The sequence below is a fragment of the Methylobacter sp. genome (assembly GCF_023227905.1).
Lineage (GTDB): Bacteria > Pseudomonadota > Gammaproteobacteria > Methylococcales > Methylomonadaceae > Methylobacter_A.
In genome coordinates this window covers 1-53,270 of sequence record NZ_JALOCF010000029.1, presented here as the reverse complement: position 1 = coordinate 53,270, position 53,270 = coordinate 1, and the positions used below count along the sequence as shown (strand labels likewise).

The 53,270-nt window shown below is 50.8% G+C and carries 39 protein-coding genes and 2 pseudogenes; 5 read left to right on the top strand and 36 right to left on the bottom strand.

Features of this window, described 5'->3' with window-relative positions:
- Window positions 1-299 precede the first annotated feature (299 nt).
- Window positions 300-461 carry a hypothetical protein gene (locus M0R47_RS12705; protein ID WP_292555327.1) on the bottom strand — a complete coding sequence of 54 codons (162 nt, stop codon included), beginning with the start codon at window positions 459-461 and terminating at the stop codon, window positions 300-302.
- 78 nt (window positions 462-539) lie between these two features.
- Between M0R47_RS12705 and M0R47_RS12700 the strand changes: the two are divergent.
- A pseudogene (locus M0R47_RS12700) lies at window positions 540-683 on the top strand (transposase domain-containing protein); the annotation flags it as partial.
- A gap of 84 nt (window positions 684-767) precedes the next feature.
- Here M0R47_RS12700 and M0R47_RS12695 read toward each other — a convergent pair.
- The 29 genes from M0R47_RS12695 to M0R47_RS12555 all read right to left on the bottom strand — a co-directional run bounded on the left by M0R47_RS12695 (window position 768) and on the right by M0R47_RS12555 (window position 41,004).
- Window positions 768-1,412, bottom strand: coding sequence for a hypothetical protein (locus M0R47_RS12695; RefSeq protein ID WP_292555325.1), 645 nt, complete (start codon window positions 1,410-1,412; stop codon window positions 768-770).
- Window positions 1,413-1,763: 351 nt separating this feature from the next.
- The gene (locus M0R47_RS12690; protein ID WP_292555322.1) at window positions 1,764-3,551 is read right to left on the bottom strand and encodes a DUF4157 domain-containing protein; all 1,788 of its coding nucleotides are present in this window, start codon (window positions 3,549-3,551) and stop codon (window positions 1,764-1,766) included.
- A 91-nt stretch (window positions 3,552-3,642) separates the two neighbouring features.
- Window positions 3,643-7,644, bottom strand: coding sequence for a DUF4157 domain-containing protein (locus tag M0R47_RS12685; RefSeq protein WP_292555320.1), 4,002 nt, complete (start codon window positions 7,642-7,644; stop codon window positions 3,643-3,645).
- Window positions 7,645-7,654: 10 nt separating this feature from the next.
- Window positions 7,655-9,805, bottom strand: a complete 2,151-nt coding sequence (locus M0R47_RS12680) for an ATP-binding protein (RefSeq protein ID WP_292555318.1) — start codon at window positions 9,803-9,805, stop codon at window positions 7,655-7,657.
- Between the two features lie 5 nt (window positions 9,806-9,810).
- The gene (locus M0R47_RS12675; RefSeq protein ID WP_292555315.1) at window positions 9,811-11,745 is read right to left on the bottom strand and encodes a hypothetical protein; all 1,935 of its coding nucleotides are present in this window, start codon (window positions 11,743-11,745) and stop codon (window positions 9,811-9,813) included.
- A 72-nt stretch (window positions 11,746-11,817) separates the two neighbouring features.
- Window positions 11,818-12,003 (bottom strand): hypothetical protein, encoded by a 186-nt coding sequence (locus M0R47_RS12670; RefSeq protein WP_292555312.1) that lies wholly within the window; start codon window positions 12,001-12,003, stop codon window positions 11,818-11,820.
- Window positions 12,000-14,252, bottom strand: coding sequence for a tail fiber domain-containing protein (locus tag M0R47_RS12665; RefSeq protein WP_292555310.1), 2,253 nt, complete (start codon window positions 14,250-14,252; stop codon window positions 12,000-12,002). The genes M0R47_RS12670 and M0R47_RS12665 overlap by 4 nt, the downstream gene beginning before the upstream one ends.
- 11 nt (window positions 14,253-14,263) lie before the next feature.
- Complete coding sequence (locus M0R47_RS12660; RefSeq protein ID WP_292555307.1) at window positions 14,264-15,997, bottom strand: hypothetical protein; 1,734 nt, start codon at window positions 15,995-15,997, stop codon at window positions 14,264-14,266.
- 127 nt (window positions 15,998-16,124) lie between these two features.
- Window positions 16,125-17,633, bottom strand: a complete 1,509-nt coding sequence (locus M0R47_RS12655; protein ID WP_292555304.1) for a collagen-like protein — start codon at window positions 17,631-17,633, stop codon at window positions 16,125-16,127.
- Window positions 17,634-17,659: 26 nt separating this feature from the next.
- The gene (locus M0R47_RS12650) at window positions 17,660-20,179 is read right to left on the bottom strand and encodes a phage tail protein (RefSeq protein ID WP_292555302.1); all 2,520 of its coding nucleotides are present in this window, start codon (window positions 20,177-20,179) and stop codon (window positions 17,660-17,662) included.
- Window positions 20,180-20,187: 8 nt separating this feature from the next.
- Complete coding sequence (locus M0R47_RS12645; protein ID WP_292555299.1) at window positions 20,188-22,164, bottom strand: putative baseplate assembly protein; 1,977 nt, start codon at window positions 22,162-22,164, stop codon at window positions 20,188-20,190.
- 2 nt (window positions 22,165-22,166) lie between these two features.
- Entirely contained in the window at window positions 22,167-22,571 is a 405-nt protein-coding gene (locus tag M0R47_RS12640) for a GPW/gp25 family protein (RefSeq protein ID WP_292555296.1), read from the bottom strand.
- 16 nt (window positions 22,572-22,587) lie between these two features.
- Window positions 22,588-23,280 carry a hypothetical protein gene (locus tag M0R47_RS12635; protein WP_292555292.1) on the bottom strand — a complete coding sequence of 231 codons (693 nt, stop codon included), beginning with the start codon at window positions 23,278-23,280 and terminating at the stop codon, window positions 22,588-22,590.
- Window positions 23,281-23,291: 11 nt separating this feature from the next.
- Window positions 23,292-23,789 (bottom strand): phage baseplate assembly protein V, encoded by a 498-nt coding sequence (locus M0R47_RS12630; RefSeq protein ID WP_292555291.1) that lies wholly within the window; start codon window positions 23,787-23,789, stop codon window positions 23,292-23,294.
- Window positions 23,786-25,042, bottom strand: coding sequence for a hypothetical protein (locus M0R47_RS12625; protein WP_292555288.1), 1,257 nt, complete (start codon window positions 25,040-25,042; stop codon window positions 23,786-23,788). Before M0R47_RS12625 ends, M0R47_RS12630 begins: the two co-directional genes overlap by 4 nt.
- Before the next feature lie 10 nt (window positions 25,043-25,052).
- Window positions 25,053-25,748 (bottom strand): LysM peptidoglycan-binding domain-containing protein, encoded by a 696-nt coding sequence (locus M0R47_RS12620; protein WP_292555285.1) that lies wholly within the window; start codon window positions 25,746-25,748, stop codon window positions 25,053-25,055.
- A gap of 201 nt (window positions 25,749-25,949) precedes the next feature.
- Complete coding sequence (locus M0R47_RS12615; protein ID WP_292555282.1) at window positions 25,950-26,504, bottom strand: phage tail protein; 555 nt, start codon at window positions 26,502-26,504, stop codon at window positions 25,950-25,952.
- Window positions 26,504-28,567, bottom strand: coding sequence for a phage tail sheath C-terminal domain-containing protein (locus tag M0R47_RS12610; protein WP_292555280.1), 2,064 nt, complete (start codon window positions 28,565-28,567; stop codon window positions 26,504-26,506). Before M0R47_RS12610 ends, M0R47_RS12615 begins: the two co-directional genes overlap by 1 nt.
- A gap of 15 nt (window positions 28,568-28,582) precedes the next feature.
- Complete coding sequence (locus M0R47_RS12605) at window positions 28,583-29,026, bottom strand: phage tail protein (protein WP_292555277.1); 444 nt, start codon at window positions 29,024-29,026, stop codon at window positions 28,583-28,585.
- A gap of 27 nt (window positions 29,027-29,053) precedes the next feature.
- Window positions 29,054-32,245: a phage tail sheath C-terminal domain-containing protein gene (locus M0R47_RS12600; protein WP_292555274.1), complete on the bottom strand. Its 3,192-nt coding sequence runs from the start codon at window positions 32,243-32,245 to the stop codon at window positions 29,054-29,056.
- A gap of 37 nt (window positions 32,246-32,282) precedes the next feature.
- Window positions 32,283-33,452: a hypothetical protein gene (locus M0R47_RS12595; RefSeq protein ID WP_292555271.1), complete on the bottom strand. Its 1,170-nt coding sequence runs from the start codon at window positions 33,450-33,452 to the stop codon at window positions 32,283-32,285.
- A gap of 14 nt (window positions 33,453-33,466) precedes the next feature.
- Window positions 33,467-34,090, bottom strand: a complete 624-nt coding sequence (locus tag M0R47_RS12590; RefSeq protein ID WP_292555269.1) for a DUF4255 domain-containing protein — start codon at window positions 34,088-34,090, stop codon at window positions 33,467-33,469.
- 34 nt (window positions 34,091-34,124) lie between these two features.
- Window positions 34,125-34,355 (bottom strand): hypothetical protein, encoded by a 231-nt coding sequence (locus M0R47_RS12585; RefSeq protein ID WP_292555266.1) that lies wholly within the window; start codon window positions 34,353-34,355, stop codon window positions 34,125-34,127.
- A gap of 885 nt (window positions 34,356-35,240) precedes the next feature.
- On the bottom strand, window positions 35,241-36,746 hold the full coding sequence (locus M0R47_RS12580) for a sigma-54 dependent transcriptional regulator (RefSeq protein ID WP_292555264.1): 1,506 nt from the start codon (window positions 36,744-36,746) through the stop codon (window positions 35,241-35,243).
- A 563-nt stretch (window positions 36,747-37,309) separates the two neighbouring features.
- Window positions 37,310-37,465: a hypothetical protein gene (locus M0R47_RS12575; protein ID WP_292555261.1), complete on the bottom strand. Its 156-nt coding sequence runs from the start codon at window positions 37,463-37,465 to the stop codon at window positions 37,310-37,312.
- 215 nt (window positions 37,466-37,680) lie between these two features.
- Window positions 37,681-38,082 (bottom strand): hypothetical protein, encoded by a 402-nt coding sequence (locus M0R47_RS12570; protein WP_292555258.1) that lies wholly within the window; start codon window positions 38,080-38,082, stop codon window positions 37,681-37,683.
- 18 nt (window positions 38,083-38,100) lie between these two features.
- On the bottom strand, window positions 38,101-38,742 hold the full coding sequence (locus M0R47_RS12565; protein WP_292555255.1) for an SH3 domain-containing C40 family peptidase: 642 nt from the start codon (window positions 38,740-38,742) through the stop codon (window positions 38,101-38,103).
- Between the two features lie 264 nt (window positions 38,743-39,006).
- Entirely contained in the window at window positions 39,007-40,254 is a 1,248-nt protein-coding gene (locus M0R47_RS12560; RefSeq protein WP_292555252.1) for a hypothetical protein, read from the bottom strand.
- Window positions 40,255-40,419: 165 nt separating this feature from the next.
- Window positions 40,420-41,004, bottom strand: a complete 585-nt coding sequence (locus tag M0R47_RS12555; RefSeq protein ID WP_292555249.1) for a DUF1353 domain-containing protein — start codon at window positions 41,002-41,004, stop codon at window positions 40,420-40,422.
- Window positions 41,005-41,458: 454 nt separating this feature from the next.
- On the opposite strand from M0R47_RS12555, the pseudogene M0R47_RS12550 reads away from it, so the two are divergent.
- Window positions 41,459-41,899, top strand: a pseudogene (locus tag M0R47_RS12550) (transposase); the annotation flags it as partial.
- A 407-nt stretch (window positions 41,900-42,306) separates the two neighbouring features.
- On the opposite strand, the gene M0R47_RS12545 reads toward M0R47_RS12550, so the two are convergent.
- From M0R47_RS12545 to M0R47_RS12525, 5 genes are all read right to left on the bottom strand, one after another.
- Window positions 42,307-43,287 (bottom strand): serine protease, encoded by a 981-nt coding sequence (locus tag M0R47_RS12545; RefSeq protein ID WP_292555331.1) that lies wholly within the window; start codon window positions 43,285-43,287, stop codon window positions 42,307-42,309.
- Window positions 43,288-43,337: 50 nt separating this feature from the next.
- Window positions 43,338-44,984, bottom strand: coding sequence for a hypothetical protein (locus M0R47_RS12540; protein WP_292555246.1), 1,647 nt, complete (start codon window positions 44,982-44,984; stop codon window positions 43,338-43,340).
- Between the two features lie 737 nt (window positions 44,985-45,721).
- Window positions 45,722-46,534 (bottom strand): hypothetical protein, encoded by an 813-nt coding sequence (locus M0R47_RS12535; protein WP_292555243.1) that lies wholly within the window; start codon window positions 46,532-46,534, stop codon window positions 45,722-45,724.
- A gap of 127 nt (window positions 46,535-46,661) precedes the next feature.
- Entirely contained in the window at window positions 46,662-47,420 is a 759-nt protein-coding gene (locus M0R47_RS12530) for a hypothetical protein (protein ID WP_292555240.1), read from the bottom strand.
- Window positions 47,421-48,023: 603 nt separating this feature from the next.
- Complete coding sequence (locus M0R47_RS12525; RefSeq protein ID WP_292555237.1) at window positions 48,024-49,043, bottom strand: hypothetical protein; 1,020 nt, start codon at window positions 49,041-49,043, stop codon at window positions 48,024-48,026.
- Window positions 49,044-49,417: 374 nt separating this feature from the next.
- On the opposite strand from M0R47_RS12525, the gene M0R47_RS12520 reads away from it, so the two are divergent.
- Genes M0R47_RS12520 through M0R47_RS12510 form a run of 3 tightly spaced genes read left to right on the top strand, consistent with a single transcriptional unit; the run spans window position 49,418 to window position 52,642 of the window.
- On the top strand, window positions 49,418-50,659 hold the full coding sequence (locus M0R47_RS12520; RefSeq protein ID WP_292555233.1) for a site-specific integrase: 1,242 nt from the start codon (window positions 49,418-49,420) through the stop codon (window positions 50,657-50,659).
- The gene (locus M0R47_RS12515; protein ID WP_292555230.1) at window positions 50,656-51,633 is read left to right on the top strand and encodes a tyrosine-type recombinase/integrase; all 978 of its coding nucleotides are present in this window, start codon (window positions 50,656-50,658) and stop codon (window positions 51,631-51,633) included. The genes M0R47_RS12520 and M0R47_RS12515 overlap by 4 nt, the downstream gene beginning before the upstream one ends.
- Window positions 51,626-52,642, top strand: a complete 1,017-nt coding sequence (locus M0R47_RS12510) for a tyrosine-type recombinase/integrase (RefSeq protein ID WP_292555227.1) — start codon at window positions 51,626-51,628, stop codon at window positions 52,640-52,642. Before M0R47_RS12515 ends, M0R47_RS12510 begins: the two co-directional genes overlap by 8 nt.
- Before the next feature lie 381 nt (window positions 52,643-53,023).
- Here M0R47_RS12510 and M0R47_RS12505 read toward each other — a convergent pair.
- The coding region (locus M0R47_RS12505; RefSeq protein ID WP_292555224.1) for a RimK/LysX family protein at window positions 53,024-53,270 on the bottom strand (247 nt) is incomplete at its 5' end.

Genomic DNA, 53,270 nt, shown 5'->3' with positions numbered 1-53,270 from the left:
ACAGCTCCTATCTTGAAACAAGGCGGATTGCCTCATTCCATAACATAGGAAACAGTTACGCTCTTTCAACCAGCCACAGGCTTATGATCGCAGCGTCAATACCGCGTGAGCGGTTTAGTCCTTTGGCAGAATTTCGTCATTCAGACGACAGGCAAGAACCGACCTAAAAGAGCCTGTCGCTAATTCCAAATGAACGACAGGACAACCTTGAAAAGCGGTCATAGGAGAGCCTGCCAGAAGTCGGTTACAAGGAACGATTTATCATTAAACTATTTGTTTCTATAACGACAAAATGCAAATCAACAAATCGCCACCTCGCCGTAAGCGAGGCGCTCGATCTTAGCCGCGGCTTGCGGGAAAGCCAGCGGGGAAGTAAAGGCGGGACACGGCGCGAGAATTTTTGCGGCGTTCTTTTGGTAATAACGCAATAAAACCAGCAAAGGATAGATTTCGCCGAGCATCCTTCGGTTTTTACCTTCCCGGTTGCGGCCATGATGACTTCGGTAATGCTGTCCAGCTCAGCCATAATGACGCTTTGAGCGGCAGTTATTCAAACCTTGCTCGGCACGGCCAAACTCAACGGTCTCGATCCGGCTACCTGGTTGAAAGACACCTTGGAAAAGCTCCCCGCCTGGCCCAACAGCCGCATCGACGAACTGCTTACTTTGGGTGTCATGGATTAAATCATAACCAGCAACATCTGACGATAGTGGATCGGCTAGCCGCTTACAATATACCGACGATCACATGCGGATTGTACGAGTGAATCAATTATCGATTGAGCTATCTGAATTGACTTTAAATGTCCGTGCAGCGGTATGGGGATAAACGCCTTTTTCTCCTATCTCTCTCTTCGGGAATAGCCTCTTTTGCTCAAGACTGAATTTGGCATATATCTGAACGAGTTCGCGCGGCTCGGTAATCAGCGTCAGATACGAGATCGTTTGTTCGACACCGGGTTCGATGTAGTAAAAGGAAGTATCTTCAACGTTTTTACCTTCCACCTCAAATACGGGCACAAGGTTGCCGCTGGAGAATATTCGGGTCAGGCGCAGGTGCCCATCCCCCTGGTCAAACTGAGCTTCATTGTGAGGCCGCATCGTGTTTATGCCAACCTTTATATTGAATAGGCGCATGCGAGTAAAGCCTTTGTTAGTGAACTTGAGTAATATCTCAACCGCATGGGTGCGCAGCTTTGCAGAATCTGGCTTACAATTGCCTTGAGGATCCCAAGTAAAAGCTTCAGCTTCTTCAGGCAAGGTGAGCTTGTACAGCTTAGCGTCTACCTCTAGCTGTATACGTTGTTTGAGTTCACGATATTGCACGAATTTGTAGACACCCCACCCGCCCCCCAAGAGAGCGGCGATCTTCACAAAAATATCAATGTACTTGTCGATAGTGGTTACGTCCATTTTTTCTCCTCGTTGCTTAATTGATCGGCTATGGCAGATTCCTGATTAATTTATAGGGTCTGCTCCTTTTATACGTGATTAATCACGAACACCACATGATCATTTGAACGTAAATCGATTCCACAGTAATGTGACATGTCAGTTTCCTCTCGTTTTGCTGAGCAATCAGTTTACCAACTGCTCGCGAGGAGGTTGGCTAGAAGATTATCAGACCTCATTTACCCATTCTTTTAGGAGAACCCTCTCCCATCAAACGAGAGCATACGGGACCATCGAAGGCTTTTATTTATATAGGTTTTGACGCCTTAACTCCTAACACATCAATCCTTTATTTATGTGTTAGCCCGATATTCAGTAAACCTTGAAACCGAGGCCGGAGATAGACGAGTCCTTCGCTGTTCTCAACTTGAGCCAGGCATTGATGAATAATGATGTGTTCAGAAGTAATCCACCTTTAGAGTCACTCTTGTCAATTTCGGTCACTGCGGCGTTATCTGAGCTAACTGGATTTGTCTTGTACACGTTATAGACGCCAACTGGCATCTCACCAATTAAGAACCCGTGACCAGCCCCGGATGACTTGAAGAGATCCTCGACTTCCTTCAAGTTGTAACCAGTACCGACAAAATCCCACGTAGACACGCGCTCACCGGTTGTTCCCCAACCAGCGTCTACTTCGGCGAGAAATCTTCCGGGGGGAGCGAGGTTCTGAAAAGGGAGAGAGTAGCTCTGAGACTGAAGTATCCGTACGCCGGTCCAACCCAAGGTCGTATTGGTTTGGCCTGGATCTGTAACGATGTTCGTTTTTCCCGCGGCCGCCACCTGATTGAGATTAGTGCGGATTTCTTCGAGTGAATTCGCTTCGAGGTGCAGAGCGGGCGAAACTCCTTGGTCAGATAGGAACCACATTCCGAGCTTCCCCCGGCCAATGAGGAAGGCATGGGGTCCGACTGAGGATCGGCCATCGGTAGATTGTTGTTGCACAATAGAGAGCCAATTGATTTGAGCAGACTCCCCCGGTTTTAGCCCCTTCAGATCGGAGTCGGTGAAGATATCGGCAAGCGTATTGCCACCTTTATTCTTCGGCCCCGTTAAGCCCAACTTTCGCAGGACGTCGCTGGCATCGTGGCCGAAAGTGTACAGTATGGTACTGAGCATCTGGTATTCGCCTTCGCTGGCGGATGTTCCGGCGGTGCGAAGACGGTCGCGGGTCGCGCTCAGATACTGAACGTTATAATCAAAGAGCGTCTCACCATTTCCCGTGCGGCTATAGAGGCCAATCAGTGTGGGCTTATTTTTGCTCATATACAGCAATGCAGCGTTGCAGATGCCAACAATATTGGCGTTCGAAGATCCTACGCTAGAGTTCTCTTTGTCCCATAGGATAAGAGCAGTCATCAGTGATGCCGGGTCGCATGTATCTCCTTTTTGACTGTAGTCCGGTAGCGGGACACGCCTGATCCATTCGCGGGCCCCGTAACGGCGGGAATTCTGTACGACGTGAGCCAGTTCGTGGGCCAGCAACTGTTTTCCTGTGCTCGACTCAACGTTGTTCGTGCCTTCGCCGAGATAAATATCATGTCCATGCGTGAACGCCCGCGCGCTGACGGCGCGATTTAATTGTGCGGCCTCGCTGTTCGTATGCAATCGTACCCCACTGAAGTCAGCCCCAAAGCGCGGCTCCATAAAAGCGCGAGTAGTGGGGGGCAAAGGGCTGCCGCCACCTCGCAACGGGGCAATCTTTGAATATACGGCAGGAGTAGCTTGAGAGTAGTGATCAGGCTTTTCCTTGGGCTGAACTTTCACCTCTTCCTCGCATTTCGGGCATGTCGTCCCTTTGGCACATGTTGCACATTTTCGCTGGATGGTCCCCGTGGTTGCTGACGACATGATCTGATCGGCGACCTGATCCGCCTCCTGCTCTTCAGGATCGCCGGGCTGGCTGATGGCAAGCTTGGCCTGAACGGTGCTGGAACGGAACAGTTGCTGCACCGCAAGGTTTCCCGCGGTCTGGGGTATTTCCGGAATATCGCGTGCTCCTGTGTGTGCGGTTTCGCTCGGTTCGGGAGCTTTACGTCGATTTCGTAACCCCGTGTCCTGCTCAGAAAAGGGTTGAAGGAAAGCGAAGTAATTATTCATGGATTTCTACCTCTTAGTTAGGTGATCTCTCGGTATGGACAGTATTTATAGCCCCCCTTTCTTTTGCTTTTCGGTGAGCATCGGCGTCTAGCTACTTCTTGGCAGGCCTCCCACGCTTAAGAATCTCTTTTGCGAGCTTACCGATTTCATCTGTGCTGAGATCGACTTTCGTGACGTCGGCCGCCAGCCCTTCCGTGTCGCGCGCGTTGGCAGCGATCTTTGCCGCGTCCGCGTCGTTCGTGACATAGCCCTGCATTTTCACTGAGCCGCGATTTCCCGCAAACTGTGTCGGTTTCCAGGTTCCCGCTGGTACATCGCCCTTCTTTCCCGATGGCCACTGAGAGGATACTTTTCCGTCACTCATGACTTTCGGTAGCTCATGCGGGTTGAGCATCGCGCCTCCCATTTCACCCGTACGCTCCAGGTCTTTGGTGAACTGGCCGGCCTCTGGCAAGGGCAGCAAGGAATCGACGTGCGCCTGTTCCATCGGTGTCAACGTCGCGCCAAACTCGGACGTGCCGAGCTTGGAAATCCGGTCGGCTTCCTGGACACTGCCCTTGGCACGCAACTCCTGAACGACACGAGCGTGATAGTCCTCCATCGCGACCTTGCGCCAATCCGAGTCGCTCTCCGCCAGCTTGACGGCCTCGTCGATCTTGGCCTGGTTCGCCTTCACAAAATCCTCGAATGGCTGCTCTCGAATGTCCTGAGCCCCTTTCAGATCCTTGACCTTGTACCGTTCGCGGATGAGTCTGAACCGCACGCGCGAGACCGCCGCCAGTTCCTCGGTGCTGTACTTCAGCCCTTCGGACGCCCATTTCCCGGCCTTCGACTCGATGATGGTCACGATTTGAAACGTCTCACCCTTCCAAAATCCAACCATGCCATCGGTCAGTTGCCGCCCCTTGGAATCCCGTACCATGTAGCTCGGCACAAATATCAGCTCCTCACCGGCGAATTGCCCAGCGAACTGCTGCCGGCCCTGGACGGTGCCCAAGCGCTCGAGCACATCGGCACCTCCAAGTTCCTCGAGCAGTTGACCCTTCGCCGGGTTCTCGGTCTTCTTTTCTAGAATCCGAACGACCGATCCAGCATTGATCTTCTTACCCTTCAGCGCAGGATAGGTCGCCGCAGCGTCACCTTGAAGCCACGTAACAACTCCTTCCGCTCGCGCCCACATCTCGCATTCCCCTTTGAACGACTTCTCGAGCGCCGCGAGCCGCGCCTTAACCGCCTTCGCCTGCGCTCCCTCCAGTGTCTTCAGAGACGTCTCCGTCTCCTGCTCTGCCATGCGCACGGCTACCGCGCGCCGGGCCAATTCAGGATTACGTGCGATGACATCAGCGAAGCGCTCCGTCAGAATCGAGCAGGGCGACGCACAGACGAATACCTGTCCATTCTTGGTGACCACGATCTTCCCGCCGCCTTCGAGGGGAACACTGAATTCGGCGACGAGCTCCGCCTCTGGAACGCCTTTGGCTGCCTTCTGCGCTGTTTCGGTTGCGCGCGCCAAATCCTCGACACGCTTTGCGCCTTCTTCGGCTCGTGTCGCCGCCTTGTCAGCCATCCGTGCCCGTCCCGCCAACACGCCGTCACCAGGGTGGCCCTTTGACAGGGTCTTGGCCTCATCGGCCAGCTTTCGTGCCTCAGCCGCCAACGCCTTCGCTTTCTCGGCCGTCTCGAGGGCGTCTTTGGCCACTATCTGACCCAGAAGCTTCTTCTCGTAGCCGAGCACATCCTGGGACATCTGAATGGCGCGAACCGCCTGCTCGCCCGGCACGAGCGCCGCCTTCGCCGCACCAACGACGCCGCGAACCTCAGCGCCCAACCCGAGCACGTCGAGCGCCGCGAACGCGATGGCCATGGCAGTTTCGACTTCCGCTTCTTCCACCTGCTTCCCGCTGACGAGCATCGTCTTTGACGATACGTTCGAGCCAGCGGCCGCCTGCAGCGCCTGTTTCTTTCCCTCGGCGGCGGCGGCATCAGCAATGCCCTTCGCCGCCATGGCCGCGGCGAACACCACTCCTCCTGTCGCAATGCCGGCGATGATGTAGACGCCCATCTCAAGGGCCGAGAGACCAAGACTCTGCCACCACACGCGCGGAGCAGTTTGTTTCACGTACCCGTCGGCGGCGGGCTTCCACAGAGGATCGGTGGCCCAGTTCCTGCCCGGCTGTCTCGGGCTGCTCGTCGTACCTGTGAGGAGCTGTTGCTGAATTGGCTTGAGCTCCTGGGCGAGGACCTTACTCATCAAGGGACGGGTCTTATTGATGTTCGCGACGGTATCGGCAAGTTCTTTGGCGATGATCTTCGTGGCGTCTGGTTTCAATTCCCCGTCAGCGACAATCTGGGAGGTCTTCGATTTGTCGTCAACGTTGTCTCTGACCAGGAGATACAGCTTCGGGTGCAGCGCGAGGAGACCGTGGATGGCGTCGACGCCCTTCTCGTAAGCCGGCTTCACCTGATCCCACGTCTTCGTCACGACCTTGTCGTCACGACGCGGACCGAATGGCGGCGCCTTGGCCGGGTCGAAGTACGCCAGATTTTCCTTCTTCGGTTTCCATGTCGTGCCCCCGGGCGGCGACCCCTTCTCCGGCTCCACCTCCTCGTTGTCGTGCGCCTTGGCTTCTTTCTTTTCCTGGGCCTCCTGCTCTTCGGAGATCAAGTACCCCACCGCCGTATTGCGGGCGGCGTTCAACTGGTACTGCATGTCCAGTAGCTCTTGCGCCTTCTCTGCGTTCACCGGAGACTTACGGGCTTGTTCCTGCTGAGGGGTTGGCGGGCCAGTCATGGGCTGGCCGGTCATGTCGTAGAACATCTCGCCCAGGGTTTTCTTGCAGTACTCCTCGTTCATGTCCAGGTAGCCGCGCGCGACTTCCTCGGTGTCGAACAAGAACGTATCCATCAAGTTCTTGAAGAACGGACCAGGAAGACTGTCGTTCATCATGGCCGTGAGACTGCGCTGCCACAGACTCAGGTTGGAACGGGCAACCGCCTGCCAGTTGGCACAGTGAAACCAGCACAAATCGATCGCCTGACCCGCCAAGTTCGATTCCCCAATCAGACAGGCGCTGATCAGATCGAGCCGCTCGGCATCGGTCGCTTTACTAAGCCAGGCACCATGATCGCCGATAATCTTGTTCGGAACGTCACCGCGCGGAGTGTCTGCGAGCAGCGTTTTGACGGTCGGACTCGAATAGGTCTTCCTGGCTGATGCGCCCGCCCCCCCCGCGGGCGGCGTGCTCGGCGCGCGCGCCAGGACTCTCAGTGAGCCGGTAGACGACTGAGATACTCCTACGCGAGCCGTACCCGAGTCCTGCTGAACGACGTGCGTGAGCTCGTGCGCGAGAAGGCGACGACCACTATCCGTCGCCGGCGAGTACTGCCCCGAGGCAAAGACCACGTCCGAACCGAGCGTATAGGCTCGGGCGTTCACTGACCCCGCAGCCTCTGCCGACGATGAGTCGGTATGAACCCGGACTTGACTGAAGTCGAACCCGAACCGCGACTCCATAAACGCGCGCGTGCCAGCGTCGAGGGGCTGCCCTCCCGATCGCGCCACCGACGTCACGTGTGGCAACTCGTTCACCATCGAAGGATCATTCATTGGCTTTCGCTGCAGGCGCTCCTTCTTCGTCTCGTTCGGATGTTCCTCTTCGCGCTTCTTGTCCTCCGCCTCGCACTCCGCACACTTGCGGCGAACTCTCACACTGCCTTCAGCCTGCGCCGACGTCCTCCACTTCTCCTCTTCTGCTTCGCACGCTGCACAGCGCTTCACGACCTTCGCACCAACGAACACGCCGATGGAGGGAGACTCACCAGGCTCGGCCATCCGCATCACCTGCTCGGCGACACGGTCCGCTTCCTCCTCGTCCGGATCGCCGGGTCGACTGATCGCGAGCTTGGCCTGGATATGCCCGGAGCGGAACAATCGCTGAACTGCCAGGTTGCCTGCCATCTGTGGAACCGAAGTGGCATCGAATCCACCTGGAGACATGCCAACGCTCGACTGTCGGGCGAATGCATGGGTCGGCGATGAGGGGTCGGAGGATTTCTGGGTCTTCTCGATAGCTTTGACTTTGCCCGCAGTCATAATCTTCCCCTCACTCACCTTCGCCGATCAAGCCATGGTACTGCTTGAAATCCGTCGGTGACGGAATCCGCCCCTGTTTCATCATCTGCCGCGCCATGGCATTGATGAGTTGCTTCATGGTGATGACTCGGCCATCCTGGGCAGCTAGAAAAGCCGCATCCAGCGCTACGTTCCTGATGTCGCCGCCGGCGATGGAAAACTGCTTGGCAAGAAACTGCCAGTCCAGGTCTTTCGCCAGCGGTGCTTCCGGCGGAAGCATGCCGCGCCAGAGCCGTTCGCGATGGGTTTCATCGGGCAAAGGAAAATCGATCACATAGTGCAGGCGGCGCGAAAAGGCTTCGTCGATGTTCTTGCTCAGGTTGCTGGCCAGAATCACTACACCCTCGTGGTCTTCGACCTTTTGCAGGAGGTAGGACACTTCGATGTTGGCGTAACGGTCGTGGGCGTCTTTTACTTCCGAACGCTTGCCGAACAGAGCGTCGGCTTCGTCGAAAAACAGGATAGCGTTGCTGGACTGCGCGGCCTGGAAGATGCGGTCGAGGTTTTTTTCAGTCTCGCCAATGTATTTGCTGACAATGCTGGAGAGATCGATCTTATAAAGGTCGAGTCCGAGGTCTTGGGCAATCACGCTAGCGGTCATGGTCTTGCCGGTACCCGAACCGCCGGCGAACAGCGCCTTTACGCCACGGCCCGAGGCAATGCGCCGTTCGAATCCCCATTCCGCGTAAACGACATGCCGGAAGCGGATTGCGGATGCGAGTTCTCGAATGCGCGTCTGTGTGGCGGTCGGCAGTATGAGATCGTCCCAGCAATGGATAGGCTTCACTTTGACCGCAAGCGCGCCGAGGCTGCGGTCAGACTGCGCCCGCGCCGCCTCGAACAGGGTCATACTATCAAGCGTTCCAGTCAGTTCACGCGTCTCGGCAGCGGTCTCGGCAGCGGCCTGGATCTGGCCCGGATTCAGGATAAAACGGCCTGCCAGTAGATGGATCTCGTCAGCCGGCAGCGCGGTGTCTTGTTCGGTCAGGGCATCCTGCCAGAGCCAGACGCGCGCGGAAAAATCCGGTTCCGGAAAGTGGAAACCAAGAACACTCTGGCGTTTGAGCCATCCGCTTGCCTGCGTTCCTGGCGTACAGGCCAGAAACACCGGGCGTGGATGACCCGTTAACGTAGTGGCAAGCGCATGGGCTTCGGGCAACGGTTTGCCAACGTTATCGAACAAGGTTGCGATGCCTTCCAGATACAACCCGGCGGGTTCCAGACGGCTTTGCAGGAGTGCGGCGGCGATGAGCGTGGACAGCGGTTCCGGCGAGGCGCGAGCGGCTTCCAGGTCGAACTTGAGCAGCGTTAGATCCAGTTCACCGCACAGCGCTCTTGCCGCGAGCGACCTTCCAGCGCCGGGCCGTCCCTCCAGCAGGAGTAACGGTAAAGCCCCGTGAGATGCTTTAAAGCGTTTCGCAACCTGCCGGAACCGGGTCACTGCATCGGCTACCAAAGGAACCTTGTTCCAGGCTACTAAACTATTGACCGTTTCCGTGAAGGCTGTGAGACGGGCATCTTCGTAACGGTAGCCGAGCAGATAATCGACCAAGGCTGGCATCAGAGTGAACCCATGAGCCAAGGACGAAGCGCGAAAGGTCGGATCTATTGTGTGCAGGAAATTGCCAGCGAACAGCGCGGCGTGGGGTGACAGATAAGGGCGAAGTTCCGACCGCTCTGCCGGAGACGCAGATAAGACGCGTAAAGCGAGATCATGGGTCGGCCATTTACGGGTGATGTCATTGTTCAGGTAGGCGTACAGCGTCTCGTACTTGAGGTCGATTTCGGGGGCAATGGCCAGCAGCAGGATATCTTGCTCGATCGGTGCCAAGCTAAACTCATTAGCCAAGCGCTGCCAGGGTAAATCACTGTGCAAGCGTGCAGCATTGGCTTCGCGTAATGCTTCGGCCCGTTGGGTCAGTTCCTCAATGATAGATTGCTCGCCTTCGTAGCCCAGGCTCTGATCGATCAGGCTGTTGACTTGCTCATCGCTGATATACAGGCCGCGAAACTCGTCCAGCGACAGTTGATAGGTGGCACGCAGGCGCAAAATCTCCCGGTGCAGCAATAGATCCAGTCTCTGCAATTCGGCGGTGATATGTTCGAGCGGACTGGTGAACATCGCCGTCATCCTTCCGGGAACAGCGCGAATGGACGTTCGTCCAGCCAGCTGAGTGTATACATTTTACGCTCCATACCCGTCATGTTCAGTATCAGATGCAGAGGGGGACGCCCAAGCCGCACTACCCGCCGCGCCGGCTCTTCTTCCATACTACCCGCAAAGTCGAGAAAATTACTGTAGAGGTAAGGCAGATTCGAGCCGGCAAAACCCGGCAAGCGCCAGGCAAATGCCCGCATGAGGTTTTGGGCGGCAATGCTTAACACCTGATCGAACGAACGCGTGAGACCCAATGACTTCGGCATAGACAAGTGAGAGAGATCATCAGGGAGTTTGTCCAGCCGTGTCAGTATTTCGGCAAGCTGTTGATCTTCCTCGGCTATCATGTTTGCAGTATCGTCAACGAGGCTCACGATTTTTCGCTCAGGGAATGCCGAATGCAGCGTATCCATGAACACCGGATCGCTCAAAAGAACCGCATCTTCCTGCTTGTATTGAGCAAAGCAGCCTCGCAAAGGTTCAAGGATCTGTTCTGGCCTACATGGATTATAACTAGCGACAAACAGCCAGACACCACGTGAGCCATCTATCAGGACTGCAACCGGGCTGCCAGGAGCGGGGATGCGAGCAAACACCCATGTCTGCCCCTGTACTACCCCGCGTTCGCGATGCCAGAGGGTCAACGTCTTCAGGAACGTTTCGAGATTCTCGGGAGAGATGCGGGCCTGCCAATCGGCCAGGACTGCCGGGGATATGGAAGGGTCTATCCCCATGAGATCGCGCATCAAAGGATCGTAAAATGCTCTGGTGACACGCGACTGTCCGCAACATTTAGCGAGCAGCAAAAAGCGGACCAGCACGACTGCGGCGATATCATCCGCGTCCGGCCAACCGGAAGTTGCTTCCTCAAGCGGAAATTCATCCAGCAGGGGAAGCAGCAGAAACATGCCGCCGAAAGGCGTATAGCGAGGCCCTTCCTTTACGGCCTCATCCGCTATCTGCCCGGCATTACGGCCAAGAAGCGTCTGCCCCACTTCCTGCAGCCATGCGGGCGGACAACGAGACAATGGAAGCAGCATTTCAGCATTCGCTGTTCCAGCTATTTTATATAGCGCTACCCTATTACTACTGATCAGGGCAGCAAGTAATTTTTCTCCATCCGAAGGAGAGCCGTCAACAAGGCAGCGCGCCAGACGAAGCAACGCCAAGGCCGCGACTCTTAAATGAGAACCACCGACATCTTCTCGATCGCGGCTGGCGGCGAGATAAAGTCTCAGTGTATTGCGCCATTCATCCGCCGTATCGGGCTGTTCATTTTGCATCGCGTCCCATGCAGCTTGGAAACAACCGAACTCCTCTCCCACAGTTGTGCCCTCGGTAAAGCTATCAAGTATCCGGCGCGCATCCTGTATGGTCAGAGAATTTAAGATTTTAGAGAGTTCATCGTTGGTAAGCTGATAGAGAGCCGCCTTTCCAAGGACTGCTCGCTCGCAGATAGCAGTACGCAGGGTTGCCGAAAGCGGCAATAGCTTTAGTCCACTGAAAAATTCGTAATACCACTTGCTCCAGGCGCGGCCTTCCGCTACATCCAACAGGAACCGGGCCAGATAAGCAGCTCGGTTGGGAAACCGTAGGACATTCTCTTCGTCACTTTCGCCTTGAACGTTAACCGCCAATGAATGAGCAATCTTGAACGCGAAAGTTCTTACTAACTGTTCCTGCTCCCAGGCAATATTGATGTCAAACTCCACGTCCAGACTACGGATTAACCAAAGACTTGAATCAATGTTGGAAAACAAAGGAGCCAAAGCCATAGTAAGGTTTTGTGCAAGACCGTGGGTTACTGTTTCATCCATCCGTGACTGGATGCGTTCCGGCGCGGGATGCTCGCGCGATACCAGATACTGCACCTGAAACTGGCGAATAAGTAGTCGATTGTTCATCGTAACGTTTGCATCCATCCTCGTAACCCTATTCTGTTGCCACTGCTCTTATTTTTCGTGCTCAACAATAGTTTACGGCTGATCTTCAGGTGGTGACTGACCTAGAAATTCTTCCAGCACCTGGATCGCGCCGCTGATACGCAATAAAGAACTCTTCATGTGAATCTGTTGCGTCTCCAGTCCAGCAAGCATTTTCTGGCCGGCTTCGAATTCCGATCTGAGTTCATCAAGTCGTTGCAATAGTTGTTCTTTCATCATTTTTCCCGTTTCTGGCGCAAATTCTCAATGTCTTTTTTGAGTTCGCGTAACGCTTCGATGGTAAGCGCCTCGAACCCTCGAATTGTAAGTTCTTTGTATCCTTCCGGCCCGGTACTAATCCATTCAGGGAAGACCTTCTCCACTTCCTGTGCGATTAGCCCAAGCTGTGGCCCTACTAGATTTCCCATCTTTTCCGGCTCTTGCCATTCAAAACGAACGCCTCGGAGTTGTAACAGTTTGTTCAAGGCATTGGCTAAGGGCTCGATATTTTTCTTTAGTCGCTCGTCAGAGGGGGCAGTCCACGTGCCCCCGCCCGGCATATAAGCTTTCTCTGAGATGAGCAAATTTCCTATCAGGTGCAGCTTTTCGGTTGGCGCCTCGGTGCCAATGCCAACATTGCCGTCTGTAGCGAAAGGATTAATAATGACGTTGTTGTTGCCGCCGGGTCCACTACTGCGGACGTAGAGATGATTCGTCTCCGAGTGTAAATCCACGGATGAGCCATCGGCTCTAATATCAACATGCTTGTTGGAATTCTCAAGACGAATTCGGTTGCCGAGGATGTGGAGCTTTGTGGCCGGAACCGTCGTACCAATACCTACGTTGCCTGTAATCCAGACGTTTCCTGCCCCTGGATCGCCCCAATTTCCAGCACCGCCCACGTTCAGTGAGCCGGATGCGAACAATCCGGGTGTATGGACTCCTAAGATAGGTTTCGAAAAATCGAGATTCTGGTTCAGTCGCAGCCAGGTGCCGTCGTTCCACAGCAAGGTGGCTCCTTGCGGAAGCGCGCGAGCAGCACCTACAGCAATTTTTTCCAGTGCGACATCTCCAGCAACCTCTAGCTTCGCGGCCGGTGCTGCCGTCCCGATGCCAACCTTACTTTCAAAATAGCTCAAATTTGTTCCGACCACCGCAATGTTTCTTTGTGAACCAGTCGTCTCAACCCTCAGAAAGCGAAATTCTTGACCCGCACCATCATCCGCATTCATATGTAGATTGACGCCTGCTTTCGTACTATCAATGCGTTTCCATGCACTATCATAGTAAGCATTAGAGCCAAAGTTTGCCCAGGCTCCTTGCGCTGTCTTACCCTCATCAATTGTCGTTAGATTCTTAATCTGAAGTCTGCTTCGTGGAACAGTGGTGCCGATTCCAACATTCCCACCGCTTAGCACGACGAACTTCTCATCCACAGTGCCATCGCCTGCTTTCAATGGTCCCACTGCAAAGCGGTTATTGGTTTGCGTATCGGGACCAATAATGACTTGCAGCGCACGATTGCCAAGCCCTGGATCACCTGCGCGCTGAACTCTCAACGGGACATTAAAATCCTGCCCGTCCTTATGTAGAAAATCCAGTTTGCTTCCGAACAGCCTGGCATCACCGTCTACACGTAATTTGCCCTCGACCCAAACGAGATCGTCAGACTGCACGTCAGAATAATCTTTGGTACGATCGCGCATTCGCAAAATGCCATCAGCAGCTTGAATAGACTCCGCCACCACACCAATATATCGTCTAATTTTGCGGCTTGCTTTCAGGTCATCATCGCTTCGTTTAACGAAATTGCCAGACTGGTTCAAATTTGGATTCGGCTTCCAGCGGACACATCCCAGAGGAATCAGCCAACGCACCTTGGCATCACTTTCAGGCAGATCTTGATAGGGAACGGATTCGTCAAAGAGGGAGACAGGTGGAGCTAGGCCTGGGGAATCAAACTTCTGTATCACTTCCTGGGCATCAATAGAATTGCCCGCTACCATGATGTGATCGTGCTGATCTATATGGTTACTCCGTTCTCCTACTTCCACCCGAAAGGCTTCCTGAACGCGGGAGTTCTGGCCTTCTATATCGCACACTTCAAAGCCTGGCCGGGCGTTCTGGGTGAGTGATTCATCATAGCGCAACCAGACCTTGATAAGACGCCCTTCAGGTGTGCCATTATCAGTCGCGGCGTCAAAGACGTAGGATTTAAAAAGCTCTGTAGGTATTTTATACGGCGCAAGTAAAGTGATTGGACGTCCGAAGCCGTCCCAGGCATAGCCGGGCATTACATAAATTTCAATCTGGTCTCCTGCCAGTTTTTTCTCCTTGATTTGAAGACCAGTAGCAATACCCCAGCTATGGGCTCCAAGCGTATGCCGGGCCATTTGGATACGGCTGTAATCAACCGCTGCCGAAAGATCTTCAGCGCCGAGATATTGGCCTTGAAAAAATCGGGGACGTTGGTTCTGGCTGGATGACATAAAGCCTCCTGTTACTTGTTTTTTTGCAGTTTTGCTATCTCCGCTTCATGAATTTCCACTTTACTATTCAATTTCTCTACCATCTCTCGAAGAACGGCAAGTTCATTTTCATCTTTGTTAACCACCGGTTCTGTACAACTCTTGGCTTTTCGATCAGCCAATACCTTCATCAGTTCGGTCCATTCGGTCGGCAGAATGCCTTCGAGCGTTGGTCTTACGACTTGATTCATCAACAGGAACGGCAACGCATTGTCGAATTCGAATTTGTTGGCCAACGGTTGATTGTCCGCGCCTGTGAAACCTAGTACGGCAAGCATTAGGGTTTGGGCATCTATGGTCCTGTCTTTGTTCAACCACGTCTGTGAAAGGAACGTGGCGAATGGGTTTTTAGGGATTTCGTTGAGAGCAACACGCCTTGGAATATTGTGGGTTAAATCGGCCACCCTGGACTCCGGTATCTTTATACGCCTTTCTGGGAACGGAGCGCAGCACAGTTTCACAATGGCGGCACTCAAAGTTTCCTGAGAGCCTAAAGGAGATAGCCAATACTGTAAATTCGGAAAAGTAAGCACCAAGCGACGAGGCCCCCAATTACAGACTTCCAGAATATGGCAACCGGGTCTGCGCACCTTGACTGTCGCTAGGGGGACACAATTGCACTCCACTGGCGGCGGGCATGGTGGAAGCAACGTGGAGCAGAAACAATGAACCCAATATTCAGCGGCGAGAGCTGTTATGCGTAACGCGGAGAAACTAAAAGCTTGTCCCCAGTTATTCTGCCTACTTTGGACAGGCGGTTCTAGGGTAATTTGATTGAGCTTCTCCAGATAACTACAGTCGTAAGTTGGGTATTCCGCGAAAAAATCCAGCAGCGCAGCTTTGAACTCCTGAAACCAAGCATACTTTTCCTGGTTGTTTGCCTCCTGCTTAATTGATGAAAGGATTGCCGTCAAAGTCGACCTGCACTTATTGTAGCGTCTAGTCCATTCACCTTTAGATTGATCATCTCTGTCATTGATGGGATTTGCCGGCGATGCTTTATAAGCGACAAACGAGTAACCCTCACAGATGACCGTCGGCTCGCACTGCGGTGGCGGATTGCGCTGGGTTGAGTGGCATCCAGTGCTGTTTTTCTTGCCGACGTTCCCTTGGCTATGACAACTGCAACCACATGCGGAGGAACCACCGCAGTTACAGCGTGAGCAACAGGCGGCCCCACTGCTACCGCGAAGCGCCGTAATGCCGCGTGAAGGCTTTTCGTCGTAACAGATCGCAAGAATCCAGTCCTCTACTAAATCTTGACAATCCTCATCACCAGTATTATGGAAAGGACCACACTCTTGGGTATGGGCTGTGGGCCTACATTTTTGTATAAGCTCGCAGACATTCACGACGGTATCCTGGCATACCGCAATATCTTCCCCGCAGGGGCTCAATGCGTAACCGGTACGTACGGTGACGCGATCCGGACAAGGGTGGCAGACCACCTCCAGCCCGCAGACGACGCCTGTTCCGTGCAGGTAACGGTTGTGCAGCTTGTTCTTCTCGACGATATAGTGTTCCAGACGGTTCAGATCTTCCTCGGTCAGTAACTGTCCAGCAAAGAAACGGGGCCGGCACAAACATTCGAGACCGCCGCATTCGGGGCACTCGGGCACGGACTTGCATGTGCATGGATCATCGCTCGCCCCAGCAGTTTTTACTGCTTTGGCGTATTCATGACTAAAAGGTCGACGTTCACTCATGAGTTATCTCCAGTTACTAATTCATTGCCGTTCTAGATCTATGGACGATGCTATATCCTGAATGGTTGCGTTTTATCGGTCTTGCCTAACCTTGCCCTGCGGACTGCCATATCTGCGAGGCTCCTACCTAACGTCTCGCCAAGGAGAACCAGCTTTCGAACGTGCCTCCCTGGATGCCATGCTTGCTACCTTGGGGTCGATCTCCAGTCGGAAGCTCAGCTCTAACGAATTCTGCGTCAATGGCTCGACCATCTTTGGACGACAATACGAAATCTCCTCGTAGAATAACCCAAAATTTGGGGCTTATAAGGTCATTTCCGCTCCTATCTATAACAGCTCCCCAAGTCTCACTATCAAGAACAAAAGCAATGCCCTTCGCAATGGTCTCACCAGTGGGAAGCTGCTTGGAATAATCTTCTTCAGCAAAATTAATGAGACCAGATCCATTATCGGTATAATCCACGGGGATGACTTTTCCTCGAACCGGGCAGCGACACCGCAAGAATTTTCCAATGCCGCTTTCTTGAACCGTTTCCACAAGGAGCTGAAATACGTGATCCGCATCTATGCCTCGTACCTTAACGAAATCCGTAAATCCAATAACGATTCCCCTGCCCCTGCGCTCCTGATTCCCTAGCTGTACAGGCAAAAACTCATTGTCCATGTTGTGCATCCAACTGAGCGCATTGATGCGTACCAGATTCTCCTCCAAGCCCGGTCCAGGTGGGCCGGCCTCTCCTTTTTCACCCGTTTCTCCTTTAGGTCCTCGATCCCCCTGTGCCCCCGTTGGGCCTGACGTTCCTGTCCCGCCCAGCCCTTGCTGCATTAGGCACTTGATCAGTTCTAGTAAAACCTGGGTATTCGGCAACAGTTGCCGCCCTTTGCGATTGTCTATAAAGGCAAATCCAGCAAGCGCTGATGGCGGAACAGTCTTATCCTCGATCTTGTCGCTCACATGGTAATTTTCGATAGTCGCCAGTACGACGCAATGCGACGTGTCACATTGCGGACATCCGTCCAGATGAAACCAGAGAATCTCTTCGCAAGCCTGTTTATGCTCTTTGTCATCAGTTTCGACGGCATCATTCTGGTCGTTCGTATTATCAGAGGGCGTATCCGATGCTGGGGAGATTACAATCACATCGACATCATAGGACTCCAGAATGCGATTCGGTGCGCATCTTGTGTCATTGCAACCGCATTCGTCATATAAAACCGGTATCTCTTCAGTTGGACATTCCCGATAACGCAGGCAAACCTGAAGGGTATGAGGATTATTATCTCTCTTATCAATAAGTGCTTTGATAGAAGGCAATTGGGTGATATCGATACATTCTTTCTCACGTACCACGATCTCGTGTCCACAACAGTCGATGGCCGTTCCCGGCTCGATGCAGATAAAGCGATCTCGACATGCCGGATTTGTATGTTGTTTGACTTTTAGGCCGCAGACCACTCCCCAGCCATGCAGTCGCTGGTGATGATGACGCATCTTCTCGATGAAATAGCGCTGCTCATCGGTAAAGTCCCGCTCCAGCATCAGCTTTCCGGTAAAGTAGTTGTTACGGATAAACGGCCCGATCTCGCACGCTGGGCAGAGTCCCTGGGCGTCATCATTATGTTTGTGGTGCGTCATTCCGGCCTCTCCTTCTCCAAATATTTCTAAGTCAAAATAGTCGTAGTGCCAATGCGGGCTTCTTTACCGATCTCTAGAGATGGTCCACCCTGTTTATGGGGAGGTAAACCCAGCACTGACGCTGGTCCCAAAGGTGTTTCATTCAATGTGACGCCTTGTGGCAACCGGCCGATAACGGCATCGAATCCGATCATGGATTGGAAACCGATACGAAAGCGCGGCTCCACAAATTCCAGCTGGTAATGAGTATGGGCCGGACTCTCCGCTTTAAGCAGATTCTCCAGGGCCTTGCGCTGCTGCTCCGACTGACCATAGCAGGCAGGAACAAACACCGTAAACTTATGGGCGTAGACGTGAAACGGATCGCGATAGGGATCTTGGGTCGTTGTCAGTTGCGAATGCCCTACCTGCGCCCCTTCATTCAGTTGCGAACGGTTGACAACACGTTTGCCCCATAGCACGGCTTGATCACCCAGTCGCCCAGCCCCTAAGAACAGCCAGCGGCGCAATTGGTAGTGTTCCAATATCAGTGGCGGCGGCTGCCAGGCGCAAAGGGGCTTTATATCCGGTGGACAATTAGTGGGTGCTGGACGACAGCGGAGTTTCGGCTGATCGCCAGGACAACAATTCTGGTCGGGTTCCATATCCAGCAATAACAGCAGTTGTCGCCAAAGCCCCAGGCGCGTCCCGCGCAGATCGTAGAGTTTTCCCGCTCGTTTCAGGAACTGGCGACGTTTGGCTTCCGGCCAATTTCGGTCAAGGGAGAAACCGATCCATGACGCCAGCCAAGAGAGAAAATCCGTTCCGGTCTTCGGATCTCGCTCGATGGGTGCCGAGAGCGGGTCGAAATAGCGTGCCTGATTGTCGACTGTTTCTTCGATGCTTCGGAAGCTGGTATCGAAAAGGCTAAGAAACCGATCCGTGAAATCGGCACTAACGGGCTCCATACCGAACACGGCAGGGAGATAACGGCGCAGACTGATGCGCGGAAACTCGATCACAATGCTTTCTAGGATGGGCGTAACTTTCCCGTTGCCTCTGAATTCCAGCCGTAGCCATAAGTAGCGCCCACCACCGTTACGAATCAGGCAGTCCCACTCGCCGTCTGGCATCTCGTTAGCGATTCGCTTTGTTTCCCATGCGTCCTCGGGCAGGTTTTGCACCTGATCGTCGTTTGGGAATAAGGCCTCCGCCGTATAGGTCGAAATCTCGATATGAGTTCCTGGAGGAACCTCACCTCGGAGGAGAATGCGGTGCCACTGACATCGGTACAGCTCGCTGTCCAATGCTTGACTGTAGTAAAAACCCTGTTTGTAATAAGCTGGAAGTGCGGGAACTGTTAAGGATGTCACCAAGTCGCCGTGCAAATCAAAGATGCCGTGCTCAGGCATGGGGTGTGACATCCCCGATTCACAGCTTTCCTTTTGGATTTCCTTATTGACGCAGAGTGAGCCAAGGTGCAGGTTCCCTGCCGGGTCCACTACAAAGGTTAGAGGCGGAAACAGAAGCATAAGCGCCTCTAGACGATCCGTTGTTTCTATCGCCTTACCATCCGTATCCACTATGTGGAGGTTGTGCTCTACACCCTCGGCTATGACATACAACCGGTCTCGGCAATCGATGGTGAGATAGATCAATTGTGTATAACCTGTGATTGACGTCGCATCTCCGATGATTTTTTGCTTATCTTTCTTTGATAAGCCTGATTCGTCAGGGACGGAATTTAACCGCTTCTTGAGAGCTGTCAGCGTTTCACCATTAACTAGTTCATTTTCTGCCTTATCAACAACTTTTTTGCCGCTGGCGTCGAAGATACGAATATGCAAGTTAGCATCGATGAGGGCAACTATTACCAAATTACTGCCCTCGCTTACTAGACCATCAACCGCAGCAACAGACATCAAGCGGAGGTCATACCCGATAACTTTACCGAAACCGGACAGATAGGTTTCCCATCGTCCTGTCGGGCTAAACCGATGGATGCAGCCGTTAGCGCCATCGCTTACAAAGACTCTACCCCGACTATCGAATGCAATACCGCAAGGTTCCCAAAGATTAGCGAGGTTTGAATCGGGCGAAGGATCCCAATGACCTCTCAGCACCAATCCATGCAGTGAAAAGACGCTTAAGCGGTGGTTGCCGGTATCACAAATGAAGAGATTACCGGAACAGATACCGATGCCATGCGGGTTACGAAGCTGGCGAACTCCGCTACCTTCTCCTCCGAAGCAGGGAACGGTTTTGAACACGCACTCGCAGGGATCGAATCGTTTCAACGCCAGTGTTTCTGTATCCAGCAGATAGATGCTGCCATCAGGTCCCAAGGCTACATTAGCCGGAACTGTCAGTCCGCCAAAGCTACCGCTAGATTCTGTCAGCGAACGGCTATTGTCCGGGAGCAGTTCGAGCGCCAGCGACTGACCAATGACTATATTCTCTTTATGAGTCAGTTTGGCTTCGTGCCAGCCCGCCCGTGCATTCAACAACCATGATGTGGGATCATGTGGAGGTTGCGGTATTGGCGGTAAAAAATTCTGTGCGCTCATTTTCTGCCTCACTCGTCAAAGCTGTACTGCACTTGTATATTGTGCTGCGTGGAATACACCAGCGCATCTTCCTGAATAGGTATATCCCGGCATTCCTCCTGCTGTTCGCCATCGAGTACGATTACGAGTCGCTGGATGCTTTGAACACCGGCCACAGTGAATACGCGCTGGTATACACGCGAATAAAAGATCGTGCCGCCAAACGGCCAGCCTAGGCCATCTTCGCCGCCTTTCAGCGGATGGAAGTAATCCAGCAACGTTTTTTCAATAAGCTCATCGACTTCTGCGAGATCGGCGTTTCCATTCACGATAACTTCGCCCTGGACCTCTACCTGCTGATAAGTTGGCTTGATGACATAAAGTTCGGTCGTCAGCAGACGGCGTTGCTCGAGGTAAGCGCAGACGGTATGCAATGTGCCTTCGCTTGGCATTGGGTTGGGTACATCGGCATCCGGCACGACAATGACAGTCACAACACCCGGCACTTTGACTCCTGGAAAATTAGGATGAAACAGAGGCAGCGCTTTGGCTCGCTTGATATTCGCGGCCTGCATCGCGAGGTATTCGTAATCTTCGGCAGTCACTGCACGACAGCGGCTCTTGATCATCCGCGGAGCGCGCTTTTTCGCTTCGGTTAAAGTTTCCTCGTCACGCCCGCAGTGAGCTGCCAGCAAATTACCAACGCCGTTATCGTCAAGGCCATCGATCGAGGTAACGAGTGTATTGATGGCCTGCGCCGGTACGTTGCCGCGCTTACCGCCGCCGATCCGGTAAATGCGGGCAACAATGTTGGCATCCGGATTGTTGGGGTTTGCTACTGGGATACGCCCGTTCAGCCCATCGCCGTAGCGGACTTCGCCGGTAGCCCTGTTGAGGATGAAATGTGGTTCATCCGGAGATGAAGCAAAAAAATCGTCGACCTGGTCCCAGACTTGGTAATCATCACCCTCATCTACCTCCAGATGCAGACTGTCAGCCAGAACTGGAGCACTAGCAAGACGGAAAACCTGGTTTCGCCGCCCACTGCTGCCACCCAACACCTCATCAAGGATAGTCTCCGCCTGGCGTGCAGCCACGGTATTGGTTCTAATCGCCAATAGCTTAGGAGGTCGCTCATACTGGCTATGCTCAATAAGAGCCCGAACCCAGTATCGTTCCTCCTTGACCTCGCCGATCACGGCCCTTTTCATGGCATCTTTGGCTGGCGTTTTAAGCAAGATATGACCTGAACGGGTGAAAGCGTTGGTCTCATCCTTCAGAAACTTGAGGCATAGCCATTCAGTGCCATTCCAGTATTGCCAACGGAGACGAGCCGGACCGTAAACCGGAGTATCCGGCAGACCGCATTTCAACGGTGCGGCCTGCCCTTCTTGTTGGGAGATCCACAAAGTCAGATCAAGCTCAACCTGAGGAAAAGCTTCCGTCTTTTCTTTAAGAAAAAAGCCCAGGTAAAACGCTGCGCCATCTTTGGCCAAGGAACCGAACGGTTGATAGGAGTTAACTGCTTTATCGTTTTCCTCGCTCAAATCAGTGAAGGTATAGCCGTCGAACGCTTGTACCGAAGTCAGCTTTGCTCTCAGTGCAAACAGCGCCCGATCCGTTTCAAAAATCAATGGTGGGCCATCGTCCGGGGATTCTGCACTGGCTTGAGTGCGAGAAGGGACAATAACATACGGGGCAGGATGGTCTTCTTTGACCATGAAAGTGATTTCGGTCAGTGCAGGTTCAGCGGACTTTAACTCGATGCCGAGTAATTGCAGAAACTTCAGATAATTCAGCTCCGGAACCTTACCCATGCGATAAAGCAGCATGTCAGTCTGCCAAGCGAAAAGCTGGGCCAGGGTGATGCCAGGATCGCTGTCGTTGAGGTCGGTCCAGACAGGCGTCCACTCCGGGGTATAGCGGGCAATGCGCGTACGTACCTCGGCGATGATATCGTCATAACGGCGATCGTCTATTTTCGGGATATGATCGTCCAACGACATAGTCAGGTCCCCTCGCGGATATAAAATGGATATACCAGATTGCCCAGCGCATTGTTGGAGCGAATCTGATAGTTGATCCGGATCAGCAGAAGATTGAGCTGTTCTGGCGCTATCTCTGCATTAATGTCCAGCACGTCGATGCGAGGTTCGTAGGCGACTAGAGCCTTACGTACGGTTTGCGTCACCATCGCGACCGTTCCCGCATTGTTAGGTGCAAAAACCAGATCGTGAATTCCGCATCCAAAGTCTGGCAACATCACCCGCTCGCCCTTGGCTGTACTCAAGATCAGGTATATGGATTCCTCGATACGCTGCTCGTATTTGGCCTGTGCGATCTTTCCGCCTGGCGTCACTTGCAGTGGAAACTTCCAACCTATTCCGAGGAAGTCGCGTTGATTTGTCATCATACATTCTCCTGTTGAATCAGCTAGGCAAGTTGTTGATAACCTTTTTCAGATCATCGACTGCACGCTTAAGATCAGCGATGACCTGTAACTGGTCTTTCCCTGTTGAAAAAGAGGACATATCCGGCAGCTCCAGTGTTATCCCGGCAATGCCGCCGACCATTGTGACAGTTTTAAAAATCGGATCGAGCGGCTGCAGTGACAACATCAAGTTATCCATCGAGTTTTTCGCGTTCCTCTGGGCACAGATAAGTTCGTCAAGCAATACCGGGTTGCCCTCGGCTGCCTTGAGGTCGATTCTCGCCTGAAATTCGATGAGGCCCTCAAGCTGTCCTAGGAAACAGCTTAGGAAGTTGATCACCAACTGTAATATCCCTTTGATCATGATGACGAGCTGTGGGATTTGAAGCGGAGGAATGCAGCCCTTGAGATCAGCAATCGCACCTAAAACCCCGGGTATAGTGTCGGGCAATTTGGTGAACGGCGGCTTTGCGGCGGTAACAAACTCCTCGAGTTTCATAATGACGTTTAGTATCTTGAACAAACAAGTCATGCTTGCCAGAAGGGGGGCAAGCTGCAATAAGAGATTGAATGTAATCCTGCAGTCATTGGGCGGACCCAGTGAGAAATCCAAAAAACCTTTTAGTTCAGCACCGCCCAGAAGCTGGATACTGGGTATTTCTGGAATCTTTGGTAATTCAACGCAAGCCATGACTGCTCCTCTTAAATTGGTGGTCCGACGGGCGCTACTGGCCGTCCGTTGATAATGACGCTAGGCGCCTGAATGTTGATCATCGCAACGCTCTGGATCGTAATCCTGGCATTGGCTAATTCGATCAGATTGCCGTGGGCGTCCTTAAGTCGGATATATCCCTTATCTCCTCCACTGATATCCGGATCATAGATTTCCACCTCATGCCCGTTCACTGAGTGAATCACTCGTCTATGAGGATCAGTCGTTGGGGGATCGTCCACTCCATTCCAAAGAAAACCCACCACATAGGGATGATCGAAATCCCCTTGTTCAAAGGCAAGCAACGCCTCATCATCAATTTCTGGCATAAAAAAAGCACCACGTTTCTTGCCACCCATCAAAGAGGCGATAGGAGCCCAGTGGCTGCGCTGGGGAGGAATCATCCATGGAAAATCAACTTTGATGCACCCAAGCGTTGGGTCTATTTCCTTTACAATACCTATGACTACACCGTTGCACTGTTTCATACGATTCCTTCCAATAGTCCTATCTGTTCACGACGGGCGTCAAATTTGGTGATATAGCCGCTGTCGTTAATGCTGTGAGTCGATCCGGTAATGAAATAGGTTCCGCTAAAGCGGGAACCCAGACCTTCAATAATCACTTTTCGGCCTGCCCTCAAATCGGGAAGGCCGACACAAGTACCACTAGCCTTGACCATCTCCTTGTGCCGGTCTTTCAATATGGCCTGAGCCACCGCCTTCGCCTCTTTTTCCGAATACACCGGTTTATCGACGACGATTTCCTCGCGTGGATCGCATGTCTTCAACAATTCGTGCAAGTCATGATTCAAGTTAAACTCTTTGTCGTCAAGGGAGGCCCTAACCGAAATCTCCTTTTTTTTGACGCGATCCCAGCCTCTAACAGTTACAGACCTGACTTGATTCGCCGTCGTCAAGGTCGGTTTGAAGTCGATCAGTGAAATGCCCCATTTCAGTTTGAAAGTTACGTCGCGCTGCTCAGGAATAGCTCCATCAGAAGGGCCGAAATAAAGATGCCGTTTACGCTCATCGGGGGTGCCTGCATTCGGATTTCCTTCCCGGACAAAGATTACATAACCCAGACGGAGGGCGCGGGTGAGCAAAAAGTCAATGTCATACTGGTTTTTTTGGGACACATAAGGCAACTGTGGCTCTTTGGCCAGCGCGTTTGTATTGATCACAATGGGTAACGGATTGCGTTGCTTATCGAGGAAGCGCTTGCCCCCAAGCTCTTTATCTACCAAAGTAGCGATGTTCTTGGCAATCTCACTATCGCGTTTGTCACTCCAGGTTGTGCTGTATTGTTTGCGCCGCAATTGATGCAGCACGTTGAGACCACCCACCGTAAGTGTAGGAGCACCGCTGGCTAGAAAATTGGGTGCCATGGTTGTAAAAGTCCCTTTCAACATCAAACGTAGATTACCCAAGTACCCCATCCAGACTTCGACCTCTTTATTGCACGGTTCAAAAAGTCGCAGTCGTCGATCGTCACCGGATTTCCGAGCCAGACGTTCGGCAGTTTCGGAGCCTATATATTTGAAATCCTCGGTGGCTGAGTCCCAGTTGTTGACCGTCAGTTGAAAACTATCAATCTCTTTGATGTTGTCTGTGTAAGTCAACTGCGTCACATCACGCAGGATGTTGCGTGGGAGATTGGCCCCTTCGATCTTGACCTCAAACTGCGGGACATAGAAACCCGATTGTCGAATGGATTCTTCGCTGAGGGTGATGGCGGGCATTTCATATCTCCTACACAATTGGCGGTATGGTGAGAAAAGTCCCCGTGGCAAGCCGACGTGGATCCTCGATATTATTGGCTTCGGCGATGGGACGCCACGCTTCCGGCTTGCGGTAGTACCTTCCGGCGAGGGCGGAGAGTGTTTCGCCCTGCTGCATGACATGGCTGTGGCTGCGATCTGGGGAGCTGAGATTCAACTGACGCAGCTGTTCGTCCAAAGTCTTGTATTCCCGCAGGGTGAGTGACAAGGTCGCCCGCAGCGGCACCCCCTCGGGACTGAACAGAGTGAATTTCTGCTTGATGCTCTCGACCACGCATTGAAATTCAGTGCGCCGCTGGTTTCCTGCGCGGGGAAAGATGTCCGCACCGGGAAAACTTCTGTTCCACAGAAAGCTGCATATGGGTGGTGCATGTCGGGCCGGTTCTATTTTGACCAGCCTATATACGCGATCGGTTAGGGTCGTCACACTGGTCGCCCCAGGCCCCATCCCGGATTCAGTGGTATCGAAAAAAAGGTCCACGGTCATCTTTTCATTTTGGCCGCGTACGAATTGGAGCAGCGGTGAGTCGAGACCGGGAATCGCGATTTCTGCAATTTGCACGCCTTTATCCAGTGAAAACTCGGTCGGGTTAAACTGAACCTCGAAGAATTCCATTGGAGCATCGTGATAAATAGCCACCAGAGTCGCTTTTTGCAATTGTTCCACTATCGATCCTCCTCGTCTCGTTCATGACTTACGCCGCCGGTAATGCGTCGTTCCGCCTTGGCCCGCTTATGGTGTTCTTCCTGCTCGTTGACCGCCTGAAGAACAGCGCGCACGATTTTCTCCAGGGTTTGGGGTGCTAGCAGTGAATCGCCATCCACTGTGCGTATCGTACTGACAACGTTGCTGATCTCGACTTCCATATCAAGTCACCAATCCTGAGACAGCACTGGCTGTTGCCGCACTCAAGCCCACGGCGGAGAGCTGATAGATTCCCTCATGAACAATCTCGATGGATTCTATCGCCACGTTGTTCTGAGTGGAATTGAGGGAGGGTCCTGTGTATTTAGCCGGTAGCCCGCGCCGGAAGTACCAGATGTTGTTCGGCACCCGTAGGTCGGTCAGCAGTGCGATAATGCCGTCACGTCGCCTCCCTCTGCCTTCTACAAAGCCGTAGTGCCAGTCCCAGAGTTCGGTTCCCGAGCCGATGCCTTTCTTCAATGTGATATTTGACCATTCCACGCGTGTAGGAAACTTCAGAACTGTGCTATTGCGGCCGCCTTCCCGATAATCCTCAACCTTCAACGACATCTCCAACCCGCTGCATTCGCTGAAACCACCCGCCGCGACATCAAGAATGGCTGACAGTGCGGCGGAACCAGTGGTTGCCAGAGCGCTGCTGCTGTCGATGAGGCTGATGACGAAATTGTGGTTCAGTACGGGATCGGCACGGACTGCGGTTTTGCTGAGGATAGCCATCAGAACATTCCTCCTGATATGTTGCGTGTTACTTCAGTAATTTCAAATTCGTTATGGGTTCGTCCGACCCTTATAATGACAAACTCAAATGGCTGAGAAGGCGCCACACCGACCTCAGCCAGGAGCCTACCATTGCTGCGTTCGGTTTCTGGATTGTTTGCCTCATCGCATTTGACGTAGAACGCATCATTCGCCACGTCACCCATGAGCGCGCCTTTCTGCCATAAAGACAGCAGAAAGCTTGTGAGGGAGAGATGCAGCTTGGCGCGGGTAAAGGTATTGTTGGGTTCAAACACAGCCCACTGTGTCGAAACGTAAATAGCTTTTTCAATCATCATCAATAGACGACGGACATTGACGAAACGCCAGTCTTGATCGCTGCTCATAGTACGTGCTCCAAAGATACGAATGCCACGACCTGCCAATGGACGAATAACGTTGATACCTGCTGGGTTGAGGATACCGTGGACTGCATCTCCAACCACGACAGTCACATCCTGTGTCCATACCAGCGGGGCATTAGCTGGAGCCTTATGAACACCAAACTGGAAGTCAGTTTGCGCATACTGTCCAGCCACATGTCCGCTGGGAGGAATATCGCGCATTAGCGCTGCGCTGGAGCGCAAAGGATCCACTACCCGCAGCCAGGGATAATAAAAAGCGGCGTACTTTGAATCGAATCGACTGCGCCAGGCGCGCACTGCCCCGACCCCCAGCACATCGTCATGCGCCGCGGCAAAAGGTGGATCCAATAAGGCAATGCGATCTCGGCGTTTTTCACATTGCTGGATCAAGGCCGATTGCACCCAAAATATCTCTTGTTCAGTAAATACGGGTGGCAGGTCGCCTACCGAGGGTTTTCTGGGAATCGCTGGCGGAAGAGGGCCTGATGGCAGACAGGAATCGGGGACACAGGGAGGCAGAGGTGATTTCGGCGGAATCGCCAAGGGTTGTATATGAATGTCCGGCGCCGCGACAATCGCTACTTCATCAATATCTTCCAGAGTTCGTAATCCTCGCTGTTTCTGTTGTTTCAGCACATCGCTGTCCCGCGGAGAAACTTCCTCGCCAATGAAGTCATAAATGCTTAACAGCGCCAGACCATCGGTTCCACCTTCAAGTGGTATTGTCAAATCCGGAGTTACTGCCAAGGGAGCCAGCCAATCCAATGGCTTCTCCTCCGGATCGCGCATCTCCTTGATGACAATGGGCTCAGGCGCGATCGGAAGCGTCTTCATAATATCCATTTCCTTTGGCACTTCAAGCTTTTCGAGCACTCGGGGGCCGTATCGTTCATGGTCCGGGACGAGAGAAAGATCCTCATAAACTCGAATAAGACGGCCTCGCTCCCGCACCAGCAATGTGTACTCTACACTTTCGACAAGAATGGGCAGATTCGCAACGAAACCAGTCAGAGGCGTATCGTCATAATATCCCTGCATCTTTGAGTTTTTATCATCCCAGTAGTGGCGCCGCATCTCCGGCTTCTTATGAATCCAGATTAGGCGTTTTTCACCCGCCAAGTTTTTCTCTCCGGCATCGACATCGGAAACAATTTTCCAGGATGTTTTCGTGCCCTGTGTCAGGCGAACGTGGGTTCCTCGTACAAACCCGGTAGTCGAAGCAACAATGGAGTATTCCGGCACACTGGTTCCTGGATCTGTCAGTGTTTGTGCGCGATGAGTCTCTCGAACCAGAACCTCCAGGTCATTTCCCCAAACACCAGGACTGAAAGCTTCAATACGCCAGATATCCTGATGGTTAAAGTCTTGCAACGTCATCGTCGCGGTTGCAGCGATATCGGAGGCTATGCGGACTACCCAACAACGCTTACCACCATTTTCAAAAAAGCCTCGCACCGCATAAGACAAATAGCCTGCCCCAGTGAAACTTCCGAAATAGGATTGAAACTGACGCCAGGATTTTACAGGCACAGGTATATGCAGTGGCCCACGCTGAGCTATTCCGACAAAGCCGGTGATATCCGTGCGGATCGCGGCGATGCCTAGGGCATTTGCATCGACTCGCTCATAGTAGACACCGGGTGTTTGATATGTTGGCACAGTTTGTCCCTCTTGTTAGGAAGTCTCTATCGTTAGCCCTTCATGGACAAGTTCCACTGACTCCATCGCTACTTCATTGCCGCTCGCCTTGAAACTTGGACCTTCAATCTTGTTGACCCAAGCGTTTTCTGCATGCCAGCGCAGCACCGGCTGGCGTTGCTCGTTCATAAGCACAATGGTGACGTTGCGTCGGTCGGGTATGCCATTGAAGATATTGGTATACCACGCCCACAACGACTTATCTTGAGTATAGCCGCGCTTTAGGGTGATATTCGTATACTTTCGCAACCCGACTAACTTGCGCACATTGGGCTGGCGATCAGTTCCTTCGCGGTAGTCGACAGCATCCCCTTCGGCAGTCAGTCCGCTGCATTCGCTGAAGGCGCCGAGCGGAACATTATCTATCTCGAGTTGAAAGTTAAATGCGCGGTAAGGATCTCTACGTTCACCCGTTGCCATGTTCTTTACCTCCAATAACCTTATCCATCAATCATCCGCATGCGCGGTCCAAAGGCCAATGCGGACGATGACATATTCCGCGGGTTTTACCGGAGCCACCCCAATCACTACGATCAACCTGCCGCTATCGATATCCGTCTGCGTCATCGTAGTGCGATCACACTTCACAAAATATGCTTCCTCCACCTTTGTGCCTTCAAGTCCGCCGTTACGCCAAACCAAAGTCAAGAAATTGGAGATGGAACGGCGCACTCGAGCCCACAAAGGTTCTGCATTGGGTTCGAAGACAACCCACTGCAATCCCTTATCAATGGAGCTTTCAATAAAGATCAGCAGACGGCGGACATTGACATACTTCCAATCCGAGTCGCTGGTGATGACGCGCCCACCATAGACCCGTATTCCCCGGTTGTTGTTACGGAAGTCGCGAATAACGTTGATATTGACAGGATATGGGTTAAGGATATCGTGCTGCTCTTTATTCAGCAGACGCTGTAACCCCAAAATCCCTCGCACCACTTCATTAGCCGGCGCCTTGTGAACGCCGCGTTCGATGTCGGTACGGGCGTAGATGCCAAGCATATGGCCGCTCGGCGGAATCGGATAATCCGCGATATGGGCCAAGTTGGTCGGATAAGGGTCGGGAATCAGTAGCCAGGGATGATACAAGGCAGCGTACTTGGTATCGAACTGTTGCCGCTGATTCTGCACATCGGCAAGTGTATCGTTTGGAGGCCGTTGAGCATCTAGTACTGCGAAACGGTAGCGCATCAGTTCGCAATGGTTAATCAGCCCATTCTGAATTTGCAGGCTTGTTTGGCCCGGACAGGCAACGATACTGATCTCTTCAATATTCCGTAGGCTGTGTAGACCAGTGCGGTTTTCCGGGTTGGGATCATCCTGCCCGATATAGTCATTCTCGATGAGTGTGCCAATCTGATCGTCGCCATCGATTAGCACGCGTCGGGCAGATTCCTGCCGTCCGTTCACCAAATCCACCAGAAACTCCGGCCCGAGACGGATGCTGTGCAAGATATTGGTGCGGTTCGGTTCTACCAGATCTTGGGCACGGTCCCTAACTCGAACATAAACTGACTCTCCCTCGGAGCGGCGGTCAGACAGCCGCAGCGGACGACCATCCTTGTCGTCTGATGCGCCGGATACCCATGTTGTGCCGATCACGTGATGGACGTAACGGCTGTGCCGGTCATCCAGTGATAGATTACGGAAGGTCTCGGCGTCTAGAATCTGGTTGTTACGACTGGGTTGGGCGGGATCGAGCTGGCGCAACAGGAACACGCTCAGGGAAAACTCGATTGAGACGACGGCCATACCTAAGGCTGCTACTGCGGGAAGTGCAGTATTCAGAGTCAATAAATACCCATTCTGCCGGTCAATCGAATCCACCTTAAAAGGCATGTCGATGGGAGTGCCCTGGCCGTCCGTGAGACTCAGAATGGTGCCAATTTCAACGCCAGCGGCCGAGTCCAGGCGGATATGGATCGGGTCTTGAATGCCCGATGGATCATTACGGATCCGGCTGCGTACCAAAGGCGTTGTTTCGCGGCGTGTGGCTATGCGTAAGCGGTTGCCCCAAACGCCCGGATCGAGGGCGAACACCATCATGAGTTCATGCCGCTCGACGACGGGCTGGGGCGCGGCGTGCGGTTGCAGTAGTGGGGCAGTCAGTTTCAACTGCTGTACAGTGAGTGCTTTATGTGCAACTAAGCGTAGATAGACTGGCACAGTTCCCGGCACAATGATGCGAATCAAGTCGTTGATTGTCGGTGCTACCGTCAATAACGACGCAGTGATCAAACCACTCGTCGCCGATGTGTTCAACTCGTGGATGATAGTAGCGGCTTCAGCCTGCGTGGTAATAACCTGAACGGCAATGATTTGGCGCGAGGCGATCGATGCACCACCATGAGCGTGGGCGAGGGGCGTTTCCAATACAATGCGTCCCGGATCGGGACTGGTGCCCGATCTGTTGGGCAGATCGCGAATGACGACGTATTCCACATCGGGATCATTAGGTGCGCCGACCCGCAGCACTTGACCGATTGATAGTCCTTGGCGATTGTCGACTAGCAGCGCCATAGCACCTGCATTGACCAATGCATCGAGGATCTTGACACTAATGACGCCGCTATCAGCTCGCGTCACATGCTCGACGTAGGCGCCGCCGCGTGCTTCATAAACGAGAGATACTCCGAAGGCGATGGCATGGACAGCGCCGACTCGGCGGAATTCGCCCCGCGTACCCTCGACGACTCTGACGAATTCCTTAGGGGCGAAGGTGGAGTTGGCAGTGACTACCAGAGTTGTATCGCCACCGACTGCGTCTCTCGTCAGTTGCGTAACGCTTGAAGGCGGTGATGGAAGCGCATTAAGCACACGAACCTCTTCGCCGTCGGCATGATCGAGTTGCAAAGATGTGTCGAGTTCCACTCGCCAGTTTCCATCACCTAAGTCGACAGCACTACGGATGTAAATTAGCTCCTCGTTAGTAAATGATAGTCCGGCTTTGCCAATTTGAATCAAGCGATCAGGAACGACGACAGCACCGCTAGCTCCCGTGATAGTCAAGGAAGTCGCGCTGGCATTATGTCCGCCAACTAACGTACGTGTCACGGCGACGGTAGGCAGAGTATTGTAGTTCTCGACGTTATTCGCCACCACCTGATGGGAGCGCCACAAGGGAAGGCCGGTCACTATGCTGGTAGTTGAAACAGTGGGCGGCGCCACTGCTTGGCTATACTCGGCGTCCGAACCAGTGCCGATGCGCACCCAATCTTTCGCAACGATCGTCCCCACTGCGCCAGCCCAAACAAACAGCACATCGTTCGCGAAACTGGGGGCTCGGGTCAGCAGAGTGGCGGTAGGCACGCCTTCCTCCTGCATGAATAGCAATGTGCGAGCCAAGGACGCTGCATTTGTAGAGAGTACGCGCGTGATATACGATCGCTTGCCGCCGTTGGTGAAAAAACCTTCGACGGCGTACGGCAGAAAACGGTGCTCTCCATATAGATCTTTGTTGAGCCTTTCACCGAACCAGCGTCGGTACTCGCCGTAACTGGTAATGAGGATTGGAACATTAACTGGCCCTCTTTCCGTAACACCAATCATCCCTGCCGTGCTGGTGCTTACTCCCTCAATCGGTTTGCTACCGGTATCGATTTCCTCGACGTAAACTCCTGGGGCTAGATACTCAGGCATAGCGGCTCTCCATTGTAGATTTTAAGCAACTCGTGATTCATCGTAATATAAAATCCAGTCGATTTTCATGAAGGGTATAATCGGGACGAAACTCCATCTGAACTGGCGTCAACGATCCGTGTTGTGCACGGATCTTCAACTGAGCGACACGACTCAGCGGTGGTAGCCGATAATATCCCTCTGCATCGCTAATCGTCGAAAATAGGCTCACCCGATGATATTCAGCGGTGTTAGGCCCACCTAAAATCTTGACTTGATTCCCCGTTGTAAGGCCGGTCACATTGTTCAAAAATACGCAGGTATCGTCCGCAAGGGCTTCTTGAGTGAACTGTTTTTGAGGCCCTAAGGATTGTGGATTGACTTTCTGAATCCGTGCATTTTTTCGGTGCGCATGCAGCAAAGGGTGATCCAGCATAATAACGGCCGGCTGAGTCAACGTGCCGGCTCCAGCGATCGTTTTGATCGCTATGTATTCCGCGATATCCGGTTTATCGGAATCGATCAATAAGATGTTGCCAAGGTTCAAGTTCTGTCGATTCGACAGTCGAATGGGATTGGCGTCCTCGGACACATCATCCAACAGGAACTTATCGTCGCCCAAGATTGGCTGCAAGTTTCGAAGTTCAAGCTGCCCCGCAATAGCGCCGCCTCGGCCGGAGTAAAGCCGTGGATGCAGGGAAACTAAATTAGGCGGGCTAGATGCAATAACCAGATTGGCAGGTGGAGGCTTTCTCCAGATTCCGGTAACTCTAACGACCGCCCCGGAAAGCGGTTTTGTAGTATTCCCACTTGCCCTAACCACTCTCCCCGCAATTACGGTGGGTTCCCTATGAAGGGCCACATCTGCTGGCTGAGGCGGCGTAAAATTGCCTGGGAAATTGGTATCTTGCAATATAGAAAACGATGTTTTACCGGGTATGTAGCCTTGTGCCTTCACCTTCAACATTAAGTCGTATTTTTGCGAAACCAGAGCTGGGAAAACCTGTTGAGGGATGCCGACCAGTCCTACTAAACCATCACTTGCCACGCGCGGAACCAAATGGAGGGCATCGGATTCGATAGTGATTGCGCTGAGAGGCGGTTGGCCTGTCAGTTCATCGATAACCTTTGCGCGGACAACTGCCCAGAAACGTTGACCTAGAGGTTGAGGATCGTCAGGGGAAAAGACAGATACTTTACTATTTACTGTTTCGACTCGGCGTGTCATCTTCTCTATCCCAATTATGGTGTTGATGAAACAATGACTCCAGACTCCGGCATGACAACGATCACCGGACTGACCCTTTCCGGCTCCATTGCCGAATCTACATTAACAACGCCTACCTCGTAAGAAACGGATAATTGATAAGAGCCTTCCAGGGCATCCCAAACTCTTGTAATCTCTTCCAGGTTCAATGACTCCAGACAAACGTTTAATTCGACTTCAGTTCCTTCGAAATCGTCTTGAAGATCTGAGCCTCGGAGAGTGGGATGGTCATGAAATATCTGCAGGATCTTTCCAAGAATCACTTGTTCTGTTCCAGGATCCACCACTGCGTTTGTCGTGTTAACAATGGGTGTTATCAGATAATGAAGACACACTGGCAATGGTGTACTCTCAATTTGGTTAAAATCGCGCCGCATAGGGGGTGTATTTAAACGTTCTGCATCTCTGATAACTCTGTATAACCATACAGAGACGCCTTCTATATTTCTTTCTGTCAACTCCTTAGGTGTATTCAACGAGACAACCATGTTTCCGGCACTTGCTGGATTGAATAAAAGCGCCAAGATTGGATCGGACGCCAGTCGAACGCGGATACTATTGGCTAGTGTTAGGCTAGTTGCACGTAATGCAGTAAACATGAGCGTTTATTCCCTCTTCAAATAGTTCGACATGCTAGGTTTCATCACCACTTACTAGATCGATAACCCTTTCTAACGGAACAATGACAAAATTCTTTACTCCTTCCACCTTCACTACAGCAAAAGCATTTTTCTGCAATCCACTGTCGGTAAGATCAACGACTTTTCCTTCTAAAATGTCATTTCCATGCAGCACGTTCAGTATTTCTTGAATAGCCGGAAGGTAGATATCATGTACCCTGAAATGCACTACCTGGTTTTTCATATCTGTTAAGGTTCTCATTGTTCTTGAACAGTGCTTTCCACTTTCTTCATTATCTTAATGAGCACGATATGTGCCATGTTCAGAACAGAACGATCCACGTCAGGAAGCTACTGATAAACAATGCTTTTTAGGGTAGTTTTCTTCTTAGGCGCCACGCCAGAATCGAACGTAAAATGAAAGGTCTTTCCGGGAGGGAAGTCATTTTCCGGAAAACTTTTTCTGAGAAGCTGTTTGGAAATTATTGCGTCAAGCCTAACCATTCAACATGATGCGAGTCATGGTGATGTAAATCCAAGCTTCGTCGATGCGAATCAGTCGTTTGTAGGTCTTACTGAGACAACGCGACTGGTTTAATCAAGCGAATGTTCTTTCGACGATCCAGCGCCTAGGGCAGCAAAGCAAAGCCACGCGTTTGTTTTGGACGTAATACGACAGCCAGGCAAAACTTGAAACAGTCAGCGCCACATTACACTAATCGCCTGCTATAGCAGTCATCCACCCAAATCTTCCGCAGCCTCTTATCACTACCAGGCAGGTTTCATAGCAACAAGCGGGACTCCATCGCGGTCTTGAACACTGGCAACGGTTACCCTGACGACTAACAGTAGACCCAGCGTATCGACCAACAGGTGGCGCTTGCGTCAATTGCCATTTTTTCCTTGCATCGTAGTCACTTACGCTCAGTGTTGCCGCCCCTTTAACGCTCTGATCATCCAACCGAACTGGAGGTCGGCTGTGTGCGCCGGCCCAATTTTTGCTGCAACCTTGATCGCAGCAAGTCGTGGAGACATCTCCAGGTACCGTTACACGACCAATGGTAAAAATGATAAACACGGCTGTCCAGTGGGGAAACTCACTCAAAACAGCTTCTGAGTAAAAATTGGATCAGTGGCCGAGATGATGCTTTCTAAGCTTGTTGTAGACACTACGTGGCGTAATTCCGAGAAGACAACCGGTCTCTGTCTGATTGCCATGCGCTTGATGCAATGCGGCTTCGAGTATCAAACGCTCACAGTAATCCAGAGCATGGGCAAGATCCCATCCGTTCGAGTCCAACCACTGGATAAGAGAATTAAGTTCTAGAGGCGATGGCTGGCCGGATTTCAATGCCTTCTGGATCTCGTAGCATAGCGCAGGCTTCGCTTGGCATTCATGCCGCTCACACAACTGTTGCAAAATCTCGGCAGGCAAATCGGATAGCCCAAGTGGATTACCATCCAGTTTGTTTACTAATGCTCGTCGTACCAGATTTTCTAATTCTCTTGCGTTTCCTGGAAGTTCCAACCGGGCCATAGCCTCTAAAAAGTCTCGATCCGCCGAAAGAATGTCTGCGGTTGTAATAGTCCGGTATTTGGTCAGAAAGTACTCGACTAACGGCTTTATATCGGCGGTCCTTTCCCTTAGCGGACATAAATAAATAGATAGCACATTAAGTCTATGAAATAAATCTAAACGGAACTCTCCTTGTTCCACTTCATATGCCAAATCACGATTGGTAGCGGCGATAATTCGAAAGTCAACAGAAGTTTCCTGATCATCGCCTACACCCAGAACACTTTTTTCTTGAAGCACTCGCAATAGCTTCGCCTGCAGATCTACTTTTAACTCGCCGATCTCATCGAGAAAAAGTACCCCACCATGCGCAGAACGAATGAGTCCGCTCCGATCCCGATCGGCGCCTGTGAAAGCTCCTCGCTTGTGACCGAACAATTCACTCTCAGCCACGCTAGGACTAATTGCTCCGCAGTTGATAGCAACGAAGGGTCCCTTACTACGTTTCGGATCTAGCCGATGAACGGCACGAGCAATGAGTTCTTTTCCTGTTCCCGATTCGCCTGTAATTAGAACGGGCAAATCGCTGAGTGGACTGATCTTAATAACTTGCCGGAAGATGGACAACATAACCTCGCTTTCCCCGGCAATGCTGAAAGTATTCATGAGATTCCTGATTTTATTTTCTTCCTTCTGCTCGCGCTCTTTTCGCTCCAACATCCCCATGAGTGTGCGTTGCAAATCCTCAGTAAATTCAGTTTTGCCGCTGTCGAGCACACAAGCGGCCCCAACTAATAATGCTCGGCAACGCTCACTTAAGATCCAAGAATCAGCATCCTGCTCATGAGAGATCACAAAAAAACCGTGTTCTTTGAGGCGGCGAATAATATTCAAGCCAAGGGTATCTTCTATTGGACATGTTTCTAGTGCAACGATAGCCAAACAACAAGAGGGAGAAAATTGCAGGTTATCAATAGATGTAATGCCTTCCAACAAAAGAGGCCTTGCCCTACATTTTGATACAATACGTTCGATAAGCTTCAATCGGGAACTTTGATGTTCCCATATAAGTACAGTCCATTCAGCAGTTACTGAAGGCAAGATTGTTTCAGTTGCCATAGAACATGAAAGTGGTGTCAATCATGCTGCCAACGTAACTGCAGGAGCCAGTTATGCTGCTTTGTTGATTTGAAGATGCCTGGGATCTGTATTTTCTCATTGCTTCTCACATAATTTTTATCAACCGAAAAAAAACATTCAGGGACTTGAATATATACTACAGAGTCGAAGCAGTTAGCTCTGTGGGAGTTTTTTTCACGCTAAACTCTTTAATGTCTTAATGTGGAAAATGGCTTTCAATATTTGTCATCAAACAGCGTTGAATTTCCCAGTTAAAAAATTAGCATATGCAATACTATCAATATGATAGCGGGAGTTGATGGAAAATTTAAGAGCTCTTTTGTTATAAAAGTGGAAAAATTTAGGTGCCGTTTTCCACTATAAGAAGACTGCTTAAGAAAGTGTCCAGTTTTTGTTGACCATTACAACTCAGTCTGGTCGACTATTCCAATGCTGTAGAGTACGCTATACAGATTCTCCCTGGTCAATTTTCAATCGGTGCCAACATTTAAGGTGTTTAAGATGCGTTTGATAGTTTTGCTTGAACTCTGTTTCGGATGATGTCATTGTTGGGTAACCTCATTATTTAATGCTAAACGATCCCTCTGGTTGAGAGGCTTGAGGTTAAATTTTAATTGTTTTATCGGGTGGCTGTTCGGCGGGGTGTTCTCCGCGATAGCGGCTTCGTCCAACAACATTAACCACATTACACTTTGCATTGCTTATTCTCCTTTTTCTTTTCCGAAGAAAATCTAACGTTACGGTAAGGGACGCACCGCCTCAGTGGGCTTAAGCGAAGCCGCCTGGCCTTGATAAAAAACGAAACTCCAAAACCGCCACTGGGCGGCGCGTCCCTTTGACTGGCTTGTTGGGCTAGATATGTTCACCCAAACTTAAACAATCGCCCACAAAAAAGGCAGATAAATTTGATTAATCATCCTGCAACAATTTTAATCCACCGCCCATAAACCCAACCTGATTTGCACTGGCCCGAATAGACTTGAGCAGGATTTATCGGGCTATTGACTCCGCAATCAGCATTTTTATTATGACTGTAAACCACACCTAACCATTTACCATCTGCTGACGTTTGACAAATAAATACTTGCTGACCTTCATACAGTTTATCAATCAAGGCATATCGGCTATTTGTCCCCGAACGCACTGCAAGAAAATTATCGCTTTGAGGATTAAGTCCAAAAACAATACCCAATCCCGTACAAGCATCTAAGTTCTTTTCACCGCCCACCATGACAGGTATGCCAATAACATCTGCCGTCGCCGCACTACTTAACAAACTGCTGAGAAGGAGCAGCGCAAGTAAAAAGGGATACATAATGCACATCCAATCAAATTAGTTAGGAATGCGATAACTAAGTAATCTATCGGCAGGATATGCAGTGATACTTACTGAATCACTTTGATTACCACCAAGCACTTTAACGTGAGTATTAGTTTGTGAAACAAAAAAGGCAACGTGCCCAGAAGAAGGATTAGGCGGCCGTTTAAAAACAGCGATACAACCTTTAATAGGCATTTCCGTTTCTTTACCCCATGTCAACCAAGAACGCGCCCACGCTGAATTCGTTCCTTGTTTATCTGATTGCTCAACACACCAATTCACAAATGCTGAACACCAAGGAGTTTCATCATTTTTTGCAGAAACACTACCAAGATCGGTTGAGCGCAAATACTCAACGATACGGGAATTATCACCACTACCTGCTATTTCTTTAATATGTTTGTTATATTCTTCAATGGCTTTTTCAAACCATGGAAAGTATTGTTTAGTAGTTTCATCCGTTACTTGCAGATACGCATTTGATGCCCAGCCTGTTTTACCATCTGCCGTCTTAACATTTTCCCAATTTCCACTATTAGGCCCTACTGATGTAACAATATCATTTTTGTGCAATACACCAATTATTTCACTTCCATCCTTTTTAGGCGCATCACGTAAATAAAGACTGTCTACGGTAACTATAAAATTTGTCATAATGTTCTCCTAAATTATAAGCCCTCTAATTTTGGAATATCAGCATATGTACGAGGACGGTTTACATATCTAACGAAACCTTATTAGTTCTAGCATTTCAAGCTATTAACTTGCAATTTCGAAGTTACCGTCATAATTGCTTCGGAAATTACCCTCATCCATTCTGGTTGTTGTGAGAACAACCTAAGTAATTCGACAGTCTAACGTTCAAGGTAACCGGTGCGCCGCTTCTGCGGGGCGTCCGGTTGACTGCAGTGTTGGGCGTCACGGTGGGGTATGTCCTGGACGATTTTCAGCGCTTGATATAAGTTCGCTTTGAACCCGATTCCGCACAAACCTACTTAGCGCTTGAGTGTTGCTGATGAGTGCCTTTGCGAGTAGGGCATCTTCTGACGGTCGCAGCGGCGGTCTATTGAATTTCTTATCAACGCTAGAAACGATTAATTCAGCTCGAAGCCATGCGGGAGGATGGCTCCGCAGACGGCATCCAAGTCTCTTGACGTCTGCGTCATCGTGAGAAGGGGCTTCATTGCTTTCTCGTGCAGCCTGAGCCTTTGCGACCAATCTCTCAACTACATCTTTGGGAAGCATGTCTCTCGTTCCCTGCCCGCTGCCGTTGCAGAAGGTCGCGTCCTCTAGTGCGTCGGCAATAGTCAAGAAGAGTATCGGTGCATAGGCTGAGATTACTTCGAACAATGGAACTTGAGCACTTACTGATCCTGACTCATCACGCGTCCTTGCTAAAGCGCCAAGTTCTATCCCAATTGCATCGGCTTTCAGTTCTTGCGACCAATCTAGAGCGCTGGATTCAACCTGTCTCCAACCCCCTCCCGTTGCTTCTGGCAGGCTAAGCATCCTTAACCCACGCTGAGTGTCGCCAGATAGTACGTGTCCAAACTCGTGTGCAACGATGAAACGTTCCACTGAATTAAGCTGCCTTATTACTAAAGGCGCCTCGTGGTTCGTGGCAAACACAATGTCCGGAACATCGGACCGATTTGCGAAGGCAACTAATATTCTGGTGAAGTCGTTGGTTAGCGACGAATTTTCAGAAACTGCGCGATGGAACTCACTCTCTGAAAAATTCAGAGATACGTTGCCCTCTACTTCTGTGATAGAGATTGTTCTATCAGAGGTTAAGAGCGTGCCATAGAGAAACGTGAACAGACCGCGATTGAGGATTACAAGATTCTCAGCGCCAATTTTCTGTGCCGCGGCATTGACCTCGCCAGTGGGGAGCGTGCCCCATACAATCATAGGGACTTTTTCAGCCTGTGTTTTGCGCCTTATGGCATCGCGGACGCTCTGGGAAATGTTCTGTGTCAGGAAGTAGGCACCAATCTCCTCGTAACGGGTTGGAAGTGTCACCTCTTCCAACTTTGCGGCACTTAGAATATCGCTAGCTGATTCCCATTCTTCGCGCCTAGGCAGTGCTTTTATTATGCGCTGTAGATCGGAAAGAGACGGAGGTTTTTGCGACTTCCCATAAGCACGTCGTTGCTGTTCTTCCAACCACTCATACGCGGATCCAGCTATGTCAGACTGGTACTTATATCCCGAAGTAAGTGAAACGTGATTGGACTGTTGTACCGCGTCAGGACTGGCTGTGACATAGGCGGATACGCTGAGTATAAAAGAAGATAGCAGAACTGTTAACCATCGGTCAGTCATAGCGCTTTATTTATCGAAGTCAAGTTCATACTCAGCAATGGGCTTCTTTGCTCCGAAGTCCGCCGGTGGTGGAACACATTTCCCCTCCTTCCACAGCCGCTCTGCGATCGGCGAACTGACAGCGAGGTGCATGGAGAATAATGTCGCCTTGTCAACTGCGACAAGCTTGGTCTCCATCATCGATTTCATGACTTCCGCCATGACATCGGCTGCATCACGATGTGAGAAAGCCTCGTACCCAGGCAGCTTGCAGTGCTTCATATCGAAGAGCCAATCGTGAACAATGAACGCAGGTGCGTAACCCCAAGGGGAGTAGTTCCTCAGTATCCAAATCGGGCGAGGGATAGACCCTCCATCGGTTAACATTCGACCGGGCTGAATGACGCTGCCGTTGCTACGAGTAAATTTGAGTGGCTTCTGTCTGTCAGGAATGAAAAGAAACTGATCAGGTCCGATCCACTGAACAATAAGCTTACCTTCTAGTTTACCGAGCTGAAACTCGTCGTAATCTTTCGCTGTTGCGAAAGCGCTCGAGAGTAAGCAAAACAGGATGACGACTCTCTCAATGAGTAGCCGAGTTCTGATGATCATCTTAATTCTCCTGTTGACAGGTCATTCATTTATGCCGGTTCGTCTACCGTTCACGAATAATGCTGAACTTGACGCCTAACAAATTATTATCTAGGTGTGAACATTTAAACTCGAACTGATGCAGTTGCAAATTAAAATAGAGTGAAAATAGAGTGAAAAAGACGAAGAACTTGACTTACTAGGTGTGATTAAAACTATATTAGTACATACTTGACCTGACACCGCTCTTGAAAAGAGTGTAATGGCCTAATAAAACCGGACACTTTCTTAAGCAGTCTTCTTGTAGAATTCCCGCTCAAATTCCAGCGGGATTGATAGCCTAATTTTGAGTGTGCGCGCTGACCATTATAGAAAGCCAAATAATCAATAATACTCAGCTTTCCGAGGGTGTAAGAATTTTTGTGTAAACGGTCATTTGGCGGGAAACTGCCAGTACTTTAGCAAGGAGTTAGAAATGACCGTAAGCAATGAATTAATCGACAGCCTGCTGGCTAATTACAAGAAACCCGAAGACCTGATGGGTGAACACGGAATTTTAAAGCAGTAGACCAAGCGGTTGGTGGAACGAGTCCTTGAAGTTGAGCTGGCCGATCACCTCGGTCACGCCCGGCATGAACCGGTTGCCAATCCGGCTGGCAACACCCGCAACGGTAAATCCAAGAAAACCCTCAAGGGGGAATTCGGTGAGCTACCGCTTGAAATCCCTCGTGATCGCCAAGGCAGTTTCGAGCCTCAGATTATCCCCAAGCACCAGACCCGCTGGAACGGTTTCGACGACAAGATCCTGTCGCTGTATGCCCGAGGCATGACGGTCCGGGAGATTCAGGCGCATCTGGCAGAAATGTACGGTACCGAGGTCTCGCCTACGCTGATTTCCTCGGTAACCGATGCCGTGGCCTGTTAAAGAGCGTGGAATATTTACTAATTTTACAACAAAAGAGCGTTTAAATTTTCCAGCAGCTAACCACTATCGGGTTGATCATATTTGTAAAAATATGAACTTGATCTGACAGCTTCAAAACCTTCGTTTGAATTGGCACTGACGGTCTCAGTTCGGCCAAAAATGGACGATCAATAAATCTCAGTAAAAGTCGGGTAAAGGCTCAAGAGCAGACATTTAACGCTAGAATTAAGCTGCCGATAACAGAGGCGCGAAGCGACGCTGCTGGACGGTCAGCTCAAAGACGGGTTGGGCGTTTTCGCTTCCAGGTATTCCGGCGGACACAGGCTCGCTGCATCCAGCCGAGGCTTTTCCTCGGCGTTTATACCGATATAGGCAAAAGTGCTAATGCATAGTCCCCGTTATTGCAGGCAGGCGATGCTTCGCTTCAATTCGTAAATGGGGTTTTCGCGCCGTTGAAACTCGCAAAAGTAGCGATACTCGATTACTCGAAAAGGAGGCTGGGTATCCCGGCTCTGTTCATCATCTCTGACGAAGGTGAAGGTTGAAGCAGGATAAGTCAACTGCAATTCGGCAAGAAAGTCATTACAAAAAGCACCTCTATTGTAGCCTCCGCTCCGCCAATCGCCCCACTTGCTTTTGAAATCGTCAACGGTGTACCCCTGAATCTCATGACTGGCGTGCCGGCATTCCGGAAAAACCGCGCATCGCCCCCCTGCCTGCGCCGAAGCCACAGCGGCGGCGTCGATGAGATGCTGAGCCCGGGAGATTGGGATTATATAGGTCACTAACTGCGCGCCGTCGTTCTTTGCGACAGCAACACCGACTACCGTCCCAAGCTGTCCGAAAATTGGGCCGCCGCTGTTTCCCGGATTGAGCGCCAAGTTTGTCTGCCACCACGGCTTCAACTGGCCATCGATGATGGTGTTGTTCGCAGTCTTCTCACCCGCCGGTACAACGGCGAGGTCTCCGGTAGACCCGAAGCCTAAGCCGATTAGGCCTGCGCCGATCGGGAGGGTGACTTGGTTTCCGATATCAACGGTCGGCCAGGTGTTTGTACCGGGCCGTGTAGGTAATTGCAGAAGCGCCAAGTCGACCGAAGAGTCGCGGACAGGAACTGTTGCCTCAACCGCCGGGTTCAACCGACCGCCTACGCGAACGGAAACCTTAGAGGACTGTACCGAGACGTCCTTGATGCGGGGACTCACGACATGAGCAGCAGTAATGACATGTCCGGCAGGCGAGATGATGAACCCACTGCCCGTTTCGAGTCCTTCACCTTCACTCGTGACATATCTGTACTCGATGTACACGGTCGCAGGCCCATTAGCTGCGAAGATGCAAGAGGAGTCAGGCGTTTGCGCCTGCCCCTTAATGGCCATACCGAGCAGGAGCCACAACAATAGTACGACTCTCAGCATGTCAGTTCCCATCAGTTCGTCAGGTTGCGACGCCGCAGTGGTTTGTATCCCCTCTGCCGCAAATCGCTCTCGAGATAGGATCTACGGCAGACACCGCCGCAGGACTCATTCGCCGCCGACTCGATCACTGTTACGACGCGCCCGTTAGCCCCCGGGGAGATCGACTCCACAAGACGCACGTGGCTCCCCGCCTTGTTGACAATGTCGCCCGGTGCAAGGTCGGACCAACTCACCGAAGTGCTAATTTCGAGGCGTGGCAAACTCACCGTTGTGTAATAGTTGCCGGTCTGCCATGCGTACGAGATGAAGCCGGAGCAGTCCATCCCAGTTGCTTTTGGATGAACACAGTTCGCATTCCGGCAGGTACAGTCATCGCCTGCAAGTCGGCCGCTGGCCAGATGAGTATTGAAATCCTCAAGCTTGCTAAAATAGCCCCCCCATCTATAAGGGATTGCTGTCACTTCATGGTCAAGCATTGCATTAAGACGTGGGGGGCGGTGCCAGATATCTGTGAGCGGACGGCAGCGGTTGTTGATATTGGAATGACTGAAGTTCGCTACCTTGAGTGGCCATTTGATCGTTAAAGGTGCATGACCTCGTAGCAGAATGCTTGTGCGACTAATCGGGTTTAGGGCAATCGGACTCACGCTCGGGGTCCCGTTCAGGCTCTCCAGTCTTTTAAACACATCCTCGTCATTAGAGATCAGGGTCGCATCTGAGTGCTGATCCAACTCCTTTGGTGTCGACTTTCCCATGGGTTCGAACGAGAGCACATCTAGCGCCAGTTCATTTTTTCCGCGAAATGCGAGGCTAACGACTCTCCCATCGATAAGTCGGGCGAATGGGCGCCGGGTCTCGCAAGCAAAGACCTCCCATCCAAGATATGTCTCGGACATAGGGCGCCCGCTGGCATCAAGAGAGATAAGGCGCACGAAGGTAGCCTCCTTAGGTAATTGACGGCTCTCTTGTAAAGAGACCAATGCTCCTTCGCCCTCCTTGGCCCACATGACGCGGACATTGACAATTCGCATGGAGGACGTGAGGGTAATCGATGCGAGCGGGCCGGATATCACATTGCTTGTAATGGTGGCCTGATTAGGGGTGAGTTCGGTTCGAGTGTATGCCCCGGCGGTAGCCAAGCCCGGTTCGATGAGATCTCCAATCTGTGCCGGATCCAGGCTGACCTGTATACGATTGCCACTAAGGTCTTCTAGAGCCAGGCCGCCCGCCGCTAGGGCAACCAGACGAACCGCGCCGGCCTCAGGGTTGTGCGCCTCTTTCTTCCGGGCGAGGACGCTTCCCTTTTCATCGATCAGAACGACATCGCCGAGCGTTCCCACTACTACGTATCCACGAGTGGTTGCAACGAGGTCGGCAGGCTCGACGAGGTCTTCGGGGAGTGGAATATCCTCAGGGGCGAGCCCACCGACGACGACTATCTTTCGGTTCACCTTATCAAGAACCGCCAGTCTGCCCGCGCTTGCTGGTGTGACAGTCGCCGGACCACGGCATTCCTCGTTGGGACTCATGATGAGTCCGATCTGGCCCGATCCGGAGCCGACTGGCAACGCCGTCGAGCGCACATCCTGTGCCTGAACGGAGAGAGAGGCCGCAACCAGAGAAAACCACACGATGACGCAATAGGAACAGACACGCATTATTATCACCCCCGGTTTGATTAGTCCAAAAAAGGTTTATTCAACTCTGTTATAAGATCCAGTGCTGCGCTGTCTACACAGCTTCTGATCCGTGTCAAGTACATGTAAGGACGTGTCCATAGTGGCTTCGAAACACGCGCAGTCGCGGAGCCACGCAAATGGGACCGCATTCCTGCTATTGTCTAGAAATACCAAGTTAACTAACCCGAGCGCATACGAGTCCGTGAAAATGTCGTTCTATTGTGAGGATTGCCCCCCAGCTTCCTTGCTCATTCGAAGATGATCAACAAGTTATTATCCAAGTCGGTATATTTACGCCGACACTCAGTCTATTGCAAATGCAATTTCAAAAAATATCCTGAAACGCTAAGATATTTAGCGGGATAACGCTCATTTTTGGCATAATAAACAAATCGGGATAATTCCAAAGCCAAATTTTGAATGACCCAATTATCCCCCAGAAACTACATTTTAAAAACATAATCCTTTGATTGCTAAGGATCCAGAGATTGCTAAAGGGGTCCAGACCGTGTAAAAACGCAAAATCGGATATATAGGCGATTTCGGTCGATTCCGGCTTATGTTATCCAGGAATTGACCGAAATTAAACCTACTGGGACTTTAAAGCCATGCAGCTTTCAATTAACAGTTGCTGGTTCGAATGCCTTTATTTTTCGGCGCAATCCGTCCTTTAAGTATTTTTGGAGCTATGAATTGTTGTCTGGATAAATTGTTGGTTATTGCATTCCACAGATTTCTTTGTTTGCTAAAATGTAGTCTTTAAGTTCAGAGAACATCTCTACACACGAGGGCATAATCTCGGCGACTTTTGAATTGATTGGCCCGTAGTGAGCGCGGTCCACTCGCAGCATGATTGAGTGATATTTTGCTGAAAAACCTTGGCATGATTTTGTCAGTGCTTGAAAATTAACGCCCTCACCTTCACCCCAGTTTTTTAATCTAGGTAATTTGGATACTACGTCTATGCCGGTGCAGGGAAGATATAGATCGCTAAAGCACTCAATCTTATTTGCTTTAGCATCTTCGTAAAGTTTTCCAAGCTCATTACTTTTTCCAATTGAGTCGTAGCTCGTTTGAAATGTTCCTGCTTCGGCTTTCGGTCCAGTTCTGTTTTTACGAGCATTAAAGCTAGAGTCTTGGCCACAATTATAGCCGCCAGAGGATTCTTGCATACCAGAGCCGATCATCAACGCATAGAGATTTTCAATTTTTGCTGGCGATCTGTAGTAGGCAAGAGCATCTTTTGTAGGGGAGCCTAAAGTACCAGCAGAAGCTCCAGAAGGGGAGCAAACCTCTTCAGTGAAGTTCGCAATTAGCCCCTGCAAAAATTTCTTAGGGGCTCTACCTTGTTTTTTTTTGTACGATTCTAAATAGCATTTGTGTCCTGAACTTTTAGCGATTACCTTTTGGTAATCGACCTTAGTTTGATTTGATTCGGTTGGCGCTGACCTTGATGGTGTTGGAGTTGGTGTGGTTGGTTCAGTAGCGCAGCCTACCAGTAACAAAAATACGATCAGTGTTTTCTTCATTGAAGAATTCCAGTCCTGTTTGAAAGTGATGTTTTTAGTCTAACATGATAATTAAGGAACTGCAGTCTACAGAGCCTTAGCTATGCCCAAACTCCCAATTCCAACTATAAATTTTGTTTTTACGCTTTTACTTTTCGAAGCGAAGCTGTCCTTGTAACTTTTGAACGCTTCGCGTGATCTCAAGTAAAGAATTGCTTGTTTTGATATCCGCTGGTGCAGCCTCGGCTTGCGCTACAAGCTGGTCGATATCAAAGGCGTCAAATCCTAATATAGTACTGCGATTTGAGTTTTCATCTTTCCGATAAACACCTACCTTAACTCCTGTTACCTCCCCAACCTGACCACTTGCATTTGCATCGATTTTGACGAAATTTGTGAGTTTTTGACGAGTAAGCACAACACTCTTTACCCACAATCTTGAGGTGTTACTGTTTGGTTTAGGGTGTTTTTTAACCCACTCAGTAAGTTTGGTGATTACTTCATCCGTGTAGTCTGTTGAAGCTCGTGAAATGTCATCGAGTTCGAAGTCAACCATTGCATCCGCAGACAAGTTAGCCGCAAAGGCGAGGTACTGTCCGCCGCCCGATACACCTTGTTGAATTCTTGAGTGGTAGTAGTTTAGAGATTCGGTTATAGGAAGGGCGGTTGGCGCCTGGTTTAAGGAGCGCAAGATGCCTACCCTTAGGGGGTCCTTTCCTGATTCAACAGATAGTATGGTTCCAGCAAGCTCTTGAAATTCATATACAGCAATAGCAGAAGGATAAATAGATCGTTTAGTGAACGATTCAGGCATCACCGCATTTACAGGAGCTTCGGCAAACTTTACGCCAGCGCATCCAGAGAGCGCAATACAGAAGAGAATTGATGGTAGCACTAAATTCTTCATAGTCTTATTTTTCCGTAAGATTGGTGAGTTATATATAAGTTGGTAATTTGAATTTGTTCTTAAACTAGTGCGATACGATTAACGTCAAGACTCCTTCTGTATATTATCCAAGATTGCCTAAGTCTAGACAAAAACCAAATCAAGTTCTTCGTGGTTCCGCCTGTATGTCTAACTTTGACGGTTGTTATAGGCTGTTTTTTATCTTGACGACCGCTATGTGGAAGTAACCTGTCGAGCACAAGCAGGTGACATAAAAGAAGGTAGCTTGAGCCGGTTTTGCTCATACAATTGCGACAGAGCGCTACCGACCGAGGCTGTGTAAAAACGCACGGCCAAATCCATCAGATTTAGAAATTGCTCCACTGAGCAGCCAGAAATGAATAATTTATCAATGGCCGACTTTACAACGACTGATACTTCACTCAAATTTAGCATAATAACTCCACCGCTTTCGCTGTTTTTGCGTTTTTACACGGTCTGAACTATAACCGGTCAATCATAGATGGCATATGAATGGCTCGTAAATCTTGAGTTTATTTTGTACACGTGCTTAGCAGTATAATTACCACGAAAAAACCTGCTTCGTCTTAATAAATTAAGACGTTAGAAAGAATTATTAGTCAGTTTGCGAACGTGCCTCAGATCAACTGTAGAATTCACACAGGGATTGCTCAGAATATCCGGTAAAATTTTATTGAAAAACTCTCGATCCTCCGATGTCCAATCGGTCCGGTCGCCATTATTTCTGGCAATCATGATGACGTAACCCATTCGCCGTAGTACTTCTGCTCGTTGGTTAGGTTCACATCCTGCTCCCTGTTTTGTATTTAGAACAAACTGTAAGATGTCACTGACTGAGATTGAAGGGCCGCGTATTTTTATTTGATGCCCCATCATTGTTGCTTCTCCTGTCATCAAGAATGGCTTCAATTTGTTATTAATGCTTCCGAAGAGGTTATGGAAATCCATAATCAGGAGCTTTGCTGCGAGGGAGTTAGCTAATAGTTTGCTTCCGCCGACAGAGCTTGTATCTAAGTCTTTTTGAACTCTGGCGATGAAATCAACTTCGTTCTTGACATGCTCTACGTGGAGCGCATCTATGATACTACGTGATGAACTACTTTTTAGTGCATCGTTGGCGCGTATGAGCAGAGCTTCAATACTTGGATTATCTTTTTTCAAAAGATCTTTCGCAGTTGGCGCGCCCTTACCGACCAATAGCGTCCTCATTAGCTTGATATCTGCCTCTTCAAATGCGAGTGACTTTTGTTCGCCCCCCGTTTTTTGCAATATTTTTTCGAAGACAGGCCAGGCCTTATCGTTAGTGCGCAAATCCATCTGAGACACCCCAAAACTCAAGCCGCTCTCACTCATACCTGAGCGAGTCAGGCAATACGCGACGCGACCGTTATCAGATTCATTGACCATCATTGTCAAGTGGTAGGCAAAAGCTACATTGCTACCGATATTCTTGATTGACTCTTGCCCAGCGTAGAATGGAGCGTCGCACTTCGGAAGGGTTACTGCTATAGCCTCACTAGCAAAGATAATTAAAGCGATCAGGTACATCATACTTACCTTTATCGCTCTCTTCATAGCGAATTCATACTGTAGATTTCTCATTTTTTCAGTTCCTAACTAGCGGACAGATGGGCCAATCATATCCTCTACGATCAACTTAGACAATAAATTTAGCAATTTCATTCAAACTCTAGCTGCATATTTCTTCATGCAGGGTAATATACAGTTCTTAGGATCGTCCGTTATCTGGCAATAAGCAGACGATCAAGAAAACACCTTGAACGGCAACTCAGGGTCGCTATGTTAAGCTTAACATAGCGACCCCTATGTGTAGTCCCCAACTATGTGTAGTTTGCTAATACCTCCTACCTGAAAGCCAGGACTAGACCGGATTACGGCCAGTACGAACGATGGTTGGCTTGACATAGTTTTGCCGTCGTCCTGAAGTGAAAACTTATTCACCTCAGGAGATTGTCATGAATACTGATCACCACACCTGTAGTTGGCTGCTTGAAAGCCAATTGGCCCTTTTCGTTGATGCTTTCATGCTGCACTTGTTCGACTGCCGCTATGCATTCAATACCATTAATAACTACCTTGCCGGCCTGACTCATTTCGCTCACTGGCTTACCGAGAATAGCATTGATGTTAAACACATTGATGAAGCGCTAACTCAGCGATTTCTTGATGACCATCTGCCGAACTGTCGATGCGCAAAACCTGCATTCAGTAACGCCAAAGATTTGCATGCGGCATTGGGGCATTTGTTAGCACTGCTACGCCCCCACACCATCATTGCCGATCCTTCACAGGCTCTACCCCCCGTAGATGAAGAGCTACAGCGATTCGATGACTACATGAACCACGTCCGGGGGCTCGCAACCAGAACGCGTAAGCACTATCTCGCTATCATTCGTTGCTTGCTTTTAGAGCAGTTTGCCGGGCGATCCGTGGTGATTGCGGCTATAAAGCCCGATCAGATTCGCCAATTTATTGCCAGCCAAAGCGCGCGATGCACTGTGTCGGCGAGTATCGGGATGCCCGTTTCGGCATTGCGCTGTTATTTTCGTTATCGCGCTACTCTGGGCGATGCAATACATCATTTGATAGGCGTCACCAGCTTCCCGGCCAACTGGCAACAAGCCACCCTGCCAAAGACACTCACCAACAGCGAAGTCGAACGCTTGTTAGGTGCGCTGAAGCATGACGGGCCGGCGCCACTCAGAACAGCGGCCATCGTCCATTGTGCGCTGGACCTTGGCTTACGCAGCAGCGAAGTTGCTTACCTTCGCCTTGATGATATTAACTGGTCGGCTGCGACTATCACACTACGCGGCACTAAGGGGCGACGCGAGGACACCATGCCTCTGCCAGCAGCAACCGGCCAAGCGATTGCCGATTATCTGAAGTACGAACGGCCAACCACCATTAACCGGGCTGTGTTTGTGCGGAATGTCGCGCCCCGTGATCAGCCTGTTGGTCCCGATCTGATCCGAAAATCGATACGCCAAGCCTATGCGCGAGCGGGTTTGCCTTACACGCGATCACACCTTCTACGGCATACCATGGCAAGCAGACTTCTGGATTCGGGCAGTTCCCTCAAAGAAGTCGCGGATGTCTTACGGCATCGCTCACTGAACACCACATTGGTTTACGCCAAACTCGATAGCAAAAACCTGACCGCGGTTGCCTTGCCATGGCCCGGTGGTGCGTCATGAACACAGCCATCACCATGGAAACCCATGCCGAAAATTACTTGCGTGAACGGCGTCGTCTGGGCTTTGGTTTACGCACGCCGGGATATTCGATCCTCAGTTTTGCGCGCTACATCGATAGACTGAACCTTCAGGAGCCGCTGACGGTTGAGATGATGGCAGGCTGGGCCAGACAAGATCAAGGTCACGCCAACAATCCATCCACCTGGGCAAGGCGTTTGAAGCATCTGCGCTCGTTTTGCCGTTATCTGCAACAGTTTGACCCTCGGACAGAGATACCAGACGACGGCATTTTTGGTCGAACTGGACAACGATTGACACCGCATATTTATAGCGAACAAGAAATCATCGATTTACTGGCGGCCGCCCATCATCTGACGTCATTTATTCCTGGATTACGTGGCGCTACCTACGAGACGCTATTCGGGTTAATCGCGTCCACGGGGCTTCGAATATCCGAAGCCCTGCATTTACTAGACGGGGATGTCGATTTGAAGGCGGGCACGCTGACCATAAGGCAAACCAAGTTTGCTAAATCCCGCTGTGTACCACTCCACCCAAGCACCGTAGAGGCGCTTAAGCAATATCGGTTACTCAGAAACGGCATTATCGAAGTGACGTCGGATACGCCGTTTTTTGTCGGTTCACGTGGCCGGCGTCTTGGACAGGCGCTGAATTTGCGCCAAGTGCATCGCGTCTTCAACAGCCTACGGGACCAGTTGGGCTGGGTCAATCGCGGCGCACATCAAGGTCCACGCATCCATGATTTAAGACACACCTTTGTTGTGCGTCGCCTATTGCTATGGCAGGCACAAGGCCTGGATGTCGATCAACAGATGCTGGCTTTGTCTACGTATGTAGGACATGCCATGATCACCAACACGTATTGGTATCTCACGGGCATCCCGGAACTCATGACGGTGGCCGCCGATAAGTTTGAAGCCTTTACCCAGGCAGCGGAGGTGCGCCATGACTGAAGTAGCAACGCCACAACCGGTGTCCTTCGCCGCATTGGTTCAACAGTTTTTTACCGAATATCTGGTCACCCAGCGCGCCTTAAGTCCACGGACGATTGCATCGTATCGGGATGCCATGCTGTTGTTTCTGGATTTTACACAGCATCGCTTGGGCAAAGTGCCGACCTCACTGAATCTCAGCGACATTACGCCCGATTTGATACTGGCTTTTCTGGATCATCTGGAGCAACAGCGCCACAATGCAGTGCGTAGCCGGAACTTGAGGCTGACCGCATTGCGCGCTTTCTTGAAATTCGTCGCACGCCGCGATGTGTCTTCGTTTTGCGTGATTGAGCAGGCATTGGGCATACCGATGAAACGCTTCGAACGTCCCATGCTGGGTTTCCTAAGCCGTGAGGAAATGCTGGCGATATTAGGTCAACCTGGTGAAACCTGGACTTCTCAACGAGATCATCTATTGCTCACTATGCTTTATAACACCGGTGCCCGCGTCTCCGAAGTCATTGGCATCAAGGTAGGCGATATCGTCATGAGCGAGTCCGCCTGCGTCCATCTGCGCGGCAAAGGGCGCAAACAGCGCGCAACGCCTTTATGGAAAACAACAGTTCAGGAAATCCGGGCTTGGCTGAAGCGTAATCCAGGATTAGGTGCAGATGCCGCTTTATTGCCTAACCGGGAGGGCAACGCAATGACGCGATTTAATGTCACGCAGCGACTCAATATCGCAGTCGCCCGTGCAGCCCGGACGGTTAGCAGCCTCTCCAAACGAAAGATATCTCCGCATACGATTCGGCACACGACAGCGATGCACCTGCTACAGTCTGGCGTGGCTTTTAGCGTGATTGCTTTATGGTTAGGACATGAAAGTACGACCACTACCCATCGATATGTGGAGGCCGACTTGGCGATGAAAAACAAGGCACTGGCACGACTTCAAGAGCCAGAAACAACCATGTACCGTTATCATCCGACCGATGATGCGTTGATGCAATTTCTTCAATCATTATAAATATGTGTAGTTGCGATTGGCCCTAAACGGCTTCGTTCAAGGCCAATCCATTACATATACACATAGTTGGGGACTACACATAGGGGTCGATAGCAGCTATTCACTTTTTTATCTTTGGATGATACCGGTATCAGTCTGAATTGAAGGTATTTGAACAGCAAAGTAACAGAACGTGATAGTAGTACCGATGCCGTTAGAGCAACAGATGTAACATACTTATATCAGGGGCGCTACTTGTTACTTACACTGATATTCATAACGAACGAGCTCATCCAAAGGAAATGGAGGCTTACATTTCCTTTGGATAAGCTAAATCATTATTAGGTCATCATGGGGCAGAAACTTATGTCGTGCGGTGTGTAGAAATGGCAACTTCGCCCGCTAATCATCACTGTTTTTTTCAACATCCACTAGAAAACGACCACGCAGCCAATTCCTACCTAACAATATAGGATATGCCATAGTCAGACGGTCATTAAGCGTGAAGAGAATGGTTTTTTCTGAGTCATGCCATTTCACCGTTAATGGCACCGTGTATCGCCGCTCTTTTCCTTCGGCTGTCTTCACCATCACTGCTGAAGCTACTCGCGTGTTAATCTGTCTAGACTGGCCATTCTTGTTCACTATA

Coding starts and splice junctions, on each gene's coding strand:
- M0R47_RS12515 (WP_292555230.1), top strand. CDS start 50,656: ATGAACACAGCCATCACCATGGAAACCCATGCCGAAAATTACTTGCGT.
- M0R47_RS12630 (WP_292555291.1), bottom strand. CDS start 23,789: ATGAAACAGTGCAACGGTGTAGTCATAGGTATTGTAAAGGAAATAGAC.
- M0R47_RS12680 (WP_292555318.1), bottom strand. CDS start 9,805: ATGTTCACCAGTCCGCTCGAACATATCACCGCCGAATTGCAGAGACTG.
- M0R47_RS12575 (WP_292555261.1), bottom strand. CDS start 37,465: ATGCAAAGTGTAATGTGGTTAATGTTGTTGGACGAAGCCGCTATCGCG.
- M0R47_RS12555 (WP_292555249.1), bottom strand. CDS start 41,004: ATGATCATCAGAACTCGGCTACTCATTGAGAGAGTCGTCATCCTGTTT.
- M0R47_RS12655 (WP_292555304.1), bottom strand. CDS start 17,633: ATGACGCACCACAAACATAATGATGACGCCCAGGGACTCTGCCCAGCG.
- M0R47_RS12600 (WP_292555274.1), bottom strand. CDS start 32,245: ATGCCTGAGTATCTAGCCCCAGGAGTTTACGTCGAGGAAATCGATACC.
- M0R47_RS12690 (WP_292555322.1), bottom strand. CDS start 3,551: ATGAATAATTACTTCGCTTTCCTTCAACCCTTTTCTGAGCAGGACACG.
- M0R47_RS12590 (WP_292555269.1), bottom strand. CDS start 34,090: ATGTTTACTGCATTACGTGCAACTAGCCTAACACTAGCCAATAGTATC.
- M0R47_RS12580 (WP_292555264.1), bottom strand. CDS start 36,746: ATGGCAACTGAAACAATCTTGCCTTCAGTAACTGCTGAATGGACTGTA.
- M0R47_RS12615 (WP_292555282.1), bottom strand. CDS start 26,504: ATGGCTATCCTCAGCAAAACCGCAGTCCGTGCCGATCCCGTACTGAAC.
- M0R47_RS12685 (WP_292555320.1), bottom strand. CDS start 7,644: ATGACTGCGGGCAAAGTCAAAGCTATCGAGAAGACCCAGAAATCCTCC.
- M0R47_RS12520 (WP_292555233.1), top strand. CDS start 49,418: ATGAATACTGATCACCACACCTGTAGTTGGCTGCTTGAAAGCCAATTG.
- M0R47_RS12675 (WP_292555315.1), bottom strand. CDS start 11,745: ATGAACAATCGACTACTTATTCGCCAGTTTCAGGTGCAGTATCTGGTA.
- M0R47_RS12545 (WP_292555331.1), bottom strand. CDS start 43,287: ATGGCCATTAAGGGGCAGGCGCAAACGCCTGACTCCTCTTGCATCTTC.
- M0R47_RS12530 (WP_292555240.1), bottom strand. CDS start 47,420: ATGAAGAATTTAGTGCTACCATCAATTCTCTTCTGTATTGCGCTCTCT.
- M0R47_RS12585 (WP_292555266.1), bottom strand. CDS start 34,355: ATGAAAAACCAGGTAGTGCATTTCAGGGTACATGATATCTACCTTCCG.
- M0R47_RS12605 (WP_292555277.1), bottom strand. CDS start 29,026: ATGGCAACGGGTGAACGTAGAGATCCTTACCGCGCATTTAACTTTCAA.
- M0R47_RS12510 (WP_292555227.1), top strand. CDS start 51,626: ATGACTGAAGTAGCAACGCCACAACCGGTGTCCTTCGCCGCATTGGTT.
- M0R47_RS12695 (WP_292555325.1), bottom strand. CDS start 1,412: ATGGACGTAACCACTATCGACAAGTACATTGATATTTTTGTGAAGATC.
- M0R47_RS12570 (WP_292555258.1), bottom strand. CDS start 38,082: ATGTATCCCTTTTTACTTGCGCTGCTCCTTCTCAGCAGTTTGTTAAGT.
- M0R47_RS12635 (WP_292555292.1), bottom strand. CDS start 23,280: ATGGCTTGCGTTGAATTACCAAAGATTCCAGAAATACCCAGTATCCAG.
- M0R47_RS12540 (WP_292555246.1), bottom strand. CDS start 44,984: ATGCGTGTCTGTTCCTATTGCGTCATCGTGTGGTTTTCTCTGGTTGCG.
- M0R47_RS12645 (WP_292555299.1), bottom strand. CDS start 22,164: ATGTCGTTGGACGATCATATCCCGAAAATAGACGATCGCCGTTATGAC.
- M0R47_RS12625 (WP_292555288.1), bottom strand. CDS start 25,042: ATGCCCGCCATCACCCTCAGCGAAGAATCCATTCGACAATCGGGTTTC.
- M0R47_RS12535 (WP_292555243.1), bottom strand. CDS start 46,534: ATGAAGAAAACACTGATCGTATTTTTGTTACTGGTAGGCTGCGCTACT.
- M0R47_RS12525 (WP_292555237.1), bottom strand. CDS start 49,043: ATGAGAAATCTACAGTATGAATTCGCTATGAAGAGAGCGATAAAGGTA.
- M0R47_RS12670 (WP_292555312.1), bottom strand. CDS start 12,003: ATGATGAAAGAACAACTATTGCAACGACTTGATGAACTCAGATCGGAA.
- M0R47_RS12660 (WP_292555307.1), bottom strand. CDS start 15,997: ATGAGTGAACGTCGACCTTTTAGTCATGAATACGCCAAAGCAGTAAAA.
- M0R47_RS12650 (WP_292555302.1), bottom strand. CDS start 20,179: ATGAGCGCACAGAATTTTTTACCGCCAATACCGCAACCTCCACATGAT.
- M0R47_RS12565 (WP_292555255.1), bottom strand. CDS start 38,742: ATGACAAATTTTATAGTTACCGTAGACAGTCTTTATTTACGTGATGCG.
- M0R47_RS12705 (WP_292555327.1), bottom strand. CDS start 461: ATGCTCGGCGAAATCTATCCTTTGCTGGTTTTATTGCGTTATTACCAA.
- M0R47_RS12595 (WP_292555271.1), bottom strand. CDS start 33,452: ATGACACGCCGAGTCGAAACAGTAAATAGTAAAGTATCTGTCTTTTCC.
- M0R47_RS12665 (WP_292555310.1), bottom strand. CDS start 14,252: ATGTCATCCAGCCAGAACCAACGTCCCCGATTTTTTCAAGGCCAATAT.
- M0R47_RS12640 (WP_292555296.1), bottom strand. CDS start 22,571: ATGATGACAAATCAACGCGACTTCCTCGGAATAGGTTGGAAGTTTCCA.